Annotated in this window: 45 protein-coding genes and 2 pseudogenes; 28 read left to right on the forward strand and 19 right to left on the reverse strand. The window is 62.6% G+C overall.

From position 1 onward, the window contains the following. Positions 1 to 59: 59 nt before the first annotated feature. The 3 genes and pseudogenes from BLS48_RS28615 to BLS48_RS28630 form a co-directional block, all read right to left on the reverse strand. A complete protein-coding gene (locus BLS48_RS28615; RefSeq protein WP_208604682.1) occupies positions 60 to 344 on the reverse strand; it encodes a type II toxin-antitoxin system VapC family toxin in 285 nt (94 codons plus the stop codon). An 80-nt stretch (positions 345 to 424) separates the two neighbouring features. Continuing rightward, entirely contained in the window at positions 425 to 670 is a 246-nt protein-coding gene (locus BLS48_RS28620) for a type II toxin-antitoxin system Phd/YefM family antitoxin (protein WP_091585224.1), read from the reverse strand. A 300-nt stretch (positions 671 to 970) separates the two neighbouring features. Further along, positions 971 to 1111: pseudogene (locus BLS48_RS28630) on the reverse strand (DUF1403 family protein); the annotation flags it as partial. A 268-nt stretch (positions 1112 to 1379) separates the two neighbouring features. On the opposite strand from BLS48_RS28630, the gene BLS48_RS28635 reads away from it, so the two are divergent. From BLS48_RS28635 to BLS48_RS28665, 7 genes are all read left to right on the forward strand, one after another. Next, positions 1380 to 2423 (forward strand): radical SAM protein, encoded by a 1044-nt coding sequence (locus tag BLS48_RS28635; protein ID WP_091585141.1) that lies wholly within the window; start codon positions 1380 to 1382, stop codon positions 2421 to 2423. A 97-nt stretch (positions 2424 to 2520) separates the two neighbouring features. After that, positions 2521 to 2685, forward strand: coding sequence for a hypothetical protein (locus tag BLS48_RS35810; protein ID WP_167365278.1), 165 nt, complete (start codon positions 2521 to 2523; stop codon positions 2683 to 2685). A gap of 14 nt (positions 2686 to 2699) precedes the next feature. Then, positions 2700 to 2945, forward strand: a complete 246-nt coding sequence (locus tag BLS48_RS28645; RefSeq protein WP_143019533.1) for a hypothetical protein — start codon at positions 2700 to 2702, stop codon at positions 2943 to 2945. Between the two features lie 89 nt (positions 2946 to 3034). Further along, on the forward strand, positions 3035 to 3241 hold the full coding sequence (locus BLS48_RS28650) for a hypothetical protein (protein WP_091585147.1): 207 nt from the start codon (positions 3035 to 3037) through the stop codon (positions 3239 to 3241). A gap of 158 nt (positions 3242 to 3399) precedes the next feature. After that, entirely contained in the window at positions 3400 to 4542 is a 1143-nt protein-coding gene (locus tag BLS48_RS28655; protein ID WP_091585149.1) for a TOMM precursor leader peptide-binding protein, read from the forward strand. 27 nt (positions 4543 to 4569) lie between these two features. After that, positions 4570 to 5883, forward strand: coding sequence for a YcaO-like family protein (locus BLS48_RS28660; RefSeq protein WP_091585151.1), 1314 nt, complete (start codon positions 4570 to 4572; stop codon positions 5881 to 5883). 264 nt (positions 5884 to 6147) lie between these two features. Beyond that, positions 6148 to 6702: a SagB/ThcOx family dehydrogenase gene (locus BLS48_RS28665; protein WP_167365279.1), complete on the forward strand. Its 555-nt coding sequence runs from the start codon at positions 6148 to 6150 to the stop codon at positions 6700 to 6702. Positions 6703 to 6745: 43 nt separating this feature from the next. Here BLS48_RS28665 and BLS48_RS28670 read toward each other — a convergent pair whose 3' ends face one another. From BLS48_RS28670 to BLS48_RS36845, 5 genes and pseudogenes are all read right to left on the reverse strand, one after another. After that, on the reverse strand, positions 6746 to 8692 hold the full coding sequence (locus tag BLS48_RS28670; protein ID WP_143019534.1) for a S9 family peptidase: 1947 nt from the start codon (positions 8690 to 8692) through the stop codon (positions 6746 to 6748). A 1-nt stretch (position 8693) separates the two neighbouring features. Then, complete coding sequence (locus BLS48_RS28675) at positions 8694 to 10712, reverse strand: B12-binding domain-containing radical SAM protein (protein ID WP_091585157.1); 2019 nt, start codon at positions 10710 to 10712, stop codon at positions 8694 to 8696. A 733-nt stretch (positions 10713 to 11445) separates the two neighbouring features. Further along, positions 11446 to 11940, reverse strand: a complete 495-nt coding sequence (locus BLS48_RS28680) for a GNAT family N-acetyltransferase (protein WP_091585159.1) — start codon at positions 11938 to 11940, stop codon at positions 11446 to 11448. A gap of 3 nt (positions 11941 to 11943) precedes the next feature. Next, positions 11944 to 12243, reverse strand: coding sequence for a type II toxin-antitoxin system TacA family antitoxin (locus tag BLS48_RS28685; RefSeq protein ID WP_091585161.1), 300 nt, complete (start codon positions 12241 to 12243; stop codon positions 11944 to 11946). A 182-nt stretch (positions 12244 to 12425) separates the two neighbouring features. Beyond that, a pseudogene (locus tag BLS48_RS36845) lies at positions 12426 to 12527 on the reverse strand (glutathione S-transferase); the annotation flags it as partial. A gap of 128 nt (positions 12528 to 12655) precedes the next feature. Between BLS48_RS36845 and BLS48_RS28695 the strand changes: the two are divergent. The 3 genes from BLS48_RS28695 (at position 12656) to BLS48_RS28705 (ending at position 14607) form a co-directional block, all read left to right on the forward strand. Further along, positions 12656 to 13108 (forward strand): nuclear transport factor 2 family protein, encoded by a 453-nt coding sequence (locus tag BLS48_RS28695; protein ID WP_244529947.1) that lies wholly within the window; start codon positions 12656 to 12658, stop codon positions 13106 to 13108. A gap of 496 nt (positions 13109 to 13604) precedes the next feature. Continuing rightward, positions 13605 to 13991 carry a cupin domain-containing protein gene (locus BLS48_RS28700; RefSeq protein WP_091585230.1) on the forward strand — a complete coding sequence of 129 codons (387 nt, stop codon included), beginning with the start codon at positions 13605 to 13607 and terminating at the stop codon, positions 13989 to 13991. A gap of 13 nt (positions 13992 to 14004) precedes the next feature. Next, complete coding sequence (locus BLS48_RS28705; protein WP_208604683.1) at positions 14005 to 14607, forward strand: TetR/AcrR family transcriptional regulator; 603 nt, start codon at positions 14005 to 14007, stop codon at positions 14605 to 14607. Between the two features lie 503 nt (positions 14608 to 15110). On the opposite strand, the gene BLS48_RS28710 is transcribed toward BLS48_RS28705, so the two are convergent. From BLS48_RS28710 to sorA, 4 genes are read right to left on the reverse strand one after another with little or no spacing between them, the layout of a single operon-like run. Then, positions 15111 to 15887, reverse strand: coding sequence for an anti-sigma factor (locus tag BLS48_RS28710; protein WP_091585163.1), 777 nt, complete (start codon positions 15885 to 15887; stop codon positions 15111 to 15113). Next, positions 15887 to 16426: an RNA polymerase sigma factor gene (locus BLS48_RS28715; RefSeq protein WP_280142551.1), complete on the reverse strand. Its 540-nt coding sequence runs from the start codon at positions 16424 to 16426 to the stop codon at positions 15887 to 15889. Before BLS48_RS28715 ends, BLS48_RS28710 begins: the two co-directional genes overlap by 1 nt. Positions 16427 to 16478: 52 nt before the next feature. Then, a complete protein-coding gene (gene sorB / locus BLS48_RS28720) occupies positions 16479 to 16778 on the reverse strand; it encodes a SorB family sulfite dehydrogenase c-type cytochrome subunit (protein ID WP_091585167.1) in 300 nt (99 codons plus the stop codon). A gap of 11 nt (positions 16779 to 16789) precedes the next feature. Beyond that, complete coding sequence (gene sorA, locus BLS48_RS28725) at positions 16790 to 18001, reverse strand: SorA family sulfite dehydrogenase catalytic subunit (RefSeq protein ID WP_091585169.1); 1212 nt, start codon at positions 17999 to 18001, stop codon at positions 16790 to 16792. A 702-nt stretch (positions 18002 to 18703) separates the two neighbouring features. Here sorA and BLS48_RS28730 point away from each other — a divergent pair. From BLS48_RS28730 to apnL, 10 genes are all read left to right on the forward strand, one after another. Next, on the forward strand, positions 18704 to 19726 hold the full coding sequence (locus BLS48_RS28730) for an ABC transporter substrate-binding protein (RefSeq protein ID WP_091585171.1): 1023 nt from the start codon (positions 18704 to 18706) through the stop codon (positions 19724 to 19726). 74 nt (positions 19727 to 19800) lie between these two features. After that, positions 19801 to 22284, forward strand: coding sequence for an ATP-binding cassette domain-containing protein (locus BLS48_RS28735; protein ID WP_091585173.1), 2484 nt, complete (start codon positions 19801 to 19803; stop codon positions 22282 to 22284). Beyond that, positions 22281 to 23306 carry an ABC transporter permease gene (locus BLS48_RS28740; RefSeq protein ID WP_091585175.1) on the forward strand — a complete coding sequence of 342 codons (1026 nt, stop codon included), beginning with the start codon at positions 22281 to 22283 and terminating at the stop codon, positions 23304 to 23306. Before BLS48_RS28735 ends, BLS48_RS28740 begins: the two co-directional genes overlap by 4 nt. A 110-nt stretch (positions 23307 to 23416) precedes the next feature. After that, positions 23417 to 24244, forward strand: coding sequence for a phosphogluconate dehydrogenase C-terminal domain-containing protein (locus BLS48_RS28745; RefSeq protein WP_091585177.1), 828 nt, complete (start codon positions 23417 to 23419; stop codon positions 24242 to 24244). Positions 24245 to 24589: 345 nt separating this feature from the next. Further along, positions 24590 to 25531 carry a D-ribose ABC transporter substrate-binding protein gene (locus BLS48_RS28750; RefSeq protein ID WP_091585179.1) on the forward strand — a complete coding sequence of 314 codons (942 nt, stop codon included), beginning with the start codon at positions 24590 to 24592 and terminating at the stop codon, positions 25529 to 25531. Between the two features lie 95 nt (positions 25532 to 25626). After that, positions 25627 to 26271: a DUF2291 family protein gene (locus BLS48_RS28755; RefSeq protein ID WP_091585234.1), complete on the forward strand. Its 645-nt coding sequence runs from the start codon at positions 25627 to 25629 to the stop codon at positions 26269 to 26271. Then, complete coding sequence (locus tag BLS48_RS28760) at positions 26268 to 27824, forward strand: sugar ABC transporter ATP-binding protein (protein ID WP_091585181.1); 1557 nt, start codon at positions 26268 to 26270, stop codon at positions 27822 to 27824. The genes BLS48_RS28755 and BLS48_RS28760 overlap by 4 nt, the downstream gene beginning before the upstream one ends. Then, positions 27817 to 28881, forward strand: coding sequence for an ABC transporter permease (locus tag BLS48_RS28765; protein WP_091585183.1), 1065 nt, complete (start codon positions 27817 to 27819; stop codon positions 28879 to 28881). The genes BLS48_RS28760 and BLS48_RS28765 overlap by 8 nt, the downstream gene beginning before the upstream one ends. Before the next feature lie 2 nt (positions 28882 to 28883). Then, positions 28884 to 29918: a Gfo/Idh/MocA family protein gene (locus BLS48_RS28770; protein WP_091585185.1), complete on the forward strand. Its 1035-nt coding sequence runs from the start codon at positions 28884 to 28886 to the stop codon at positions 29916 to 29918. Next, positions 29915 to 31753 (forward strand): D-apionate lactonase, encoded by a 1839-nt coding sequence (apnL, locus tag BLS48_RS28775; protein WP_091585187.1) that lies wholly within the window; start codon positions 29915 to 29917, stop codon positions 31751 to 31753. Before BLS48_RS28770 ends, apnL begins: the two co-directional genes overlap by 4 nt. Before the next feature lies 1 nt (position 31754). On the opposite strand, the gene BLS48_RS28780 is transcribed toward apnL, so the two are convergent. Continuing rightward, positions 31755 to 32468, reverse strand: coding sequence for a transcriptional regulator NanR (locus tag BLS48_RS28780; protein ID WP_091585189.1), 714 nt, complete (start codon positions 32466 to 32468; stop codon positions 31755 to 31757). Between the two features lie 185 nt (positions 32469 to 32653). Between BLS48_RS28780 and oiaX the strand changes: the two genes are divergently transcribed. Both oiaX and BLS48_RS28790 read left to right on the forward strand, forming a co-directional pair. Then, positions 32654 to 33904, forward strand: coding sequence for a 3-oxo-isoapionate-4-phosphate decarboxylase OiaX (oiaX, locus tag BLS48_RS28785; protein ID WP_091585191.1), 1251 nt, complete (start codon positions 32654 to 32656; stop codon positions 33902 to 33904). Between the two features lie 4 nt (positions 33905 to 33908). After that, positions 33909 to 35243 (forward strand): four-carbon acid sugar kinase family protein, encoded by a 1335-nt coding sequence (locus BLS48_RS28790; protein WP_091585193.1) that lies wholly within the window; start codon positions 33909 to 33911, stop codon positions 35241 to 35243. 911 nt (positions 35244 to 36154) lie between these two features. Here the strand turns inward: BLS48_RS28790 and BLS48_RS28795 are convergent. From BLS48_RS28795 to BLS48_RS28815, 5 genes are read right to left on the reverse strand one after another with little or no spacing between them, the layout of a single operon-like run. Beyond that, a complete protein-coding gene (locus BLS48_RS28795; RefSeq protein ID WP_208604684.1) occupies positions 36155 to 37540 on the reverse strand; it encodes a dipeptidase in 1386 nt (461 codons plus the stop codon). Continuing rightward, the gene (locus tag BLS48_RS36000; RefSeq protein WP_091585197.1) at positions 37537 to 38295 is read right to left on the reverse strand and encodes an SDR family NAD(P)-dependent oxidoreductase; all 759 of its coding nucleotides are present in this window, start codon (positions 38293 to 38295) and stop codon (positions 37537 to 37539) included. Before BLS48_RS36000 ends, BLS48_RS28795 begins: the two co-directional genes overlap by 4 nt. Beyond that, positions 38292 to 39362, reverse strand: coding sequence for a ketopantoate reductase family protein (locus tag BLS48_RS28805; protein ID WP_244529949.1), 1071 nt, complete (start codon positions 39360 to 39362; stop codon positions 38292 to 38294). The genes BLS48_RS36000 and BLS48_RS28805 overlap by 4 nt, the downstream gene beginning before the upstream one ends. Beyond that, positions 39353 to 40054: a creatininase family protein gene (locus BLS48_RS28810; protein ID WP_091585199.1), complete on the reverse strand. Its 702-nt coding sequence runs from the start codon at positions 40052 to 40054 to the stop codon at positions 39353 to 39355. The genes BLS48_RS28805 and BLS48_RS28810 overlap by 10 nt, the downstream gene beginning before the upstream one ends. After that, the gene (locus tag BLS48_RS28815) at positions 40051 to 41040 is read right to left on the reverse strand and encodes a GntR family transcriptional regulator (protein ID WP_091585201.1); all 990 of its coding nucleotides are present in this window, start codon (positions 41038 to 41040) and stop codon (positions 40051 to 40053) included. Before BLS48_RS28815 ends, BLS48_RS28810 begins: the two co-directional genes overlap by 4 nt. Positions 41041 to 41229: 189 nt before the next feature. Here BLS48_RS28815 and BLS48_RS28820 point away from each other — a divergent pair, with 189 nt between their 5' ends. The 6 genes from BLS48_RS28820 to BLS48_RS28845 all read left to right on the forward strand — a co-directional run bounded on the left by BLS48_RS28820 (position 41230) and on the right by BLS48_RS28845 (position 48248). Further along, the gene (locus BLS48_RS28820) at positions 41230 to 42807 is read left to right on the forward strand and encodes an ABC transporter substrate-binding protein (protein ID WP_091585203.1); all 1578 of its coding nucleotides are present in this window, start codon (positions 41230 to 41232) and stop codon (positions 42805 to 42807) included. Between the two features lie 75 nt (positions 42808 to 42882). After that, positions 42883 to 43821 carry an ABC transporter permease gene (locus BLS48_RS28825; RefSeq protein ID WP_091585206.1) on the forward strand — a complete coding sequence of 313 codons (939 nt, stop codon included), beginning with the start codon at positions 42883 to 42885 and terminating at the stop codon, positions 43819 to 43821. After that, positions 43818 to 44666, forward strand: coding sequence for an ABC transporter permease (locus BLS48_RS28830; protein ID WP_091585208.1), 849 nt, complete (start codon positions 43818 to 43820; stop codon positions 44664 to 44666). Before BLS48_RS28825 ends, BLS48_RS28830 begins: the two co-directional genes overlap by 4 nt. Next, complete coding sequence (locus tag BLS48_RS28835; RefSeq protein WP_091585210.1) at positions 44663 to 45664, forward strand: ABC transporter ATP-binding protein; 1002 nt, start codon at positions 44663 to 44665, stop codon at positions 45662 to 45664. Before BLS48_RS28830 ends, BLS48_RS28835 begins: the two co-directional genes overlap by 4 nt. Next, positions 45664 to 46683, forward strand: a complete 1020-nt coding sequence (locus BLS48_RS28840; RefSeq protein ID WP_091585212.1) for an ABC transporter ATP-binding protein — start codon at positions 45664 to 45666, stop codon at positions 46681 to 46683. Before BLS48_RS28835 ends, BLS48_RS28840 begins: the two co-directional genes overlap by 1 nt. A 47-nt stretch (positions 46684 to 46730) precedes the next feature. Beyond that, a complete protein-coding gene (locus BLS48_RS28845) occupies positions 46731 to 48248 on the forward strand; it encodes a carboxypeptidase M32 (RefSeq protein WP_091585238.1) in 1518 nt (505 codons plus the stop codon). 262 nt (positions 48249 to 48510) lie between these two features. Here BLS48_RS28845 and BLS48_RS28850 read toward each other — a convergent pair. After that, the coding region (locus BLS48_RS28850) for an IS30 family transposase (protein WP_143019535.1) at positions 48511 to 48916 on the reverse strand (406 nt) is incomplete at its 5' end.

Below are 48916 nucleotides of genomic sequence, written 5' to 3' on the forward strand. Positions count from 1 at the left end.
AGAAGAAGGCCCCGCTCTAGACGCCGATCTTGTGGTCAGGCTCCGAGCGGTGATTCGCGCTAAATGCGACGGACAGGCGCCGGATACTGCGCGACCAGATCGTCGACAGTCAGCAAGGTAATGCCTTCCACAATCGACTGAGCAATCAAGATCCGGTCGAAGGGATCTTTGTGAATGGCGGGAAGCCACTCCGCGGCTATGGCATGCTCGTTTGTGATAGGCAGCTCAAAATAGCCGTTGTCGATCAGGCCCCGGCGCAAAAGACGCGCATCGGCCGTAAAGTCAGCGCGGCCCAGTCTCCGTTTGATCGCAATCTCCAAAAGGCTTGCAGCGCAGAATGGCATTCTGGATTACCGCGCGGTGGGCGGGAGCTTGTCAGGCTCGCCCGCCGCCCAGAGCAGAAGATGGGTATCAAGCAGAAGTTTCATGCGCCGCCGCTAAACAACTTCTCAATTTCCTCGGCAGCCATGCGATCAAAATCGTCCGGGACGGAAAACTGCCCGGCCATAAACCCGACGCGATGCATTTCCCCGGCGGTAGGAGCATCTATCGCGACGACCTTCACCATCGGCCTGCCTGATTTGGCGATAATGAAAGATTCGCCCTTGGCCGCCTTATCGATAAGGCGTGACAGATGCGTCTCGGCCTCGTGAATATTGACGGTCTGCATTGCGGTCTCCATGACTTAGTCCATGCAACTTGGTCTACTCGTGCGTGATCTTCAAGGCCATCTGCCGAAGAGGTTGAAGGCCCGTCCGGTGGAGCCCTCCGGCCTTGTTCTCAGCCCCGGTTTGGGCGGGACGCGCATTGCGAAGCGCTCCCAGCTTTCGTCTTGCGGTCGCCTTCAACTGTGGCGAGACCACGGTTGGCATCGAGCCGATCGCCGAGAAAGACCCGTGTGAGCTCGCTGTCCACCACAGTCGCTGGACATCCCTTTTGTCTTTCTTCCTTTCGGACGGTTCCGCCATGGTCACAGCCCATACAGCCGAAAGGTCGATCGTCCGGACGGTTCGCGCACGGCGTCGAATGCCTGCAAACGTTCAAACAAGCGGCGCGGCTCAAACCGCGACAGGTTGGTCGCAAGCGAGCCGGAAACCGCGTCTTCGTCGAGACGCGCTTACCCTGCCCGAGGAAACCGAAATGTAGCTTAACTGCATGTCTCAGCGTTCACGCATCAGTCGCTCTGAGCGCTCCTCCGTGTTAACGGTTCCGAAACCATATCGTTAGGCAAGATCTATCTAATATTGATGATCTAAATCAGCTCATGTATCCTAATTGTGCATATTTTTCATTTTTGACGTTGTTACCATACGACGCCATATGCGCCTTCGAAATCGTTATAGAAACTTGACGGCACCGCTGCCGTTGGAGCCAGTCGTATGACCATCGGCCACGCACGCGCGTGCCCCGAAGTCCTGGGGCTATTGTTGACCTCCAAGTGCAACATTACGTGCAGGCACTGCTGTAACGATTCGCATCCCGCCAAATCGGAATCGGCATCGTTCGAGCGGACTTCCCGGTTGATCGACGAAGCCGCGGAGATTCCGTCGATCAGAGAAATCGGAATAAGCGGCGGCGAGCCGTTTCTCTATCTTAGGCTCTTAAAAGAGATCATCTCCTACGCCCGCACCTGCGGATATACGTGCTCCGTGACCACTAACGGGTTTTGGGGCGGCTCGCCAGGAGCGGGCCGGCAGTTGGATGAGCTAAGGGATGCAGGGCTTGGCGCCGTCAACATCAGCACCAGCCCGTTCCATCAGGAATTCCTGCCGCTGAGCAGGATTCTCGGCGCTGCAAAGACAGCACTGAGTGTCGGACTGAAGGTAACCGTGAACATCGTCTCAACGTCTACTACCGAGATTGACGACGTCCGTGGCGCATTCGGTGACTTGGAAGACAGGGTGCGGTTTGTCGTCATGCCCTGCTTGCCGGCTGGCCGCGCCTTGACGAGCGTGGAACAACAAGAATTCCCTGCGGATTTCACTTGGCCACTAGGCAACTGCCGGGAGCATTTCAAGAAGCTTGCAGTCGACCTTTCTGGCGATGTCTATCCGTGCTGTTCACCCGGGGGCTTTACCGAGCCGCTGCGGATGGGAAGCGCGCATCGCTCCACGCTTGGCGAGATCGTGAAGGCATCGGAGCAGAACAAGCTTCTCGCTGTCCTGGAATCCGTCGGGCCGGGTTTTTTCCTGCCTTTCCTGCGTCAGCAAGACATTGACGACGAGATTCCGGAACGTTTCAGCGATCAGTGTCATCTATGCCATTTCATGCTGTCTTCGCCGAAATACGCCGAGAAGGCCGCCAAGTGGGCGGAGTTGTTGGTGAGCGATCTGGCCACGCTTCCCGAAAGCGAGCGGCCGGCCGACAATTCAAGACTGGCAGGCTTGAAGGAATTCGGGGCGCAATCGGTGCTGCCCATCTAGTGCAGTGCGGTCACTATCCGAGGAGGGAACGATGTCGGATAAACGATCACCTGGAATGCTGTCACGACTGGGCCTATCGGCAACGGACCGCGAGAAAGTGGCCGAGGTGACCAGCGATCTGATCGCAATCCACGTCTACCGCGAGCTGCAAATCCGCAACGATCTGGCGAAAGTGGCGGGATGCTCGATTATCGGCAACTGCTCCAACGGAAGCTGCGACATCATCGGCAATTGTTCGTCATCTTCCAAGGACATGCTGTGATGGAGGACAATTGGATGAGCGGCACACGCGCACTGGTCGAGGAGAGCCTTTCGACCATCGAGATTGGTCGCCCTGGCGACGACAAGCTCGTCGATGTCCTGACGCAAATCATTGATGAGGAGGTCGCGCTGATCGTGCGGCAGAATCTTGAGGATCGAAAACCGGCAACACCCGGGAAAAGAGAATCGCCAGGTCCACTGCCCGCCGTCGCTGCTCAGCGCGTGGGGTCGAAACCGGGGGGTCGAAAGCCGGGAAGCTGAAGTCAATTTCGCTCAACAACCAAGGGAGGCTTCGCACGAAACATCTTGGATTAACGCTAAAACTTATCTCGTAACTTGGGAGACGTATTATGGCTGACAGATTGAGCCTTTCAACTCTGAAACTGAGCGTCGAACAGCGGGAGCAGGTCGCAGAACTCGCCGGTGATCTGATTGCGGTTCAAGTTTATCGCGAGTTGCAGCGGGCGGGCGAACGCGCCGCGGATTCAGGCTGCAACATCATCGGGAACTGCTCCAGTTCCTCCAAGAGCGCACTGCTCGAAACGATCGCAAGGTAGGGTGCGCCAGGCGTGTGAAGGCATCCCCTCGACCGGGATGCCTTCCAATCCCGACGCGCCCTCACGCTATTGCCGAGGCAGTCGAAAGACACCCCTTACGTCCGGGAGCGGCGCGTTTCGGTTTGCTCAAAAACCAACCGTTCAGTTCACGGTGACCTATGAACAAGCCTCTATCCATTCCGTCCTTTCCCCTCCTGCAACATGGCGTGGAGATTGTTCCCGTCGAGGAGGGAAAAGTCCTCCTGCGCTCGTTCACGGGAAGTGTGATGCTCTCTGGTGATTTCGTTGCGGTCGTCCTTCCGTCGCTTCTTCCGCTGCTCGACGGCAGGCATGGGATTGAAGAACTGGCGGCCGAATTCGACGAGACATTGCGGCCGGACATCGAAGATTTCCTGACACTGATCCAACAAAAGGGTTTTCTCGGCAAGGCGGTGCAGCCCGGACGAGAAGATGACGCGGTCAAGCTGTCGGGCAGGGACGGTGCGTACTGGTCCTTATACGGTGCGAGCGCCAGTGAGGCGGCAAGACGGCTGGCGCTATCGACCGTGGTGGTTGCGGGGCTTGGGGAGGTCGGCAAAATCGTTGCCACCATGCTCGCAGCCTCCGGCGTCGGGACGCTCGTTCTTGTCGAGGGCGCCACGCCGTCGGTCCGATCGGATGGCTCCGACGAGGCCAAAGCGTCGGAAGCAGAGAAGACCGGACTGTTGTTGCGCAAGCAATACGCATGCCGCGTCGTGACGATACCGGCACCTGTCGACGAAGCAGCCGATTGGGAAGAGACCGTCGCGTCTGCAAGCGTTGTTGCGGTCTTGAGCGACACCATGTCTATGAACGGCTACGACCGAGCCAACGAAGTGTGTATCAAACATGGCGTGCCTTGGGTTTCGGCAAGGATCGATCGACAACGCGCCATCATCGGCCCGTTCGTCATTCCAAACCAGACCGCATGTTTCGCCTGCTTCGAGGCCCGCAGTCGGGCCAACGCGGATCATCCGGAAGATCACGAGGCACTCTACCGTCATTGGAAAGAACTGAAAGTCAGACGCGACATCTGGCCGTCGCTTCTTCCGTTCGCCGGTATCGTGGGGAATTTTGTAGCCCTGGACTTGTTACGCGTCCTTGCCGGCGAGCATCTTTCGGCAGCGGCGGGGCGCATCATCAATATCGACCTTCCGACGATGGAGCGAAGCGTCCATGAGGTGCTGAAGCTGCCAAGATGCCCGGCATGCTCGCGGTTAAGGGACCGCAGACCAACCAAGATATGGGACATCATCCCAACCGAAACGCGGTCTGTCGGCTAAGCATGGCAGCATCCGGAGACAGCACGTATGCAGCTTCACCACCACTTGGCATCGCCGATCGAGGATACTCTGCGCAAGGCACTCAGACTTGTCGACGATGAGACAGGGATCATAAAGATCCTGCACGAGGCGCCATGCGCCCCTGACTCGCCGAAAATATTCGGATGCGGAGCGCTGTCCAGCGACTACAGCCGTTTCGGATTTCCCTCGGAAAGCCCTGTCAGCGGCTCCACATCACTCGTGCGCGACCAGGCGCTTGTCGGGGCAATCGGCGAGGCGGTTGAACGATATTCTGCCGCCTATGTCCCCTACGACGAGATTATTTATCGTCCCATCAGTACCGTGTCGGCCACTGCGGTTTCACCTTGGTCGCTCTCGCTATATGACGACGTCCAGTTGGCACGGCCCGGTTTCGGCTATTGCGCCCTGCGGCCCGATGACACGATCGGCTGGGTCATCGGCTTCTCGCTCACGCGCAAACAGCCGGTCCTGGTTCCGGCATTCGCGGTCTATCAACCGTACATTGGTCGCACCGGAGAAAAGCCGGTAGTGCAACAGATCACGACGGGTTTGGCCTGCGGCAACACGGCGGAGGAAGCGATCCTTTCGGCCATCTGCGAGGTCGTGGAGCGCGACGCCGCAATGCTCATGTGGCTTCAAAGTCGTCGTCCGCCGAAGGTCGTCATCGAATCGCGAACCCCGGATTTGGTGGGGGAAGCGCTCGGCCGCTTCGGACCGATCTCAAGTCATGTAACCTTGCTCGACGTCACGACCGATCTTGCCATTCCCGCTTATGTTGCCGTCTCCGATGTACCCATGGACGGAAGGCGCGGCGCGACGTTCTCTTCATGCGCCAATTTGGTCGCCAGTCGCGCGGCCGTTGGTGCACTCACCGAACTGGCGCAGTGCCTGTTATGGGTGAACAGCCTTGTCGACAAGGGCGCGCATCTGCCCAACCCCTCGCTTGAGGAGATTGCCCAGATCGAGGAGCACGTCCTATGGCCCCTTTTGCCGGAAAACCGCCAGGCCTTCGAATTCGTCCTTTGCTCTTCGCGAGAGACCGAGATACCGCAAGACCCTGACGGGCCTGCCGACATACTCGATTCGATTACGCATTGTGTCGAACGCATCGCGCGCGCCGGGCTGGAAGTCGTTGCAGTCGATGTGACCTCCCCGGACATTAGAGAGTGCGGGCTGCATGTATTCAGGGCGATCATTCCAGGTGCGCAACCGCTCTATTTTGGTAGCGGCCTGCACAGGATCAGTGTTCGCGCCACCAGCGCTGGATACGCCGATCGCGCGAGCGACCGGATCAACCTCCACCCGCATCCTTTCCCCTAGTCGATTTCGCAAAGGTCACTCATGCCCGACCCTCATGGAACTGACATATCCAAAATCCGAGGCCGGCTTCTAGGCGAACGCAATCTGTTCTCCGTCTCGGAGCTGTTTCATGAAAACAGCAGGATCAGCCGATCAGCGCCGCGGATTGCGCAGAGCCCGCAATCCGCTCTTGTCGCTCCGGCGGGCTTCAAACGATACATTTATGCTCCCCGCGTTGCCTTGCCCGATCCACGCACGGCTGAGACGGATAGCATTTGGGATATCATGACGTCGCGCCGATCGGGGCGCAGCTACTCGGGTCAGGGGATTGATCTCCAGAGTGTATCGGACCTGGCGTTTTACGCGCTGGGCACGCCGGACAAGGGACAGAGACGCTGCGTGCCGTCAGGCGGCGGGCTCTATCCGCTCGAACTCTATGTGGTGGTCGCTCGCGTGGAGCAGTTGCCAGCTGGTCTCTATCATTACGATCCGCGTTCGCATGCCCTGTGCGAACTTGGCCGAGCGGACGGCCTGGCATCGGTAAGGCAGGCGGTGTTCATTCCCGAGGCAGTCGACAACGCCGCGGCCGTCTTCGTCCTGACGGCGGTATTCGGCCGCTCGAAGATCAAATACGGCGAGCGGGCCTATCGTTTTTCGTTGTTGGAAGCGGGTCACGTCATGCAGAACATCTGCCTCGCGGCGACCGCGCTTCGCCTTGGCGTATGTCCCGTGGGTGGTTTCGTCGACGACGAAATGAACGATCTGCTTGACGTTGACGGCGTTGAGGAAGCGGTCCTCTACGCTGCGCTCATCGGCTCGCTCGACACGATCGACGGCTGAACATCGCCGTCTGTTGTTTCAGGCCTTCGAGCTGTTTGCGCATTCAGGATTGCGGCCTTAGCCACTCGCCACCGATCTCGATGGTGAGACTTGACCCTTGCAGATCATCACCCAACGGCTCGTGAGAGCCACCGAGATGACAAGCCAGGAATTGTTCCACGACGGCCATGAGAGCGATACGATTGCGCTGGCCTACCAGGAAATGGCCTTCGTCGGGAAATGTGACCAAGGTCACCGGCACGTTCCTTCGCAGCAAGGCGTGCGCGATGTCCCTCGACTCGGCAGGATTGACGCGCACGTCGCGCAGTCCTTGGGCAATCAACATCGGCCGGGTCATTTGCTCGACATGAACAAGCGGCGAGCGTTCCTGAAGCCATCTTCGTCCCTCCGTGGTCGCGGGGTCCGCCAACCGGCGCAGTATCATGGCAAACCAGCTGTGCCAGTAAGGCGGTATTCGCGCGATGAAGGACAGAAGATCCGAAGGGCCGCAGATATCGATGAAGCAGTTATAGAGATCGGGTCTCCTCGCCGCGGCCATCAGGGCGGCGTAGCCGCCATAGCTGGCTCCAAAGAGCCCGACCCGGTCGGGATCGGCAATGCCCTCCTTCACCGCCCACGCCACGCCATCGTCGAGATCATCCTGCATGCGGCCGCCCCACTCGCGATCAGCCGCATTGGTGAAGGCCTTGCCGAAGCCGGTCGAGCCGCGGAAATTGATGCTCAGTACCGCATAGCCGCGGCTCGCCAGCCATTGATGCAGGGGTGAAAAACCCCAAGCATCCCGGTCGTAGGGCCCGCCATGGACGACGACAACGAGCGGCGAGCGGCGAGCGCGGCCGGACGGACGGGTGATATAAGCGGGCAGCGTCAGTCCATCTCTCGACTGTATGGCAACGGGCAGCATAGGCCTCAGCGGCATGCCTTGAAGATCGTCCCGCTCGCGGAAGAGCTGAAGCGTGCGCCGCCTGCCGCGCTCGGATACACGCAACTGTGCGGCAGCGTCGCTCGCCTCGAGGCGGATCAGCATGCGCCGTCTCCCGGCGCTGACGTCCATGATCACCAGGTCGCGCCCGGCAGCGTCCTCAAGCTGCCGCGCTAGGTCGTCCGCGAATGTCTCATCGATCGGGTGCCAGCGACGTCTTGCGGCGAGGGCAGCTGCGGCAAGGGGCCAACCTGTGTCGGGGTCGTAGACGACTTCCGCGATATCGGCTTCGCTGTCGGTAGCAAGAACCGTCGATGTCGCAGTTCGTGCTTCAATCACGACGAGAGCAATGCGATCGCGGCCGCGTGAATCGAGCAGGAACACCGCCTCACCGTCGGCACTCAAGCCATCTATACGCGTGGTCAAGGAATCCTCTGCCGGGATTTCAAGAAAGGGAACCCATTCTCCATGCCCTTGTCGCCTGACGACCTCGATCGACCCGTCCTGCCGCACCCGCTCAGCGAAGCACACAGCGAGGCCAGCGTCGGCATGCAGCCGGCTGAAGCCGGGATTCGCGAACACCGTCATCCGCCGACCGGTCGTTGCGTTGACCCGAACCAGGTCAAAGCTTTGCCGATCCCTGTCGTTGACACTGAACAGGATGTCGGACGGAATACGTGGCGAGGTGCGATTGAAAAGCGCTCGTGTGCCGCCGCCAGGCGTTAGCGCGACCTCTGCTCCGGTATCCACGTCGATGCTGAATGCCTGATAGTTCTCATCGCCAGCAGAATCTCGAAAGACGACGACATGCCGCCCGTCCGCCGCCCAAAACAGCGCCGGCGAAACGGAGCGGACACGTCCGCCGGTCAGGCGTTTGGCGGAAGCCGTATCAAAGGCCTCCGCCACCATTACGCTTAACATCCCCCCTTCATTCTGGAGCCAGGCGATCCGGGTGCCCTCGTCGCTCAGTCGTAGATGTGATCGGAGGGGATCGGCAAACACGACTTTTCGCGCCAGCAAAGCGGTCCGCCGCTCACGGCCTGGAGCAATTTCGCGTTCGTTGGCCACGCTACGCGGTCGCCGCCAGAGCCGATACCGGACCGGTCCTCGGCGCCCTGTGACCGATCTGGGTTCCCGAATAACCGGGTACGATCAGGCCCACTTCCGACAGCAGCGACAGGATCGTCCAGACAGGCGCCATGTCCGGAAGTGGAACCGCGAGATTGGCGAGCGCCTCCGCGACGGTGAAATAGCCATTGAAGCGGCGTAGCAAGGGTGCAGTAAAACCGGTGTCGATCATGAAATGGCGTGGCTGACCGTCGTTGAAGAATAGCAGTGCGTGGCGTCGCTCTGCGACCGAATCCAGCAGCGCCGGGTCGGGCAGCCGGTCGCAGTCCATGGCAAGCTGGCCAACGGCGAAGCGGAATTCCATTTCTGTCACGCCCTCCCGTCGATAGAGCGGCGTCTGCGCCAGCCACTCGTCCGCTTCGACATGCCAGCCTCGGACTGGAGACAGAACGGGGCCGCCCCGCTTCCATTTCAGAGCCGCAAGGATGCCTTCGAAGTTGGCAAGTTCAACCAGGATCTCGGCCTTGCGTACGTCTGGACACAGTGCCCGAATGGTGTCGGGCAGATTTGAAAGATAGGCCTGCATCACGCCCTCGTATTGATGGCTCTCACCGTACATGAGTTCGTGGTTTCTGAAGACAAGCGCCCCCAGCGCACGGCAAAGATCGACGGGACGCTCGTACCAGCCCTTCGAGAGCAATGTGGCCGTGTGGGGAAAGCTATTGAAGAAATCGGTCCCGTGACCGAGCAGCCGAGCGGCGATCATATCGTTGAGGGGAAAATCGCCGCTCTCGAAGATCGCGCGCGGGGGTAAGGGCGAGTGCACTGTTTTGCGATCGCCTGTCTGCCGCGCCCAGTCCGTGTCGGGCAGAATGGAGGCTTGGTAGAGATTGACCCGCATGTGCTTGGAAAGCAGGTAGTCCACGGATTCCTCGAACGATTTCAGATTGTCGCCCGGTATGCCGATGATGAGGTCCGCCGCGCCCGTCGTCGGAACATTCTTTTTCTGGATCGCCGCTAGGTGACGCTCGAAGCTGTCGGTCTTCCAACGTCCGCGCCCAAGCTTTTCCAGAACATCCGGATTGGTGCTCTGGAGGTCTATCTCGACATAGACGTCCGCTTCGCGGTAGAGGTCGAACAGCCGGTCGTCGAAAAAATCCTGATTGTGATAGACGTTGAATTTTGTTGAGGCGCCGAGCCGCTTTTTCTCCTGAACAATGTATTCGAGCAGCTCGATCGCGCCTTGTTTCTTGTATCCGAACATCGCGTCAATGATGAAAATGGCGCTGGCATTGTGCGAGAGAAGCCAGGTGAGCTCTCGGTGCAGGCGATCCATTGGAAAGGCAAAGCGCGTGTTTGATCCGTTGCCCCATTGGCAATAGGCGCACTTCATGTAGCAGCCGCGATAAGTCTCCAGCAGAACTCTGGGGTAGCGCGCGAGCGAGGTGCCCGACCGGTCAAACAGCTCGATTGGAACAGTGCCCGACAGGAAGGGCGACGCAAGCTCGTCCAGTGCCCGGATTGGTGCGCTTGGTCTTTCGTGTACGACAACGCCGCCGCCGAGAAAACTCGTACCTGGGATACCGCGCGGAGAGTCTTTCTCCGCGGTTCGCAAGACAACCTCGCCAAGGGTCCGTTCGCCCTCGCCCCGCACCACCACGTCCACATCGCGGGAGGCAAGCCAAGGTTCCGCCGCCTCGGGCGTCGCCAATTCAGGCCCTCCGGCGACGATCTTGATCACCGGAAATAGCCTTCGGGTAATCGCGGCAAGCTCGCGATAGGCGAGGTTGTTCCACAGATAGATCGAGAAGCAGATTATGTCGGGCTTCACGGCGTCAATTTTCGCCAGGTAGCGCCAGATTTCCGAGTTCTTCCGCTCGTAGTGGGAAAGGCGCGTCCAATCGAGGTCGATCATTTCCACCTGGCAGGCGACGAGCTGACTGTTACCCTGCAATTCGGCGGCAAGGCCATAAGTCGCAAGGGGGAACTCTATAGAGATCGACGTTAGGAGTATTTTCATCCGCGCAAGCCACGAGCAATGACGGCTTCACTTCAAGGACAAATGCGCCGGCCGCACTCAGCAAGGTCCGGCCAGACCAATTCCCAATTGTCGTTTCAGTACAGTAACGTACGCACTCGCCATGGGCGCTCGGCATATGAAAAATGCGAGCACAATATCGCCACTTAAGCTTGAATTATAATCTTATCTTAGATGCGATCGATAGTCAAAGACTTCCAAAGTCTACGGAAACAATCTAGAGACGGAGATAATAATTATCTCAATTTTTCTTTAAACCTTGTAGGGTGCAGCCCGGGCGACGACGGCTGCGATGCAGGTGGCGAACTCAAGTGTGCGCGTCGGTCGTGGCGGGTTGCGATGCGATGCCAGTCCTTGCGCCGCTGACAACACTGGCCAAGCGTAAAGGAGTCACCTCGTCCAGAAAGGTTGGATCGCGATCACCTTCCCTCTATGAAGTCGTCTGGCGATCCAGCTGCTAGCCCCGATTTGACGGCCGTTATCCGACTCCCAGATCAAAGCCCGCTCTGCTCGCGATCGCGGGGGCTAGCCCGTCGATACGCAAGGCTGGTGAGCATTGCCGAGAAGCTCGACAGTTTCGCCCCTTGGCCGCCTTATCGATAAGCGTGACATATGCGTCTTGGCCCCGCGGATATTGACGGTCCGACATTCAAGTCGAGGTCAACATTTCGCGAAACTCTTTTCGCGGCCATTGGGCACCATCTCCTGCAGCAGTCTATATCGACGCGGCAATGTCCGCGATTGAGCGAAACAATATAAGAGGATCGCTCCTCGATGTGAGGAACCCTCGTCGCTTCCAGAAGGCAGCGGCCTCGTCATCCACGGCATTGACCATGAGTGCGCGGCCACCAACAAGGCTTGCCGCGGCGACACAGCGTTCAAGCGCGTGCTTGACTAGGCCTGTGCCGATGCCACGACCTGCCCAGCCTATGTCAGTCGCGAGCTGGCCCAACAACAAGCAAGGAACAGTATCGGGAGGCTGGCCGGTACGAATCGAGCGCCGTAGGACATTTGGGACGATGGCAGTCGGCGCGAGACCATAGTAGCCGACGACGCGGCTCGCTTCATGGACAACAAGAACGGCAGTGAAACCCTTCTCTTGGTTCGAAAGCGCGCGAGCCTTGAGCCAGTGGTCCAGAGCGGGCTTGCCGCAGTTGAACTCAGAGACACCATGAGCCGCCGTGAGCGGTTCAGGAACCGAGAGCGCCAAGGCTCAGCCTCTTGGAACGTAGCCAGGCTCCCAAGGCGCCGGACGCTTTATCAGTTCGACCATCTCCGGCACAACCGTGGCAGGCGCGGATAGGATCGCCATGAACTCAGTGAATCCATTCGCGCTCATACGGATCAGCCTGTTTTCCATCAGCACGTCCTCCGCCGCTCGGACAGCCGCTTCGCGGACAAAATCCGTGCGCGACCGCCCGCGTAGTCCGGCGGCGCGATCGATCATCGCGATATCCGCCTCTGGAAGGCGCATCGAAATGGGGTGTTCCTTACGTTCAGCGTTCGCAGCCATGTCGGCCTCCTCACCCGCTAGCTAACAAATCGTAGTGCAAATTACAATACCGGCTTTTCAAAGGCAGACCCGGAGGACATCCGCAGCGATGCCTCGATCTGGCCACCGCAGTAGGCATCTCCATAGTCTCCTCGCTTTGGCCGCCAGATTGGCCAACGGCGGCAGATCAGCGACGCTCCGCGTCAGCGGTCGGCCATGGTCGACCACTGGGTGGCCGCCACGACGTCGGCAATACCCGGTGACTCGCCGCCCAAGAGGAAGCCGGAGCGCGCCTTCACGCCGTGGGCGGCGCCCGATCTCTTCCCAGAACAACATTCTTCAGGCGGGGGACGAAGTCACGCCAGCGTTTTTCCGTTCACATCTAACGGCCGCCAGGTAGGGTGATCTCCAAGCGGAGAAGTTAACGGCAGCCTTGACCGGCAGCGCCGCCAGTGACCTACTTGATCACCAAAAGGGCAAAATATCGGCTAATCGGATTGGTGGAAGCGAGCGAATGGACATTCGGTCAACACTCATTGAACTATGCGACGCCTTCAACGCCCACGATCTCGATCGCATAATGTCCTATTTCGCCGACGATTGCGTGCTGGAGATGCCGAGGGGAAGCCAGCCATGGGGTTCCCGCTTCGAAGGCAAGGAAAATGTTCGAGCGGCTCTGGCCACTCGCTTTGAAGGCTTGCCAGATGTTCACTACGGCAACGGCGAGCACTTCGTAGATGCAGAGGCCGGCACCGGCATCTCCAAATGGCTTCTCACGGGCACCGCTTCCGACGGTGCGAGAAAAGAAGTCCGTGGTTGCGACTTTTACGCATTTCGCGAGGGCAAAGTGATCCGCAAGGATTCGTACTGGAAAATCGTCGAGTAAGAGCTAAGCACTCCCCACTCGGTGGATCGCGCAACTGTTGCTCAGTTCCGACAATGTGCACTGGCCTTCCGACGTGCGGATACAGATAGAGCGTCCGTGCTTATAAGTTAGCCTCACGTTTTGAGCCGGCGTGAATCCGGTTGCAAACTCATTCGGGCTGAGCCCGTCAAGCTCGTGTGCTGGCGGTTAGCGTTGTGGTCAATCCTCCATTCTTCGATGGCGTCGCGTGCATGACGATAGCGGTGTCGCTGGCAACTTGCTGTTGAGGAAATGGCGCGCGCTGGCCGAAATCGCCTGCATTCACAGCCGGCCGGAGCTACGCGCTCGATGAATGACGAGGCACTTGGAGCTGTTGCAGGGACCGGACCTGAGGTCTCCAAATGATCGTCGCGGCGACCTACCCTTAGCACCTCGCTTGCTTGACAACGGTGTGCAAAGCAGTAGTTTTCCGGATGTAGACCGACCGGTCGGTCTGCATCTGAATGGGAGGACCATCATGCACATCGCCAAGGAAAAGATAGATGTCAGGCTTGAACTGCCGGGAGCCGTCGTCCGACAGCACACTGGATTCGGAGACGTCAGCGGATACGGCAAGATCAGCGGAGAATACTTCAGCCTAGCCGCAGGGGTGGACACATCTCCGCTGTTTCAGGGATTGGAGGGCAACATGTGCCAATGTCCGCACTGGGGCTACGTGCTGTGTGGCCAGATCACGACGACGGACGTGTCCGGCCACAAGGAAACGGTGAAAACGAACGACTTGTTTTACTGGCCTCCCGGACACAATGTGCACGTCGACGAGGAAGCGGAGATCGTGATGTTCAGCCCACAGCATGAGCACAGCCACGTCATAGACCACATGATCGCGCGGGCGACAGGCTGAGGATCAAAGCTGAATGCAGGCCGAAACAAAGCGGACAACTCCGCTCAAAGAGCGGATGATCGCCGAGGGCCTGCGCATGCTGCTCGAGCATGGCTACAATGGTCTTGGCGTTCAGGCCGTGCTCGATGCGACTGGAAGCCCGAAGGGCTCCTTCTATCATCATTTCAGGAGCAAGGAAGACTTCGCTCTCGCGGTGGTCGACGCCTACATTGCCAACGTGCACGCGCTTCTCGAGGAATGCGTGAATGATCACACAAGGCCACCGCTCGACCGTATCCGCCTGTTCTTCGAAACCGTCGAGCAGTCTTATCGTGAGGAAGGCTATCTCGGCTGCCTGATGGGTGGCCTGGGCCAAGAATTGTCGGGCGTCAGCGACGTCTTCCGCCGCAAGATCGACTGGTGCTTTTCCTCGATAGCCGAACGGCTGACGGTCGCCCTTGAAGACGCGCGCAAGTCGGGCACTATTCGCGGCGACTCGGATTCGCGTCACCTCGCCAACCTTCTTGTGGATTGTTGGGAAGGCGCTGCCCTTCGTAGCCGGCTGAAACGCAGTCCGGCCTCGCTCCAGGCGATGCTCGAATTTTTCTTCTCCTCGGTGACCAGCAGCGGCTACTAAGCGGCCGCCGCTTCGCGAGGGAGGATAGGCGACACCGCCTCGAACTCTTTGAGGGCCGTCCTGCGCTCTCCTGCCGTCCCTTGCGCGCAAATAAAGGAGAGCAGGTTGCGCTTCCAGGAGGTCCTGATCGCGGTTGATGACGATCCGATCGCGGCCCCCTGCCGCCGAGGTGGGCGTGGACCTGGCGCGCTCCCTCCATGTCCCGATCGCGTTGATTCATATCCGGCACGTCATTGATGGCTGACTTCCGCGCCCGGTTGCCTCCAGGAACGCTCGCGCTGCAGTTCCTACAGGAAGGGGTCCCGGGAGCGGAGATCGTCAAGGCCGCCGCGGCATCACGCGAGCCCTGGTGGGCAGCGTTGCGGAGGCGGCTAGGGTGTCATTTCGCCCCCTACCGGAACTGACCTCTATGAAGTCTTCTGGCAATCCAGCTGCCAGCCCCGATTTGACGGCCGTTGTCCGATAGCCAGATCAAAGCCCGCTCTCGCGCGCGATCGCGGGGGCTAGCCCGTCGATACGCAAGGCTGGTGAGCATTGCCGAGAAGCTCGACAGTTTCGGTATCAGGCCGGCCATGGGTATCGGTGATCTGGCGGAGCGCGCCTGCGATCATGGCGAAGCGGGACTCATTCATGCGCCGCGAAATCAGCAGATATCGCGCGCCGGATGCCTTCCAACTGGCCATGTCGACACTGTTGGAGAGGTCGAGCTCGAGCCCGCCCGTGCCGCCAATCTCGCTCCAGGAGAAGAGGCTCAGATGGCAGCCATGCACCCCGACATAACCAAAGTGGCGTGCGACATGCTTGCCAATCGCGACCCTGGGTTCGGCGAGCTGCAGGAACAGGCCCGCGCTGTCGAGCCGCGGCGCATCGAAATCCGCGACGGGACGGGCTGCTTCCGGCTTGGCGGCCTGCGCGGACCAACTGTCGTAGAGCCCGAGCGCGTCCGCGAGGGTCGCACCCTCGGCGAGGGGCGGACCGTGGTGATCCCGCTCGTGCCACGAGATGGCACCGACCAGGATGAAGGCGAGGAGGCAGGCGGCGGCGACCCAGATGAGGCCCGCTAGGCGCCGCTCCGCCGTCTTCGGAGGCGAAACAACGAGCACGCCGGCCGGTTCCGCAAAACCCGCAACGGCGTATTTCAGGGCGGAGAGCTTCTCGATCTGCAGCGCGACGTGGCGGTCGCTCTCGGCAAGGCGCGCCATCAGCGCCATTTCGCGCGCGGGCAGCTCGCCGTCGACATAGGCGCTCAGCGTATCGAAGTCGGGCATCTCGTCGGTCATCACCTTTGCGCCGTTCCTCTTCTGGGAAGCATCTCAACAGCACTATCCGTAAGCATCGAGGAGAGCGCCCGCCGGGCGCGACTTACCCGACTCATCACCGTGCCTGGCGGGATGCCGAGGACGAGCGCGGCCTCGCCATAGCCGAACCCCGCGATATCGACCAGCGACAGCACGTCACGATGCTCCTCGGACAGCCGCGCGAACGCCTGGCGCACGGCAAGGGCATTCACCAGCACCGATTCCAACCCGACCGGCTGCATCGCAACCTCCGCGAGAAGGTCCATCGCCTCGTCCACCGCGACCTTGCGCCGCTCGCGGCGGACGCGATCGATCCAGAGGTTGCGCAAGGTCGTGAACAGGAACGCGCGGAATGCGGGTTCGCTTTCAGGCAAGGATGGCGCAATCAGAGCGCGCGCCACGCAGTCCTGCAAAAGGTCACGCGCCGTCTCCCGATCGCGCGAAAGCGCCATCGCATAGCCCATGAGGCGGTCCTGGCACGCCTGCAGCCTCCGGGCGAAAATTGCGTCAGCTGTCAACACGCGTTCGCGCTGGATACTCCCTCGATTTCCGCTGTTCGCAGATGGCCATCGATCAATAGTTCGCTGCGAGATACTTGGCTATGGCGTCAACCGCGGACGGGTCGATCGAGGCACCATAGACCTTGATCATCTTGTTCGCTTCCGCCGTCCAGAACTTTTCGCCCTGTCGAGACGGTTGGGTAGCGATGTAGTCAGACGAATGGCAGGCGCTGCAATTGGTCTGCACCGCTTCCACCCCAGGAGCGTCCTTGAAGTGCGCGGTCTCGTCGGGCAGCTTGTAGGTCATGGGCTCCCCACTGGCGAGACCGGTCATGGCTGCGCCAAAGAGGATTGCTGCAATGGTCTTGTTCATTTGTTCCTCCCTCAGGCAGCCGTGACGTGGGTCTGTTCGACGACGTTTCGCATGTAGCCGGACGGGTTCCACAGTGGCCTCGCGGGCTGCGACTGGCCGATGCGATTGACCGCCCGGACCATCAGGACGTGATCGCCCTTCGCAAGCTTGACTTTTGCCGTCCATCCCCGGAACGAATATCTGCCGAGGTCCTTGCCGAGCGTCGCCTCCCGCCAGGTCTTGCCGCCGTCGCTCGAGATGTCGACTTCGGTTATCCCGTAACCGCCGTCGAAGGCGAAGCCGCGCAATTCGACGTCCTTGTTAGCCGGCAGCTTGTGGCCATCCATTACACTGGTGATGAAAGAGCGGACGTCGAAGCGATCGATCGGGGTCGTCGATGACGGAGCGGTACCCGGCTCGATACAGGCGCAGGCATTGTTTGGGATGCGATAGGCGGTCTTCATCCAGAAGTTCTCAAGGGGCTTCTCGAGAATGGTCACCTGTTGCAGATGCTTTACCCAATAGGTCCCGTAATAGCCCGGGACGATGAGACGAACCGGAAAGCCGTTCAGCCAAGGCAGGTCCTCGCCGTTCATCTGGTAGGCGATCATCACCTCACCGTCACGGGCGTGGTCGATGTTCAGCGCCTTGGCGAAATCCGGAGTGGCGGGATCGACCGGCCCATCCATGCCGTCGAACTGAACCTGAACCGCAGTCGCCTTCACAGCGGCCTTGTCGAGGATGGCCTTGAGCGGCACCCCTTTCCAGCGGGCGTTGCCCATGGCGCCGTTCGCAAGCTGGCCGCCTGCCACGCGCGGGTCGAACAGTCCGCGGCTGTTGCCCGAACACTGGTTTACGGCAACCAGTTCGAGCGGCTCGTAGTCGGATTTCAGCTGGTCTAGGCTGAGCGAAAATGGTTTTTCGACCGCGCCGGCTATCTTGACGACGTATTTTGCCGGGTCGATCTCGGTCGGGATGCCAGCCAGATGATAGCGCACGAAGAAGGCATCGTTTGGCGTGATGATGTTCTCGTCGAACACGCTGAAGGGCGTTTCAAGCTGCGGCGGGCGCTGCGTGAGCACGATCAGCTCGCGCTTGCCTGGGTATTTCATCATCGGTCGCTCGCCGTTGCCGATAGGCAAGGTCGCCATGTCGGCTGCCAGTGCGGGGCGCAAGAAGGTGGCGGCTCCGATCGAGGCTGCTGCCCAACCGGAGGAGCGCAGAAGGTCGCGTCTGTTGATCATGTGTTCCTCCCTGATCGATGGAGAAGACGTGCCACAGAGCCGGTTTATTCCAGGGGCCCTCAAACAAATTCAGGCGGCGAAAGTTGCTGAGAGATCGGAAGCGGCTGTGCCGGGTCGAACGGGTTCCTCGGTCGTCGGCGAGCTGCGCTCACGGCATCACTTGCAGATGGGGGAACTGAAGGCAGCCAAGCTGCTGAAGCGGCCGCGAGGCCGGGCGGTTATTGCCGAGGTTCTCGACAGATTGAAGGGCGCCCCCAATTACCCCCTGTCAGCATAGCGCCGTACGCACGACGGGACGCGGGACCGACTGTGCCCGTACGGCGCTGTCCGTACGGGCTGCCACTATGATGGAATTGTGCGTTCGAAACATCGGCGATTTCGCGGCGCCAATCCTGAAGAAGCTTTTGGGCCGAAAGCCGAATGACAGCTTCGCGACTTCGGAATGGCGATAGCGGACGTTTCGCATGGGAGGCTTGGAAGTCTCGACCTGACCCTCGGGATCCGGGGCTGTCGGACCAGACGACATGCCAATTCAACGGAATTGGTGGGCCTACGCTTGCTCAGCCAGCGACCCGAGTAGGCAGCAAAGCGCTTGCCTATTTGGTATGCTGGTATAATATGTACCTGACATAGCGTGTTCCCGAGGGTTCCGCTGTGCTCGTATGGCAAGCCAAGCCGATCGTGTTTTTGGGAGGAAATACCATGAGATTTGAAACTGTGGCGGCGCTCGCCGGCGCTGCGATGGTGGGCATTACCGCAGTGCCGGCAATGGCGTCGTCGGACGCGCCGGTCATCGCGCTCGCCAACGCCTATTACGGCAACACCTGGCGGCACCAGATGGTGGAAGCATTCGAAGCCTCGGCCAAGGAAGCCAAGGCCGCCGGGCAGATCGCCGACTATATCGTCATGAACGGCGACGGCTCCGTCGCGCAGCAGAACAGCCAGATCGCCGAACTGATCCTCAAGAAGGTCGACGTGCTCGCCGTCGACGCTGCCTCGGAAACAGCGGTCAACGGCATCATCGAAAAAGCCTGCAAGGCCGGCATCATCGTCATCTCCTTCGATTCGGTGGCCTCGGCGCCCTGCAACTACCAACTTAATTTCGACTTCAAGGGCTACAAGGCCACCCAGGCCGAGGCGGTCTTCAAGATGCTCGGTGGCAAGGGCAATGTCCTGCAGGTGCGCGGCGTCAAGGGCTCGGCGCCCGACAACGACATGTTCAATGCGCAGCAATCGGTGCTGGCGAAGTACCCTGACATCAAGGTGGTCGCGACCGTCTATGGCCAGGCGACCGCCTCGGTGGCGCAGGCGGCGATCGCCAACGTGCTGCCCTCGCTGCCGCATGTCGACGCCGTGCTCGGCCAGGGCGGCAGCGACGACGTCGGCATCGCGCAGGCCTTCGTCCAGTATGGCGGCGACTACGCCGGCAAGATGCCGATCATCGAGGGTGGCGGCGGCACCGACTTCGTCAAATGGTGGGCCGACGAGAATGCCAAGAACGGCTACCAGACCGTGTCGATGAACACCACGCCGGGCATTGGCGGCGCTGCCTTCTGGCTCGGCCTGTCGCTGCTGAAGGGCGCCACGGCGCCCAAGCTGATGATCATGCCTGTGGCAACGGTCGATGCCAGCAACCTCAAGGACTATGCGAAGCTGCCGGGCGGCCAGATCATCAGTCCGAGCTACTCGCTGGACTGGGTGAAGCAGAACCTGCTGAGCAAATAACACCACCAGTTCTGCCGATCGGGCGCCGCCGCAAGGTTGCGCCCGACGCTGGCGATCGAAGAAACGGAGGACGAATGTCCCAGCTTGCCGTTGCCGAACAGGACAGCGCCGCGGCCATGGCGCGCCTCGCCCCTATCCGGCAAAGCGTCATCACGCTCACCGGAATAACCAAGAGTTTTGGACCGACCCTCGCCAATGCCGGAATCGACCTCTCCGTCGCTGCCGGCGGCGTGATCGGGCTGGTCGGCGGCAATGGCGCGGGAAAATCGACGTTGATGCGCATCCTGTGCGGTGCGATGTGGCCGACGCTGGGCTCCATTTCCTTCGCCGGCGAGGAGCTTGACTTCACCGACTACGGCACCGGCGAAGCGCAGCGGCGCGGCATCCGCATGGTGCATCAGGAGCTGTCGCTCTGCGCCAACCTGTCGGTCGCCGAGAACTTCTTTCTGGAAACCCCCGGCGACGCGGCAAGCCGGCCCGGCTGGCGCGCGCTCTACCGGGCTCGCGCTCGCGAGGCGCTGGACGCGGTTTTTCCTGGCAACGCCATCGATGCCGACGCCGAAGTCGGCCACCTCTCCATCGCCGAACGGCAGATGGTCGAGATTGCCCGTGCCGCGGCGACGCCCGGCGTCAAGCTGATCGTGCTCGACGAGCCGACATCCTCGCTCGATCTCGACCGCTCGAAGCAGTTGCGTGCCTTCATCCGCGAGCGGGCGCAGGCCGGGCTTGCCTTCATCTTCATCAGCCACAAGCTGCAGGAGATCATCGACATCGCCACCGAGATCGTGGTGCTGCGCAACGGACGCACCGCATGGCAGGGCCATGTCGCGGACGCCTCGATCGGCAAGCTGGTCCAGCTGATGGGCGGCGATGCCAATCCGGTGCATCAGCACGCGGTCGCCGCCGCCTCCGCCCAGGACGTGCTGGTGCGGCTCTCAGGCGCGCTGACGGCGGATCTCGGCCACGACATTAACATCGTGCGCGGCGAGATCGTCGGGCTGGCCGGCCTTGAAGGCAGCGGCCAGAAGGAGCTGCTGCACGCCATCTTCAGGCCCGACCGCAAGCAGAGCGCGGCGGTCACGAGACATGCGCAGGCCAGCTTCATCGCCGGAGACCGGCAGAAGGAAGGCGTGTTCCCGCTGTGGAGCGTGCTTGGAAACATCAGCATCGGCGCACTGGCCCGCCGCCCGGCACTCAGCCTGGTTTCAGATCGCGCCAACCGCGACACGGCCGCCGGCGCGGCCAGCAAGTTGCGGCTCGACGAAAGGCGGTTCGGTTCCAACATCACCGAGCTCAGCGGCGGCAACCAGCAGAAGGCGCTGGTCGCCCGGGCGCTGGTCGCCGACACCCCCATCATCCTGCTCGACGACCCGACGCGCGGCGTCGACATCGCCACCAAGCAGGATTTCTATCGGCTGTGCAACGAGATCGCGCGCGGGGGGCGCGCACTGGTCTGGCAAACGACCGAGGACGCCGAACTGCTGGCCTGCGATCGCGTGCTGGTCTTTGCCGGCGGACGTATCGTCCGCGAACTCTCAGGCGCGGCGATCACCGAATCGGCGGTTGTCGGAGCCTCTTTCACGCAGCCGGCGGACGGGCTGGCCGGTGCCGGGCACAAGGATGCCGCCGCGGCCGGGCTCGGCCGCAAGCTGGTCAACGCAGCGCCCTTCATCAGCCTTGCCGCCGTGCTCGCCGTCATGATCTCGGCAAATCCCGCCGTCGCCTCGATCTTCGGCCTCGATCTGCTGCTGATGCCGGCATTGTCGCTGGTGCTGGTGACGGCGGCGCAGATGTTCATCGTCGGCGGCAGCGAGATCGACCTCGGCGTCGGCGCCTTTGCCGGCCTCGTCAGCGTGCTCAGCGCCACGCTGCTCTATGACCAGCCATGGCTCGGCGCGCTGGCGCTCGTGGCGGCGCTCGCCGCCTATGCCGGGCTTGGCGGCGTGGTCCAGGCGCGCAAGATCCCGGCCATCGTCGTCACGCTCGGCGCCTCCTTCATCTGGGTTGGGCTGGGCTATGCGCTGCAGCCGACGCCCGGCGGCGCCAGCCCGGAATGGCTGTCGGCGCTCTTCAGCTGGTCGCTTGGCATGGTGCCGACTTCCGTCATCCTCATCGCCGCCGTCGCGCTGATCGTCTTCATCATCGACCGGCTGCCGCTTGGCGTGGTGCTGCGCGGCTTCGGCAACAACCCCGTCGCCATGATCCGCTCGGGATGGTCGCCGACGCGCTATGCCCTGGTGCGGTATCTGATCGCCGGGCTGTTTGCGGGGGCGGCAGGTCTGTCGCTGACGGCGATCAACACGGCGAGCGACATCAATTCCGGCAACTCGTTCACGCTGCTCAGCGTCGCCGCCGTGGTGATGGGCGGCTGCTCGCTGCTCGGCGGCGTCATCTCGCCGGTCGGCGCCATCGCCGGCGCCGTCACTCTGTCCCTGATCGGCGCGCTGCTCGGCACGCTCAGCGTCAGCAGCGATTTCAACGCCGCCACGCAAGGCCTGATCCTGATCGCGCTCTTGACGTTGCGCAGCCTGACCGCCGACCGCAGGAGCGAACAATGAACGCTCTGACCGCCTTCAGCCTCTGGGCGCAGAGGAACCGCTGGATCTGGGCGGCGATCGGCGTCCTGCTTCTGTGGCTGGTGCTGTCGATCGTCACCAACCGCTTCAGCCTGTCCAGCCTGTCTGGGATTATCTTGTCGGCATCCTTCCTGACGATTGTCGGCATCGGCCAGATGTTCGTGGTGACGACCGGGCGCGGCAACATCGACCTCTCGGTCGCCTCGGTCATCACGCTCAGCGCCTTCGTCGCGCTGCTCACCATCAAGGGCCAGGATGCCAACCTCGCCATCGGCGTTGCCGCGGCGATCCTGCTCGGCCTTGCCGTCGGCGCGCTCAATTCGCTGCTTGTCGTCGGGCTCGGCATCCCGGCCATCATCGCCACACTGGCGACCGGCTATGTGCTCGCCACCGCGACGCTGCTGTCGAACCGGGCGATCTCGGGCTTCACCGTCAGCCCGGCGCTGAAATACCTGGCATCGGGCCGCATTTCGGGCGTGCCGATCATGGCCGTCATCGCCATCCTCGGCGTGGCGGCGACCTCCTTCGTGCTGCGCTACACGGTGTTCGGCCAGCTGTTGTCGGCGGTCGGCCAGAACCGCACCGCCGCGCGGCTCGCCGCCATCAGGAACGGGCCGGTGATCGCATCGGCCTTCATCATCTCATCGGTGCTGGCATCGCTCGACGGGCTGCTGCTCGGCGCCTATATCGGTGGCGCCTTCCTCGAAATGGGCCAGCCCTACCTCTTGCAGTCGATCGCCGCGGTGGTGCTCGGCGGAACGCTGATCTTCGGCGGCGCGGCAACCGCTGTCGGCACCCTGTTCGCCAGCATCCTTTTGATCCTGATCGTCACCACGATGCAGATCATCGGCCTGCCTCCGGGCGCCCAGGACATCGTGCAGGGCATCGTCGTCATCTTCGTGCTTGCGCTTGCCGGACGACAGGCGATGACGCGGCGAGCACCCATCGAGCCGGCACGCGGCGCCGACGATGACGCGCTGCCGGCCGGAGACCGGCCGGCATGAGACTGTCAGCAGGACCCTGTTCAAATTGCCAAATCATGGTAGAGTGATTATACCAGTTAATAACATAACGATCGGCGCGGCCATCGTTTGAAATCGGGAGTTTCGGATACATGACGACGATTGCGCTGTTCGGGGCTGGCGGGAAAATGGGCTACCGCCTGTCGACCAATTTTCGCGGATCGCCCTACACGATACGCCATGTCGAGGTCAGCGAAGCCGGCCGCGAGCGGCTGAAATCGGGCCTGGGCTTTGACACGGTCAGCGCCGATGCGGCGCTCGACGGCGCCGATGTCGTGATCCTTGCCGTTCCCGACACGCATATCGGCAAGGTGGCGGCGAGCATCGAAAGCAAGCTGGCGCCAGGCACGATGGTGGTGGTGCTCGACGCGGCGGCACCCTTCGCCGGCCATCTGCCGAAGCGTCCCGACCTCACCTATTTCGTCACCCATCCCTGCCATCCGCCGATCTTCAACGACGAGACCGACATGGCGGCCAAGAAGGACTATTTCGGCGGCGTCAAGGCCAAGCAGCACATGGTCAGCGCCTTGATGCAGGGGCCGGAAGAGGACTACGCCAAGGGCGAGGCGATCGCGAAAATCATCTGGGCGCCGGTCATGCGCTCGCACCGTGTCACGGTCGAGCAGATGGCCCTGCTCGAACCCGGCCTGTCGGAAACGGTATGCGCCTCGCTGCTGGTCGTCATGAAGGAAGCGGTCGATGAAGTCGTCGCGCGCGGTGTCGACAAGCAAGCGGCGCTCGATTTCCTGCTCGGCCACATGAATGTGCTCGGTGCCGTCATCTTCGGCGAGACCAAGGGCGTATTCTCCGACGCCTGCAACAAGGCGATCGAGTTCGGCAAGCCGGTGCTGATGCGTGACGACTGGAAGCGGGTCTTCGAGCCGGAAGAGATCGCCGCGAGCATTCAGCGCATCACCTGAGGAAGACTTGCACAAGCGCGTTCCGAACCACCTGGATGCGTCGGCGAAACTGTCGCCGACGCCCCCTACCCCAGCGCTAATCAGGTACATATCATCTGAATTTGTGGTTGACTCATTATACCAGTTAGCCTTAGCTGTTCACTGGCTCGGATCGATCACGCTTCGCTGGGAAATCGAAGCCGGGACGAGTGGAGGATGGCGGGGACGGAAGCGAGATCGTTTCGGATGAAAGCCGGCGAACGGCTTTGACCCGGAGCGGGGTGCTGCCTGCGCTGCCTGACGGAATTCGATGCAGACAATGGCCTTGACCGATCAAGGCACGAGTTTTTTCAACGGGAGGACTTCATGAAACTCACACGCAGAATGACGCTTGCGGCTTTCGCCGGCATGCTGGCACTTGGCACGGCAATGCCGGCCTATGCGGCGGATCTCATCGCTATCATCACACCCTCGCACGACAACCCGTTCTTCAAGGCGGAAGCCGACGGCGCCGAAGCCAAGGCCAAGGAACTCGGCTACGAGGCGCTGGTGCTCGTCCATGACGACGACGCCAACAAGCAGTCGCAACTGATCGACACCGCGATCGGCCGTGGCGCCAAGGCGATCATCCTCGACAATGCCGGCGCCGACGCCACCGTCGCCGCCGTGCAGAAGGCCAAGGACGCCGGCGTGCCGTCCTTCCTGATCGACCGCGAGATCAACGCCACCGGCGTCGCCGTGGCGCAGATCGTCTCCAACAACTACCAGGGCGCCCAGCTCGGCGCGCAGGAATTCGTCAAGCTGATGGGCGAGAAGGGCAATTTCGTCGAACTGGTCGGCAAGGAATCCGACACCAATGCCGGCATCCGATCCAAGGGCTATCACGACGTCATCGACGACTATCCGGACCTGAAGATGGTCGCCCAGCAATCGGCCAACTGGAGCCAGACCGAAGCCTATTCCAAGATGGAATCGATCCTCCAGGCCAACCCCGACATCAAGGGCGTCATCTCCGGCAACGACACGATGGCGATGGGCGCCTATGCGGCGCTTGTCGCGGCCAACCGCAAGGACGTCATCGTTGTCGGATTCGACGGATCGAACGACGTGCGCGACTCCATCACCTCCGGCGGCATCAAGGCGACCGTCCTGCAGCCCGCCTTCGCGCAGGCGCAGATGGCGGTCGAGCAGGCCAACGACTTCATCAAGAACAAGAAGTCACCGGCCAAGGAAAAGCAGCTGATGGACTGCGTTCTGGTCAATGGTGACAATGCTCCCAAGCTGGAGACCTTCGCGCTGACCAACTGAGCCAGCGTGACTTGAACGGGAGGGGCGAACCGAGGTTCGCCCCTCGTCTCCATTCTTCTGTGAGTGCCGATCGCGATGACGAACAACAGGCCGCCATGCTGAACAACAAGCCGACCTGGCCGATCCTTGCAGTGACCGTCGGCATCAGCCTGACCGCCTGCAAGATCCTGCCGACACAATCAGGTGGCGGCGGCAATGCACCCGCCTTCAACCCGGACAAGATGGTCGACGAGATATGGGCCGCGAAGGTCGTTCCCTATCTCCACCAGAAGGCCGGACCGTTTCCCGAAGTTCACGCATTGGCGCAAGCCGACCCGGCGGCGGCCGGCGGCAAATACGGCAATCCGAACAAGCAGGCCAACTCGCCCTGGACCTTCGCGGTGCGGCTGGAGGGCAAGATCGTCGCCGCCAACACGCAGTCGCGCGCGGCGACCGTGGACGTCGATATCGACGGCGACGGCAAGGCCGACGCGCGGGTGCAGATCGGACCGGCGGTGCGCGGCACGGCTTTGCGCGACAGCCTCGACTTCATCCAGTTCAACGATTTCACCAACCAGATCGACTTCGCCCAGTTCGGCAAAGCGTTCAACACCTATGCCGACAAGACTGTGCTGTCCAAGCTGCCGCGCGACGCGCTCAAGGGCCGTAGTGCCAAGGTGCTCGGCGCCTACACGCTGGGCAGTGGCCAGGACCTGCCGCTGGTGACGCCGGCGGAGGTCGAGATCGGGCCGAAGCCATGAGCGCGGCCGCGGGACGCGACGTCATCCTGAAGCTGGAGGACGTCTCCAAGGTCTATGCCGGCACCGTCGCGGTCAAGCACGCCAATTTCGAGGTGCGCAAGGGCGCGGTCAACGTGCTGGTCGGCGAAAACGGCGCCGGCAAGTCGACGCTGATGAAGATCATCGCCGGCGTCGAGCAGCCTACGGCCGGCCGCATCCTGCTCGAAGGCGAAGAGGTCTCGTTCTCGTCGTCCGGCGATGCGGTTAACCGCGGCATCGGCATGGTGTTCCAGGAACTGAACCTGTTCGGCAATTTGACCGTCGCCGAGAACATTTTCGCCACCCGCGAGATCACCAACCGCTTCCGCAAGATCGACCGCAAGGACCAGGAGCGCCGCGCGGCGCAATTCCTCGAGCGGCTGGAGGCCGGCATCCGGCCGGACATGTTGGTCGAGGACCTGCGCATCGGCCAGCAGCAGCTGGTCGAGATCGCCAAGGCGGTTTCGCTCGACGCGCGCATCCTGATCATGGACGAACCGACCTCGGCGCTGAGTGCGGCGGAAGTCGAGATCCTGTTCAAGGTGATTGCCGACCTCAAGGCGCGCGGCGTGGCCATCGTCTACATCTCGCACCGGCTGGAGGAGCTGATCCGCATCGGCGACTACATCACCGTGCTGCGCGACGGCCGCATCACCGGCCAGGAGGAAATGAAGAACGTCGACACGCAGTGGATCGTTCGGCAGATGATCGGCTCCGATGCCAAGGATTTCGCCAAGGCCGACGGCCATGTTCCGGGCGAGGAGATATTCCGTGCCGAGGACATCTGCCTGCCGCGCGCGACTGGTGGGCTGGCGGTCGACCATGTCTCGCTGTCGCTGCGCGCCGGCGAGATCCTCGGCATCTACGGCCTGATGGGCGCCGGACGCAGCGAGTTGTTCGACTGCATCATGGGCCGCCACGGCCAGGCCACCGGCGCGATCTTCATCGCCGGCAAGGAGGTGCGTGAGCGCGACACGACGCGGCGCATCCGGCGCGGCCTAGCGCTGATCCCCGAGGATCGCCAGCGCGAAGGGCTGGTGTCGATCCTCTCCGTCGCCAGCAATCTGACGCTGGCCAGCCTGTCGCGTTTCGTGCGCCTGTTCCACATCCGCGGCACCGAGGAGAAGCAGGCGGTGACGCAAATGGTGCGGGAACTGACGATCAAGGTCGCCGACCCGGCGCAGGAAGTCTCGTCGCTGTCTGGCGGCAACCAGCAGAAGGTGGTGATCGGCAAGGCACTGCTCACCGGGCCGAAGGTGCTGTTGATGGACGAGCCCAGCCGCGGCATCGATGTCGGCGCCAAGGCCGACGTCTTCCGCACCATGCGCAGGCTGTCCCGCGACGGATTGGGGATTCTCTTTGCGACCTCCGATCTCGACGAGGTCATGGCGCTGTCCGACCGCATCGCGGTGATGAGCAATGGAAAACTGACCGGCATGTTCGATCGTGCCGAGGCGACGGAGGCAGCCCTCGTCGCGGCCTCGGCACTTGGCCACGGACCGGCCCCGCATACGGAGACAGATGCCCATGACTGACATTCCGGCCAAGGCGGCTGCCTCCTCCGCTTCCAGCGGCTCCGCGTTGCTGACGCTGATGAAGCTCAGAACCTTCATCGCGCTGATCGCCGTGCTCGTGTTCTTCTCGATCGCAGCGCCGAACTTCCTGTCGACCGCCAATCTGATCCTGATGTCGAAGCATGTGGCGCTCAACGCGTTCCTGGCCATGGGCATGACCTTCGTCATCATCACCGGCGGCATCGATTTGTCGGTCGGCTCGATCGTCGGTCTGTGCGGCATGGTGGCCGGCTATCTCGTGCTCAACGGCATCGACCTGCAGATCGGCTACACCGTCTATTTCAACGTCTTCGAGATCGCGCTGATCACGCTGGCGGTCGGCATCCTGATCGGCGCCGTCAACGGGTTGCTGATCACCAGGCTGAACGTCGCGCCGTTCATCGCCACGCTCGGCGTGCTCTATGTCGCGCGCGGCCTGGCGCTGCTGTCGTCGGATGGCCGCACCTTCCCCAACCTGGTCGGCAAGCCGGAGCTCGGCACGACCGGGTTCGGCTTCCTCGGCGCCGGCCGGTTGCTCGGCCTGCCGGTGGCGATCTGGATCCTGATCGTCGTTGCGCTGGCGGCGGCCTATCTCGCCAAATACACGCCGCTCGGCCGCCACATCTTCGCGGTCGGCGGCAACGAACGGGCGTCGCGAATCTCGGGCGTCCGTGTCAACATGGTGAAGATGTTCGTCTACATGTTCTCCGGTTTCTGCGCGGCGATCGTCGGCCTGATCATCTCGTCCGAGCTGATGGCCTCGCACCCCGCGACGGGCGAGAGCTTCGAGCTCAACGCCATCGCGGCGGCGGTGCTCGGCGGCACCTCGATGTCGGGCGGTCGCGGCACGATCGGCGGCACCATCGTCGGCGCCTTCGTCATCGGCATTCTTTCGGACGGGCTGGTGATGATGGGGGTGAGTTCGTTCTGGCAAATGGTGATCAAGGGCCTGGTCATCATCGTCGCCGTGGTCGTCGACCAGGCACAGCGCCGGCTGCAGAGCCGGGTCACGCTGATGCAGATGGCAAAGGCGGGTTGATCATGACGGAACTGCGGGGAGCACTGATCGGCTGCGGCTTCTTTGCCGTCAACCAGATGCATGCCTGGCGCGACATAGAAGGCGCCTCGATCGTCGCCATCTGCGACCGCGACCCGGAACGGCTGCGGATCGTCGGCGACCAGTTCGGTATCGCCCGGCGCTATACCGACGCCGCAGAACTCCTTGCCGGTGAACGTCTGGATTTCGTCGATATCGCCACCACCGCGCCGAGCCATCGAGCATTGGTCGAACTGGCGGCGCGACATCGGGTGCCGGCGATCTGCCAAAAACCGTTCGCGCCGACGCTTGCCGACGCCAAGGCGATGGTGAAGGCCTGCGTGGAAGCCGGCGTGCCTTTGATGGTGCATGAGAACTTCCGCTGGCAGTCACCGATCCAGGCGGTGCGCGGCGTGATCGACAGCGGCGAGATCGGCATACCCTTCTTCGGCCGCATCTCCTTCCGCTCCGCCTATGACGTGTTTTCCGGCCAGCCTTACCTGGCCACGGGAAAGCGTTTCATCATCGAGGATCTCGGCATCCACATCCTCGACATCGCCCGCTTCCTGCTGGGCGACGTCTCGACGATCACCGCGAGGACGGCTCGCATCAACCAGGCGATCGCCGGCGAGGACGTGGCGACCATGCTGATGGACCATGCCAGTGGCGCCACGTCGGTGGTCGATTGCAGCTATGCAACCAGGCTCGCTGTGGAGCCGTTTCCCGAAACGCTGATCGAGATCGACGGCAGCGACGGCACGATCCGGCTGGCCCAGGGCTACCGGCTCACCGTCACCGGCAAGAGCGGAACGGTGGTCAGCGACGTCTCGCCGCCCCTGCTCCCCTGGGCGTCGCGTCCCTGGCACAACATCCAGGAAAGCGTCGTCGCCATCCAGCAACACTGGGTCGACTGCCTGGCGAAGGGGACCGAGCCCGCAACTTCGGGGGCCGACAACCTCAAGACCTTCGCGCTGGTCGAGGCCGCCTATGGCGGGGCGGCGAGCCGCGAACCGGTACAGCTCGACGCCCTGCTGAAATGACCGCCGACGCCTTCCTCCTCTGTGGTACGCGTGCCGTCGAGGCCGCGCCGGTCAGGCTGAGCGCGGGTTTGCTCAGCGCCGACTTCGTCAACGGCAATCTGCGCACCATCCGCCATGGCGGCATCGAAGTGCTGCGCGCCATCGCCTATATCGTGCGTGACCGCGACTGGGGCACCTACGAGCCTGAACTGACCGACCTGGTCATCGACCAGATCGCTGACGCCTTCTCGGTCAGCTATTCGGCAAGCTGCGCGGGGCCGGACGCAAGCCAGCTCGGCTTCCGCGCCACCATCAAAGGCACTGCCAGCGGCGAACTGGTCTTCGATGTCAGCGCCCTTCCCGAAGCCGACTTCGAAACCAATCGCTGCGGCTTCTGCATCCTGCATCCGATCGCCGGCCTCGCTGGAAGCCCGGTGACGGTCGAACACACCGATGGCAGCGTGGTGGCGACCAAGCTTCCGCTGCTGATCGACCCCTGGCAGCCTTTCAAGGATTTGCGCGCGATCACCCACGGGGTGCGGCCCGGCATCAGCGCCGAATGCCGGATGGAGGGCGACACGTTCGAAATGGAGGATCAGCGCAACTGGTCCGACGCCTCCTACAAGACCTATGTGCGGCCGCTGGCATTGCCGTGGCCATATGTGCTGCCGGCCGGCGAGCCCAATCGCCAAACGATCAGCCTGCGCATCACGGACGAAGGCAAAGCGCTGGCTGCCGCCGTGGCCGGCGAGCCGGTTCGCATTGAACTCGGCGAGCCTGGTCCGGCACTGCCCGATGTCGGCGTGATCATCTATGCGGACGATGTCGAGACGGCGCTGGCGAACCTGCCGCTGCTTTCGACGCTTGGCCCGCAACAGCTGCTGTTTCACTACGATCCGACGCGCGGCCACGGGCTCGACGCCTTGCGCGCCTTTGCCCGGCTCGCGGCAGCCTACCCGGCGCGGACGACGCTCGAATGCATCGTTACCAGCGCGGGCAACCTCGACGCTGAACTTTCAGCCGTCGCCGGCATGGTGCGCCAGGCAGGGCTGAAACTCTCGGCCATCGCCGTCTCGCCTTCGGTCGACCGGCAGTCGACGCCGCCGGGCAGTGCGTGGCCTGAATGCCCGCCACTCGAAGACGTCTACGCCGCCGCGCGGCGCGCCTTCCCCGACATTCGCCTCGGCGACGGCATGTTCAGCTACTTCACCGAGCTCAACCGCAAGCGCGTGCCGGCGGACCTGCTCGACTTCATTACCCATTGCACCTGCCCGATCGTGCACGCCGCCGACGATCTCAGCGTCATGCAGTCGCTGGAGGCGTTGCCGTTGATCACCCAGTCGACACGCGCGATCTTCGGGACAAAACCCTACCGCATCGGCCCGTCGACGGTTGCCATGCGCCAGAATCCCTATGGCGGCGCCACCAAGCCCAATCCGCCCGGCCATCGCATTGCCATGGCCGACCGCGATCCCCGCCATGCCGGCCTGTTCGCAGCCGCATGGACGATCGGCTATGCCGCGCGCGTCGCACCGGCCGGGCTGGAGATGCTGACCCTCTCCGGCTTCACAAGCCCCTTCGGCGTGCTCGCGACATCCGGGGAACCCGCCGCGGAAGGATCACCCCGGCCGATCTTCCAGGCCATCAAGGGGCTTTGCGAAATGGCCGGCCTCGCACATGTCGCGGCAAAAACCAGCGATGAGACCAAGGTGCTCGCGCTCGCCGGGCGCCCCGCCTCGGGCAAGACAGTCATGTGGCTGGCAAACCTGACGGCGAACGACGTGCTGGTCGACCTCTCAGCGCTTGGCCAAGGCCATCTTGTGATGACGCCTTATGCGATCGTCCGGGTCGGCTGAATCACTTTTCGGAGTTCATCACATAGAGGGCGCGCGAACGTTCGAGATGCTTGATCATTGCCTTCTCGGCGCCGTCGGCATCCTTCTTCTCGATGCGGCCGATGATCTCTTCGTGCTCGGTCAGCGTGAACTGTTCCTTGCCGGTCCAGATCAGCATTTCGGTGTGATATTCCTTCAGCCAGCCGAGCATGGCCTCGCTGACGGCGACATAGATCGGGTTGCCGGAGATCGCCGCGATCTGGGTATGGAATTTCATGTCGGCCGAGATGAAGGCTTCCGAGTCGCCGCGAAAGCCGCGCTGTTCGGCAACCGTGGCCCTGAGCCGCTGCACGTCTTCGGCGGTGGCCTTCTCGGCGGCTTCCCGGACCATCCCGCGCTCGAAGAAGATGCGCGCGGTCTTCAGGTGCTCCAGCGTGTCCTTCGATGACGACAGGATGATCTTGGCCGCCCCGTCGACCTGCTTGATGATCGACTTGGCGGTCAGCTGCAGCACCTTGGCGCGTTCGCCATGGGAGATGGCGACGAGGCCCATATTGCTCAGCGCCTGCATCGCCTCGCGGATCGCCGGCCGGCCGACCTCGAAACGCTCCATCAATTCGCGCTCCGAGGGCATGTCGTCGCCCGGCATCAATTCGCCGCTGGTGATCAGGCGCTTCAGCCGCAAGAAGACCTCGTCGGAAAGCTTGCGCCGCACAATCGGTTCCGAACGGTTCATCGTCGCGAATCACTCCCTTGACCCGGCCCTATCTAACACTGCCGCCACAAATCCCGGAAATTGACGTCGGTCGACCCGCCCAAAACTTCCAGCCGGATATGTCTTGCAATACTTATGTACTCATTATACCAGATTTCGAGCATCGGTGAATCTTTTTCGAACGCCTGGGCTTGAGACAGCGGACCATGATCACCCTCACCTATCGTATCGAAACGTCTGAAAGCATCGAGGCGCTGGCGGCCAAGATCGCCAGCGACCAGTCGACTGGAACCTTCGTGGCATTGCCCGGCGAGACCGAGGAACTGAAGGCCAGGGTGGCGGCGCGCGTGCTGGCGATACGGCATCTGCCCGACGCAACGCAGCCCTCCATTCCGGAAGCCGGCGACGGACCGTTCAAGCGCGCCGATGTCGACATCGCCTTTCCCTTCGATGCCATCGGCACCGATCTTGCGGCGCTGATGACCATTGCCATCGGCGGCACGTATTCGATCAAGGGCCTGTCCGGCATTCGCGTCGTCGACATGAAGCTGCCGGAAGAATATCGCGACGCCCACCCTGGTCCACAGTTCGGCATTGCCGGCAGCCGGAGGCTGACCGGCGTCGAGGGTCGCCCGATCATCGGCACCATCGTCAAGCCTGCGCTGGGACTTCGGCCGCACGAGACGGCGGCGATGGTGGCAGAACTGATCGCCGCCCGCGTCGATTTCATCAAGGATGACGAGAAGCTGATGAGCCCGGCCTATTCGCCCTTGGCGGAACGGGTGAAGGCGATCATGCCGCTCATCCTCGACCACGAGCAGAAGACCGGCAAGAAGGTCATGTATGCTTTCGGCATCTCGCATGCCGACCCGGACGAGATGATGCGCAACCACGATCTGGTGGCGAAGGCCGGCGGCAATTGCGCGGTGGTCAACATCAACTCCATCGGCTTCGGCGGCATGGCCTTCTTAAGAAAGCGCTCCAGCCTGGTGCTGCACGCCCATCGCAATGGCTGGGACATTCTCACCCGCCACCCCGGCCTCGGCATGGATTTCAAGGTCTGGCAGCAGTTCTGGCGGCTGCTCGGCGTCGATCAGTTCCAGATCAACGGCATCGCCTCGAAATACTGGGAGCCGGATGAATCCTTCGTCCGCTCCTTCAAGGCGGTGACGACGCCGATCTTTTCACCTGATGATTGCGCGCTGCCGGTCGCCGGCTCCGGCCAGTGGGGCGGGCAGGCACCCGAGACTTACGCACGAACCGGCCGGACGGTCGATCTTCTCTACCTCTGCGGCGGCGGCATCGTCAGCCATCCGGACGGGGCGGGCGCCGGCGTGCGCGCCGTGCAGCAAGCCTGGCAAGCGGCGGTCGACGGCATTCCGCTGGCGGACTTCGCCCTGAAGCATCCTGAACTGGCACGGTCGATCGAAAAATTTGGCGATGGCAAGGCAGCCTGACCCCATGCAAAACCCGCTGCTCAGCTACTATGGCGACGACCTCACCGGCTCGACCGATGTCATGGAGGCGCTCGAACTCGGCGGCGTGCCGACGGTGCTGTTCATGAGGCTGCCGGACGAGGCGCAGCTTGAACGGTTCAGCCATTGCCGGGCGATCGGCCTGGCTGGTACCAGCCGCAGCGAGACGCCACAGTGGATGGACACGCATCTCACCGACGCCTTCGCCTGGCTGAAGACGCTGAATGCCGAAATCTGTCACTACAAGGTCTGCTCGACATTCGATTCCAGCCCGACGACCGGCAGCATCGGCCGGGCGATCGAGATCGGCCGCTCGGTCTTCGCACAGGACAGCGTGCCGCTGCTGGTCGGCGCGCCGCAGCTCAAGCGCTACACCGCCTTCGGCCACCTGTTCGCGGCCTATCGCGACCAGTATTTCCGCATCGACCGCCATCCGGTGATGAGCCGCCACCCGACGACGCCGATGGATGAATCCGACCTGCTGATCCATCTGTCGCGGCAGACCGGGCTCTCCTCGGGATTGCTTGACCTGGCGACGCTGCAGTCCACCTCGCGGTCGCAAGCCTTCGATCACCTCGTGGAGAATGGCGCGGCCATCGTGCTTGTCGACGTCGACAGCCGCGAGACCCAGGCACTTGCCGGCAAGGAGATCTGGCGCGTCCGCAAGCCGGGCGGCTCCTTTGTCGTCGGCTCGTCCGGCATCGAGTATGCATTGCTGGCCGAGTGGGCGTCGAATGACATCATCAGCGCTGGATCAGGGTTCACGCCGCCGGGCGCCGCCGAGCGGATCGCCGTCGTGTCGGGCAGTTGCTCGCCGACCACCGAACGACAGATCCGGCATGCCCTGGACGACGGTTTCGACGGCATCGAGATCGATCCCGTCGAACTGGTTTCGGAGGCTTCGGAGCAAGCAATCGCGCGTGCGGCGGCAAGCGGCCGCGCCAGCCTGCAAGCCGGGCGCAGTGTCATCCTCTACACCGCGCTTGGCCCCACCGCCGACAGGGGGGCTGAAATCGACCGCCAGGAAGGCGCCCGCCACAAGCTTGGCCGCGGCCTTGGTGCGCTGCTGCGCCAATTGACTGAGGAGCAGAGCTTGCGGCGCGTGGTCATTGCCGGCGGTGACACGTCAAGCCATGCGCTGGGACAAATGGGCGTCGACGCGCTGACTGTCAGGATGCCTCTGCCCGCCTCGCCTGGTTCCCCGCTTTGCGTTGCTTATTCGCACGTCAAAGCGATCGACGGGCTGGAGGTTGCGTTGAAGGGCGGGCAGGTAGGAACCGACCGCTATTTCTCGTCCATCCGTGACGGCCTTCGCAGTTGACAGTGGCGTTGGGCTGGTAAACTGCGAAACTTGAGAGAAAACATGCACCAGTCCATGTGCTTCAACTTGCGCCGAAGCACCGAGCGAAAACATGTCTGCTTGAAAGCGGACCAGCACCCCTCCTGACCAGGCCTTCGGGGTAGGTTGAGCGATGACCCCTTTCGGGAAGGCTGCGAATCGCCAGGAATGGCGGACATGAGGCGCATGGCGGTCCGGCAGCATAGGGGCCGTGTATGGACGGCTCTCCGTCGGCAAGGGGTTCTTTGGGCTTTTGCAGTTGCTGGTTGGTGCGGCCATGTATCCGACGATAGGTGCGGCCTGTCATGTGCCGCTGGCCATAATGCCGTTCGCGCGTGTCAGGTCCCGATCGGAAGCTCGCACTCGAAGTGCACGGCCCCAGTGGGTTTTCCCGATCCGGCGGTATCAACCGGCTTTGTGCATTAGCTCCTGTCCGCCCTTCCCAACCTCGTCGGCGATCGTTCGCCTGGTCTCGTTTTTACGCGACGACCGGCTCCCTGTAGCGCTCGCCGTTCGTCATCGGTGCCCAAACCATTCGGGCGGTCTTGCCTGCCAGCGCAACCGCCGCAACCTTCCACCGCATCAGGAGCGGATTGCCTGCTCTCGAGCATCCAGTCGGCGCCATTCAGCTCACCGCCAAGTCAAGACGTTCTGATACGGTGCTAGAAATGACCTGACGGTCCAAAGCGGATCCAGTGGAGGCAGAGCGCGAATTGTATGTAGTTGCCCATCCGATCGCCTCCGCGAAGCTCCCACAAGCAGCGAAAAGCTAACTGCGTCTGGATGGAATTGGCGCACATAAGCTTCGGGGCGCTCCCGCGTTTGGCCCCTCTGGTGAAAGCATGACTGCCCAGTTTGCCTCTACGCAAGACGGTGCGCTGCACAGGGCCCGGTTACTTTCCGCTCATCGATAAACCCAGGCGCTGGAACAGCCGGGCCCAGGCGATCTTGCCGACGCTGAAATTCTCCAGCCGGAAGAACTCGTTGGGCGCGTGGTAGTCCTCGTCGGAGGTCGAGAACGAGAAGAAGATCGTACCGACGCCGAGATGCTCCTTGAAAACGCTGCCGATCGGGATCGTCGCACCCATGGCAACCCGCAGCGCTTTCGCGCCCATCATCTCGCCGAGCAGCGTCTCGGCGATTGCCAAGGCCGGCAGATCGGGATCGATCGAGAACGCCTTGGTACCGGGGCCGTGGCGTTTGACGTCAAGCGAACAGCCAGTCGGCAATTGTGCTTCGAGGTGGTGCCGGATCGCCTCGGCCACCTTGCCGGGCTGCTGCCCGGCGACGAGGCGGCACGTAATCTTGACACCCGCCGACGAAGGAATGACCGTCTTGGTCCCCGGTCCCGAATAGCCGCCGAATATGCCGTTGAATTCAAGCGTTGGCACCAGCCACTGACGCACCAGAAGATCGTGGCCGCTGGGCAGTGGATCGGGCGCCGGAGCGCCGATCCCAGCGAAATAGGCAGCGGTGTCGAAGGCGGCAGCGTCGATCGCGTCGAGAATGGCGGGGTCAGGCTGTGTGACGCCGTCCGTGAAGCCCGGCACGGCGACGACGCCGTCCCTGTCGTGCAGGCTGGCCAGCATGGCGGCGAGCGCTCGAATGGGATTGGGCGCACTGCCGCCGTGGCGGCCAGAGTGAAGGTCCTTCGCCGCGCCCCTCACCACCACGTCCAGCGCGACCATACCGCGGCTGGCCACCGTCATCGACGGCCGGTCGGCGCGCCACATGGCGCCGTCGGCGGAGACAACAAGGTCGCAGGCGAGGCGCTGGCGCATTTTCTCGACCAGCGGCGAAAAATGCGGGCTGCCGGATTCCTCCTCGCCTTCGACCAGCATCTTGATGTTGAGCGGCAAGCGCCCAGCGGTCTTCAGGAATGCCTCGACGACCAGAATCGGGATCAGCATCGGGCCCTTGTCGTCCGAGACGCCTCGCCCATAGAGGCGGTTGTCGCGCACAGTCGGCTCGAAGGGCGGCGTCGTCCATTTCTCGACCGGATCCGGCGGCTGCACATCGTAGTGACCGTAGACGAGGATGGTCGGCGCGGCGGCGTCGCCGATAATTTCACCGAACACGGCTGGATGGCCATCTGTCTCGACGATCTCGACGGTTGGGAACCCGGCCCGCGTCAGCCGTTCGGCGACGAAGTTTGCCGCCGAACGGATGCCGTCGCGATAGGCCGGATCGGTGCTGACGCTCGGGATGCGGCAGAACGCCTTCAGGTCTTCCAAGGCTTCGTCGGCGTGGGCGACGAGATAAGCTTCGACGGCGCTCACTTGCCGCCGTCCACGCTGATCACCTGACCGCTGACCCAGCCGGCGAAATCGGAGGCGAAGAACATCACCATCGCGGCGATGTCGTCGGGTGAGCCAAGCCGCTTCATCGCGATGTTCTGGAGGAGCTTTTGCTGGCCCTCCTCGCCCATCGCTTCCCATTGCCGCTCGGTGGTCGGGTTGGAACGCACGAAACCCGGCGCGACGTTGTTGACGGTGATGTTCCACGGTCCGAGTTCATGCGCGAGCTGGCGTGTCAGGCCGATCTGGCCAGCCTTGGCGCTGGCATAGGCCTGTATGCCGGTGAGGCTGATGCCGAGTCCGGCGCCGCTGGAAATGTTGATGACGCGTCCATAGCGGCACTTCTTCATGCCGGGCGCCACGGCCTGCGTCATGAAGAAGGCGCCCGAGAGATTGACGTCGAAAATCGTCTGCCAGTCGGCCGGCGAGATTTCCTCCAGCGGCCGCCCGACCTGACCGAGCACGCCGCCGGCGTTGTTGACGAGGATGTCGACCGCGCCCGCATCGGCTTCAATCGCGCCGACGACCGACTGTACGGCATCGCGGTTGCCGACATCAACGACATGCGAACGGCAATTTGCGCCACAGAGCGCGCGTGTCTCGGCCAGGCCGGCTTCGTTGACGTCCAGGATATGGACAGCAGCATTGCGTTCGGCGAAGCCTTTCGCGATGGCGCGGCCAAAACCATGCGCCGCCCCGGTGACGATAACGGTTCGCTTGTCGAAGCTTATGTTCATCGGGCGCTTGCCGGAGTGCTCGGCATGGCTTCGGCCAGTTCATCGAGATTGCTCAGAACGAGCTGCCGCTTACCGTCCTCGATCTCGTGGATCATCTCGACGGTGCGCGCCGTCAGCGGCGTCGCGATACCGAGTTTTCGCCCGATCTCGACGATCGGGAAAATCTGCGCGTCGACCTCGGTCTTGCGCTTGCGAATGGCGAGATCGCGCCAGATGCCGGTGTGGGACTTCGCCGAACGGCGATTGTGCACGACCATCTCGTCGAAGGAACGGTCGGTGGCGGCGGTGGGCGAACCCGGGGCGAAGGCACTCGGATCGAAGCCGTCGAACGCCTCTGCCCTGACGCCATTCGCCTTGGCGACGGCGCCGACTTCCAGCCCCACCGCCGCGAGCACCGGGCGGTAGCGGCGATCGGCGAACACGTCGGCGATGGCATCGTCGGTCAGTGCTGTGGCAAACAGCAACGCGCCGTAGATCATCTTGCCCCAGAGAAAACCCCAGATGTTGTCGGTGAGCACCGCCTTCGGCTCGAAATCCTGCATCAGCCGGTGCAGTTCCTCGATGCGCGCAGTTCGCTTGCCATCGAGTTCTCCGATGACCACGGCGCCATGGCCGCTGTAATGGACGACGCCCGGCTCCAGATAATCGGCGCCGAAATTGACGAAGCAGCCGACTGTGCGCTCCTTGCCGACGATCTCGGCGATGGTGATCTCGTTGAGCCCGTTCTGCGCCGAGACGACGCAGCCGTGGTCGGCCAGATGCGGCAGCAGCGCCGTTGCGGCGGCGCGCGTATGATGCGCCTTGACGCACAGGAAAATCCGCTCGAAACGGCCGGCAAGCGCGGTCGCCAGGAACGCCGGCGCCTTCACCGTATCCTGAAGAATCGGCCCGACGATTCTCAGCCCCTCGGCGTTGATCGCCTTGACGTGGCTGACATCACTGTCGACGAAGGTGACTGCATGGCCAGCGCGGATGAACGCCGCGCCGAGCGTGCCGCCGATCGCTCCGGCACCCCAAATCAGGATCGGTCCGGTCATGCCCCCAGCCATGCCTGCATTCATGACCATGGACCTTCGAGCAGATCGCGCGTTTCCTTGACCGCGATGTCCCAGATCGCCAGCATGTCCTCGTCCGGACGCTCGTAATAACCGCCGAAATTGCCGTCGCCGAGATAGTCGCGAACCGCCTTGGGCGACATCAGCCGCATGCGGGCAAGATCGATCATCGGCTTCTGCTGCGTCGGCAGTTTCACGCCCGCAAGCCGGGTCCAGGGGAAATTCTCCATCCAGGAGGCGTGCGAGGCGACCGGATCGATCTCCAGCACCTTGCCCATCGTTGCGGCGGCGGCCCACCAATTGTGGAATTTTATCGCGGTATCCGGATTGTCGGCCATCCACTCGATCGCCAGGGAGCTCGCCGGCTGGTTGCCGCCATGGCCGTTGACGATCAGGATGCGCCGAAACCCTTGCGCGCGCATGCCGTCGAGGATGTCCCTCACGAGGCGGATATAGGTTTCGGTGCGCAGGCTGATCGAACCGGGATAGGCCATGAAATAGGGCGTCAGACCATAGGCCACGACCGGAAACACCGGAATGCCGAGCGGTTCGGCCGCTTCCGCGGCGACCCGCTCGGACAGGATGGAGTCGACCGACAGCGACAGCTGCGCATGCTGTTCGGTGCTGCCCAGGGGAAGGATCGCGCGGTCGTCCTTGCGCAGGTACTGTTCAACCTGCGGCCAGTTGCATTCGGAAATCCTCACGACGCCTTCCTCTCCTGGTCTGTTGTGTTGTCGCCGGCCGCTTTGACCAGCGGCACCAGCACCCGCTCGATCTCGGCCGTGTCAGGAGCGTGCCTGTATTCGAACGCCGCGACGCCCGCTTGAAGCCTTGCCAAAACGTCCTCGGCGCCGCTGGCAAACACCACGACGTCGGACGCGCCAAGCAGTTCCTCAAGATCCGGCGTCTCGAGCGTAGCGCCGGTCAGGTGCTCGACATGAGGGGCGAAGCGCTGGACGCCGGCCTTCATGATCGGCAGGAAATCCGGAAACCGGGAGATGACGGCGACGCGCGCCAGCGAATCCAGCGCGGCCAGCGCCTTGCGCGTTTCTTCCGAAGGGATGAAGCTGATCGACACCACCTTGGTGTTGGTGACCAGCGACATCACCTCGCGCTGCCGGTTGACGAAAGTGACGGCGAGATCGGCCGAATTGGCGCGGGCACGGGCGGCGGGATCTCGTTCGATGGCCGAGATCGTCAGCGGCTCGACGGTCACGCTGTTTCCCAGGCGCGCGGCGATGAAGCGCGAATAGCTGGCGGTGGCGTCCGTGAACAGTCCGATCATGACGATCCTGGTGCGGGCACCTATGCTGTCTCGATAGAAGGCGCGCGCGCTGACCAGCGAAACGAGTTCGGCCGGCCTGATCCCCGCGGCAATCCCGGCATCGATCAGCGCGTCGATCCGCCTGTGCAACTCCATCGCCTCCGGACGGGCGGCAAGCCGCGCGCGCCCGCTGCCGGTGACGAAGGAGCCGGACCCAGGACGCGTCTCAATCATGCCTGAAGCCTTGAGGTCGCCATAGACCTGGCTGACCGTCATCGGAGCCACGCCGACGCGCTCGGCCAGTTCCCTGACCGACGGCAGCAACTCTCCCGGCACCAATTCGCCACAGGCGATGCCGTATTCGATCAGCCCCTGCAACTGCGTGCGCAGCGGCACAGGCAGATCGCGGTCAACCGAGAACTCCATTCAGGTTAGTCCAATCAACTGTATCATCCACCTATAACGCTTAGTCCGGTCGATCTAGGGTGACAAGCACGTTCTTGCGCCTGGGCAGGACTTTTCGTGGGACAATTCCGTTGACAGGATAGGCCACGCGTGAAAACGTTATGGCCAACAAGAACACTTGAAAATTCCTCTGGAGATACGGGAGCCGTCATGAACATGCTCGTTAAGGCTGCGTTGAGCGCGGCACTTCTCGTTGGTACCAGCTACGGCGCGCTTGCGGTCGAACGCGGCGGTACGCTGAAATACGGTCGCTATGCCGACAGTCTCTTTCTCGATCCGGTGCTCAACGATGCCAATGTCGACATCTGGGTCCTGTCCAATCTCTACGACACGCTGATCCTGCCCACGGACGACGGCAAGGGCCTGAAGCCGGGCCTGGCGACTGACTGGAAGGTCTCCGACGATGGGCTCACGGTCACGCTGACACTGCGCGATGGTATCAAGTTCTCCGATGGCTCGCCGATCACCCCGGCCGACGTGCAGTGGTCGCTGAAGCGTGCCGCCGATCCGAAGAAAGGCATCTGGGGCTTCCTGGTCGGCTCGATCCAGGACGTTAGCACCGAAGGCGATCACACCGTCATCATCAAGCTCAAGAACACCGATCCGGCGATCCTTGCGGCGCTCACCGTGTTCAACACCGCGATCCTGCCGATGAAAGCATTCGAGGCCTCGGAAGGGACGACCGACGAAGAAAAGGCGAAGAGCTTCTCGGCGCATCCGATCAGTTCCGGTCCGTTCGTCCTGCAGTCCTGGGACCACGGCCAGTCGATGAAGCTGACCCGCAACGAGAACTACTGGGCGAAGGGCGAGGACGGCAAGCCGCTGCCCTACCTCGACGGCATCGATTTCGAGGTGATCCCCGACGATGCCACGCGCATCCTGAAATTGCAGTCGGGCGAGATCGATGGCGCCGAATTCATCCCCTATGCGCGCGTCGACGAATTGAAACACGCCGACGGCATCGACATGAAACTCTACCCGTCGACCCGCGTCCAATACATCACCATGAACGTGCGCCCGAAGATCGGCGACAAGGACAATCCGCTGTCGAACGAAAAAGTGCGCCAGGCGATGAACTACGCGACCAACAAGGAGGCGATCATCCAGGTGGTGACCCATGGCGTGGGGTCGCAGATGACCTCGTTCATGTCCTCGGCGACGCCGCTGCACAAGGGTGACAAGCCGCTCTATCCCTACGATCTCGACAAGGCCAAGCAGCTGATGAAGGACGCCGGCTTCGAGAACGGCTTCCAAACCAGCCTGCTCGTGCTCGCTGGCAATCAGGACGAAATCGGCATCGCCACGGCGCTGCAGCAGATGTGGGGCCAGATTGGCATCAAGCTCGACCTGCAGCAGGTCGACAATCCGAGCCGCACGCAGCAATACCGCGACGGCACGTTCACGATGCGCGAGGCGGCGTGGACCGACGACATTGCCGATCCGAACGAAATCGCTTCGTACTTCGTCTATTCGCCGACCATCGGCGCGCTGCACAGCGGCTGGAAGAGCGACGAGGCCGACAAGCTTTTCGAAGCCTCGCAAAAAGAGATCGACGCCGCCAAGCGTGCCGATCAGTATGCCAAGATGCAGGACATCTACAACAGCAGCGGACCGATCGTCCCGCTCTACGAAACGCCCTATCCGGTCGCGTTGAGCAAGAAGGTACAAGGCTTCGTGCAGATCCCGCTCGGCAACAATATCTTTGGCGCCGCGTGGCTGCAGAAGTAGGCTGATCGCCTGAGGCGGCGAGCGTCCGTCGTTCGCCGCCATCTTGCTCCAATTCAACAAGGTCTGGATCACCTCTTGCCGCTGTTGGGCTTCATTTTCCGACGAGTTCTGCAGACCATTCCGACCATCGCTTTCATTCTGGTGGTCACCTTCATCCTCGTTCGGCTTTTGCCGGGCGATCCGGCGAGCGCCATGCTCGGCGACCGCGCCATCGACGCCGACGTCCAGCGCATCAATGCCAAGCTTGGGCTCGACCAGCCCATCCCCATGCAGTTCCTCTACTTCACCAAGGCGGTCTTTACCGGCGATCTCGGCAACTCGATCGGCCTGAAGCTGCCGGTGATCGAACTGATCGCGCACCGTCTCCCCGTCACATTGATGCTTACCGGAATGGCCGCCCTGATCGCGCTGCTGATGGCGGTGCCGCTGTCCTTCGTCGCGGCGCTCAACCGTGGCGGCGCGCCGGACACCATCATTCGAGGCACCTTCCAGATTGGCCTGTCGATGCCGGTCTTCTATGTCGGACTGGTGCTGCTGACCGTGTTTGCCGCGAAATTGCGCTGGTTTCCGGTCGGCGGCTACGGCGAGAACTTCCTCGACGATCTCTACCATCTCTTCCTTCCCGCCATGACGCTGGCGCTCAGCCTTTCCGCCGTGCTCATGCGCAATCTGCGCGCCGCCATCATCGGCGTGGTTGGCGCCGACTATGTCGACTTTGCCCGCGCCAAGGGCCTTCGCGCGAGGGTGATCATGACGCGCCATGTGCTGCGCAATGCGCTGATTTCGACGGTCACGCTGTTCGGCCTGTCGATCGGCACGCTGCTCGGCGGCGCGGTCATCACCGAAACGGTGTTCGCCATTCCCGGCGCCGGGCGGCTGATGATCGAGGCCATTTACGGCCGCGACTATCCCGTTATCCAGGGGTTGACGATCGCGCTGGCGCTGCTCGTGTCATTCACCTTTCTCCTGACCGACATCGTCCAGGCATGGCTCGATCCACGGGTGGCGCGATGAGCACCGGCACCGTCCAGATCGCGCTGCCAGCGAAACGGCGCCGGGCATTGCCGGGCACACTTGTCGGCGCGATCATCGTGCTCGGCGCGAGCCTTGCCATGGCATTCTTTCCGGGTCTCTTCGCGCCCTACGATCCGACCGCCTTCGACTACAACGCCATCATGCAGGCGCCGAGCGCGGCGCACCCATTCGGCACCGACAATTTCGGCCGCGACATGCTGTCCCGCGTCATCCACGCCTATCGCATCGATATGCAGATCGCGGTATTCGCAACCACCGCGCCCTTTGTCTTCGGCACCATTGTCGGTGCCCTGGTCGGCTATGTCGGCGGCTGGGCGGAAGCCCTGTTTGGCCGTGTGGTCGATGCGGTCATCACCTTTCCGTTCCTGGTGCTGGTCATCGCCATCGTCTCGGTGCTCGGTCCCGGTCTGGGAAACATGTACATCGCCGTCGGCGTCATCGGCTGGGTGTTCTATGCCCGGCTGGTCGCGGCGGAGATCAAGATCCAGCGCCGGCTCGATTATGCCGACGCGGCGCGGGGCATGGGGTACGGCCACACGCGCATCATATTCCGCCATCTCCTGCCCAATGCGATAACGCCGGCCGTCGTCTACTGGATGACCGACATGGCGCTCGCCATCCTGCTCGGCTCCAGCCTCGGCTATCTCGGCCTTGGCGCGCAGCCGCCGGCCGCTGAGTGGGGCGTGCTGATCGCCGACGGCAAGAATTTCATGACCACCGCATGGTGGGTGTCCGTATTCCCCGGCATCGCCATCGTCATCACCGGCCTCGGCTTCAGCCTCGCCGGTGACGCGCTGGCGGATCTTCTGAGGGTCAACCGATGACGGTGCCAATGCCTGGCGGCGGTCTCAAGGTGCGCGGCCTCACCACCACTTTCGTCACACCGAGAGGCCGGGCCACCGTCGTCGACGGCATCAGTCTCGATGTCGCGCCAGGCGAGATCGTTGGCCTGGTCGGCGAGTCCGGATCGGGCAAGAGCATCACATTGCGCTCGATCGTGCGGCTGGTGCGCGAACCGGGCAAGGTGAGCGGTCAGGTCGAATGGCAGGGCCGTGACCTGATGGCGATGAGCGAGGCGGACCTGCGCAAGGTGCGCGGGGCCGAGATCGCGATGATTTTTCAGGAGCCGATGACGGCGCTCAACCCGGTTCTGCCGGTCCGCCTGCAGATCGAGGAAAATCTAAGCGCCCACACAACGCTCGACCGCCGCGCCCGCCGTCAACGCGCGTTGGAACTGATGAACATCGTCGGCATTCCAGCCGCCGAGCGGCGTCTCGACGAATACCCGCACCAGTTTTCCGGGGGCATGCGCCAGCGGGTGATGATCGCGATCGCGCTGGCCAGTTCGCCGAAATTGCTGCTCGCCGACGAGCCGACAACGGCGCTCGACGTGACCATCCAGGACCAAATCCTGAAGCTTATCCTCGACCTGCGCGACCGCTTCGGCATGAGCGTGCTGTTCGTCACTCACGATCTCGGCGTCGTCGCGGCGACCTGCGACCGCATGGCGGTGATGTATGCCGGGCGTATCGTCGAGACCGGCACGGTGGCGCAGGTGTTCGCCGAGCCGCACCATCCCTATACGCGTGGACTGCTTGGTTCCGTGCCGCGCATCGGCGCCGAGCGCAGCATGCTTTTATCGATCGAGGGCGCGCCGCCGGGTCTGATCGATCTGCCGGAGGGCTGCGCCTTTCACCCACGTTGTGCCTTTGCCACAGATCGCTGCCGTGCCGAGCGGCCGCCGCTCGAACGCTTCGCCGCCGGCAGAGAGGTCGCCTGCTTCCACCATCGAACAGTGGCCGCGATGGCGGAGGCGGCCTAATGCGGGAAATGCCGCTGATCTCCGTCGAAGGCGTCTCCAAGCGGTTTCGCTTTCCCCGGACCGCGTCCGACATACTTACCGGCAGACCGCCTGCCGCTGTCCATGCGTTGAACAACGTCGATCTGGAAGTGTATCGCGGCGAGACGCTCGGCATCGTTGGTGAATCCGGCTGCGGAAAATCCACGCTGGCGCGTTGTCTCGTGCGGCTGTTGGAGCCGGACGAAGGGCTGGTGCGTTTCGACGGCAAGGACATCAGTTTGCTGCGCCCGGGGGAACGGCGCGCCTTCAACCGCCGCGTCCAGATGATCTTTCAGGATCCCTACAGTTCGCTCAATCCGCGCATGTCGGTGCGACAGGTTCTGTCCGAAGCGTTGAGCGTGCATGCGATGCGGCCGAAGGCCGATATCCCGACGCGCATCACCGAGCTGCTGGGCCTTGTCCGGCTCCCGGCGGACGCCGCCGACCGCTATCCGCACGAGTTCTCCGGCGGGCAGCGCCAGCGCATCGGCATCGCGCGCGCTCTTGCCGTCGAGCCGGATGTGCTGGTCGCCGACGAACTGGTCTCCGCGCTCGATGTCTCGGTGCAGGCACAGGTCATCAACCTTCTGCTGGATCTCCAGGAACGGCTGAAGCTTACCGTCGTCTTCGTCGCGCATGACCTCAGGCTGGTGCGCCACATCTCGCACCGTGTCGCGGTGATGTATCTCGGCAAAGTGGTCGAGATCAGCCCAACGGAAGCGCTGTTTGCAGCACCTCGCCACCCTTATTCGAAAGCGCTGCTCGATGCTGCGCCCGAACTCGACCCGTCGCGGCGAACGCGCGTTGCGGCGGCACGCGGCGAACTCCCCAATCCACTTGATCTGCCCGCCGGCTGCCTATTCAACACGCGGTGTCCGTTCGCGTTCGAGCGTTGCTTTGCCGAGCGCCCTGCCCTCTCCGCCCGTGGACCCGCCCATTTCGCTGCCTGTCATCTGCCCGATTTCGGCAATCCGGCGCCCGAAACAATCGCCGCACAATGACCCTGCGGAAGAACCGAAATTTCCGACTCGACAGCTATGAGACGCCGATGAGCTATGCCGCATTCGAAGCCGAGGTCGCCAAGGTCAACGACATCTTGTGCGCGGTGAACGTGCTTGTCTGGGATTCGCGTACCATGATGCCCCCGGCCGCGGCCGAGGCGCGCGGCAAGCAATTGGGCACGCTGGTGGCAGTCGCACGCGAAATCGCTACCGGCGACAGCATGCGGAAGTCCCTCGACGCTGCGCGCATGGAACTCGCGGGAATGCCCGGTGAGCACCTTCGAAGGCGGGCGCTCGATGACGCGGCAAGTGCGATCGCCACACTCGGCCGCATTCCGGCCCGGCTGGTGCAGGAATCAGCAGAGCGGCGGACCGAGGGCCAGGCGATATGGATCAAGGCGCGTGCCGAGAACGATTTCGCCGCCTTCGTACCGGTGCTCGAGCGAACCGTCGCGCTGCAGCGCGAGATCGGCGAGCATATCGGCTATGCCGACCATCCCTACGATGCGGCGTGCGGCACCTTCGAGCCCGACATAAGCTGGGCGCAGCTCAAGCATCTATACGCCGATCTGAAAGGTGCGATCGGACCGCTGCTCCAAGCTGCGCTGCAAGCCCGGCCGGCGCGCGTCGATGTTCTGGAACGCACCTATCCGATCGAAAAGCAGAAAGCCTTCTCGAAGGCAGTGGCCGCTCGCATGGGGTACGACTTCGAGCGCGGCCGGCTCGACGACACGGTTCATCCGTTCGAGATTTCCTTCACGCGTACCGATGCACGCATCACCGGCCGCTTCCGTGAGAATTGGCTGCCGGGCGGCCTCTTCGCTGTCTGGCACGAAGCCGGCCACGGCATTTACGAGCAGGGCGTTGCGCCCGAGTTCACGCGTTCGGTCTTCACTACCGACCTCCTCAATCTCTACGCGGTCGGCGGCACCAGCTTCGGCATGCATGAATCGCAATCACGGCTGTGGGAGAACCGCGTCGGCCGCTCTCGGCGCTTCTGGGAACAGAATTTCGGGGCATTGCAAGCCGAGTTTCCCGGTCAACTCGCCGATGTCTCGGTCGCCGAGTTCTGGCGCGCGGTGAATGCACCACGCCCCAGCCTGATCCGGGTCGAGGCCGACGAACTCACTTACGACTTGCACATCATCTTGCGTTCGGAGATCGAGGCCGGATTGATGGACGGCACCTTGCGGGTCGCCGACCTTCCCGCGATCTGGGCGGACAAGGTCCGCGGCTATCTTGGCCTCGATGTGCCGACCAACACGCTGGGCGTGTTGCAGGATGCACATTGGTCGGCGGGCATGATCGGATCCTTCCCGACCTACACGATGGGCAACATAATGTCCTCGCAACTGTTCAAGGCGGCGACCAAGGTGCCTGAGATTGAGCGCGGCCTCGAGGCCGGCGACTATGTGCCGCTGAGGACATGGCTGGGGGACAAGGTGCATCGTCACGGCCGCTCGCTGACGCCGGCCGAAATCATGAACGCCGCAACCGGAAAGGTGCTCGGGACCGACGACTACATCGACGATCTCCGTCGCAAGGTGGCCGAGTTGCACGCATAGCGCCTGCATGGAGAGGCTTCGTCTCGTCAAATATCACCATCCCGGGCGATTCAGGGATTTGTCTGTCATAGAACCCGCTCTTGAATGGCACGCACTGTCGACGAAGAAACCTGGGAGCAAGGAAAACAGCTGATCGCCCGAAGGGCGGGAAGTCAGACGTTACGCGGAGTTTGGCCCTTCGAGCTGACGGATCGCAATGTCCGCCAAGTGGTGCTAAACGGGCGGTGTCAGATGGCTCCTTTGAGGCGGTGGGTTCAATAGGTCATTGCAACACCTTCTGTAGCCTATCGGCCGGCGTTTCGAAGTCCAGGATTTTTCGGGGGCGCTGATTGAGCCGCAGGGCGACGGCGTTGAGTTGGTCCTGCGAGACGTGGGAGAAGTTGGTTGCTCTGGGGAAATACTGCCTGAGCAGACCGTTGGTATTTTCGTTGCTGCCGCGCTGCCAGGGAAGGCGCGGATCGCAGAAGTAGACCTGTAGGTCGGTGGCAACGGTGAAGCTCTTGTGCCGAGCCATCTCCTTGCCCTGGTCCCATGTCAACGAGCGCCGCAACTCTTCGGGCAATGTGCCGATCTTCTCGGCGAGGGCCCTCACGACGGTCGCCGAGTCCCTTCTCGCCAACTTCACAAGCATCGTGAACCGGCTGTGTCGCTCGACGAGGGTGGCGATG

The organism is Mesorhizobium qingshengii (assembly GCF_900103325.1).
Taxonomy (GTDB): Bacteria; Pseudomonadota; Alphaproteobacteria; order Rhizobiales; family Rhizobiaceae; genus Mesorhizobium; species Mesorhizobium qingshengii.

Excerpts from the sequence above, each read along its gene's own strand:
- BLS48_RS28650 (WP_091585147.1), top strand. The coding sequence starts at position 3,035 with ATGGCTGACAGATTGAGCCTTTCAACTCTGAAACTGAGCGTCGAACAG.
- sorA (WP_091585169.1), bottom strand. The coding sequence starts at position 18,001 with ATGATCAACAGACGCGACCTTCTGCGCTCCTCCGGTTGGGCAGCAGCC.
- BLS48_RS28645 (WP_143019533.1), top strand. The coding sequence starts at position 2,700 with ATGAGCGGCACACGCGCACTGGTCGAGGAGAGCCTTTCGACCATCGAG.
- BLS48_RS28655 (WP_091585149.1), top strand. The coding sequence starts at position 3,400 with ATGAACAAGCCTCTATCCATTCCGTCCTTTCCCCTCCTGCAACATGGC.
- BLS48_RS28735 (WP_091585173.1), top strand. The coding sequence starts at position 19,801 with ATGTCCCAGCTTGCCGTTGCCGAACAGGACAGCGCCGCGGCCATGGCG.
- BLS48_RS28750 (WP_091585179.1), top strand. The coding sequence starts at position 24,590 with ATGAAACTCACACGCAGAATGACGCTTGCGGCTTTCGCCGGCATGCTG.
- BLS48_RS28635 (WP_091585141.1), top strand. The coding sequence starts at position 1,380 with ATGACCATCGGCCACGCACGCGCGTGCCCCGAAGTCCTGGGGCTATTG.
- BLS48_RS28710 (WP_091585163.1), bottom strand. The coding sequence starts at position 15,887 with ATGACCGACGAGATGCCCGACTTCGATACGCTGAGCGCCTATGTCGAC.
- BLS48_RS28675 (WP_091585157.1), bottom strand. The coding sequence starts at position 10,712 with ATGAAAATACTCCTAACGTCGATCTCTATAGAGTTCCCCCTTGCGACT.
- BLS48_RS28740 (WP_091585175.1), top strand. The coding sequence starts at position 22,281 with ATGAACGCTCTGACCGCCTTCAGCCTCTGGGCGCAGAGGAACCGCTGG.
- BLS48_RS28730 (WP_091585171.1), top strand. The coding sequence starts at position 18,704 with ATGAGATTTGAAACTGTGGCGGCGCTCGCCGGCGCTGCGATGGTGGGC.
- BLS48_RS28620 (WP_091585224.1), bottom strand. The coding sequence starts at position 670 with ATGCAGACCGTCAATATTCACGAGGCCGAGACGCATCTGTCACGCCTT.
- BLS48_RS28755 (WP_091585234.1), top strand. The coding sequence starts at position 25,627 with ATGCTGAACAACAAGCCGACCTGGCCGATCCTTGCAGTGACCGTCGGC.
- BLS48_RS28845 (WP_091585238.1), top strand. The coding sequence starts at position 46,731 with ATGAGCTATGCCGCATTCGAAGCCGAGGTCGCCAAGGTCAACGACATC.
- BLS48_RS28780 (WP_091585189.1), bottom strand. The coding sequence starts at position 32,468 with ATGAACCGTTCGGAACCGATTGTGCGGCGCAAGCTTTCCGACGAGGTC.
- BLS48_RS28685 (WP_091585161.1), bottom strand. The coding sequence starts at position 12,243 with ATGGCTGCGAACGCTGAACGTAAGGAACACCCCATTTCGATGCGCCTT.
- BLS48_RS28660 (WP_091585151.1), top strand. The coding sequence starts at position 4,570 with ATGCAGCTTCACCACCACTTGGCATCGCCGATCGAGGATACTCTGCGC.
- BLS48_RS28790 (WP_091585193.1), top strand. The coding sequence starts at position 33,909 with ATGCAAAACCCGCTGCTCAGCTACTATGGCGACGACCTCACCGGCTCG.
- BLS48_RS28665 (WP_167365279.1), top strand. The coding sequence starts at position 6,148 with ATGACGTCGCGCCGATCGGGGCGCAGCTACTCGGGTCAGGGGATTGAT.
- BLS48_RS28835 (WP_091585210.1), top strand. The coding sequence starts at position 44,663 with ATGACGGTGCCAATGCCTGGCGGCGGTCTCAAGGTGCGCGGCCTCACC.
- BLS48_RS28820 (WP_091585203.1), top strand. The coding sequence starts at position 41,230 with ATGAACATGCTCGTTAAGGCTGCGTTGAGCGCGGCACTTCTCGTTGGT.
- oiaX (WP_091585191.1), top strand. The coding sequence starts at position 32,654 with ATGATCACCCTCACCTATCGTATCGAAACGTCTGAAAGCATCGAGGCG.
- sorB (WP_091585167.1), bottom strand. The coding sequence starts at position 16,778 with ATGAACAAGACCATTGCAGCAATCCTCTTTGGCGCAGCCATGACCGGT.
- BLS48_RS28815 (WP_091585201.1), bottom strand. The coding sequence starts at position 41,040 with ATGGAGTTCTCGGTTGACCGCGATCTGCCTGTGCCGCTGCGCACGCAG.
- BLS48_RS28840 (WP_091585212.1), top strand. The coding sequence starts at position 45,664 with ATGCGGGAAATGCCGCTGATCTCCGTCGAAGGCGTCTCCAAGCGGTTT.
- BLS48_RS28765 (WP_091585183.1), top strand. The coding sequence starts at position 27,817 with ATGACTGACATTCCGGCCAAGGCGGCTGCCTCCTCCGCTTCCAGCGGC.
- BLS48_RS28760 (WP_091585181.1), top strand. The coding sequence starts at position 26,268 with ATGAGCGCGGCCGCGGGACGCGACGTCATCCTGAAGCTGGAGGACGTC.
- BLS48_RS28830 (WP_091585208.1), top strand. The coding sequence starts at position 43,818 with ATGAGCACCGGCACCGTCCAGATCGCGCTGCCAGCGAAACGGCGCCGG.
- apnL (WP_091585187.1), top strand. The coding sequence starts at position 29,915 with ATGACCGCCGACGCCTTCCTCCTCTGTGGTACGCGTGCCGTCGAGGCC.
- BLS48_RS36000 (WP_091585197.1), bottom strand. The coding sequence starts at position 38,295 with ATGAACATAAGCTTCGACAAGCGAACCGTTATCGTCACCGGGGCGGCG.
- BLS48_RS28770 (WP_091585185.1), top strand. The coding sequence starts at position 28,884 with ATGACGGAACTGCGGGGAGCACTGATCGGCTGCGGCTTCTTTGCCGTC.
- BLS48_RS28700 (WP_091585230.1), top strand. The coding sequence starts at position 13,605 with ATGCACATCGCCAAGGAAAAGATAGATGTCAGGCTTGAACTGCCGGGA.
- BLS48_RS28615 (WP_208604682.1), bottom strand. The coding sequence starts at position 344 with ATGCCATTCTGCGCTGCAAGCCTTTTGGAGATTGCGATCAAACGGAGA.
- BLS48_RS28805 (WP_244529949.1), bottom strand. The coding sequence starts at position 39,362 with ATGGTCATGAATGCAGGCATGGCTGGGGGCATGACCGGACCGATCCTG.
- BLS48_RS28745 (WP_091585177.1), top strand. The coding sequence starts at position 23,417 with ATGACGACGATTGCGCTGTTCGGGGCTGGCGGGAAAATGGGCTACCGC.
- BLS48_RS28705 (WP_208604683.1), top strand. The coding sequence starts at position 14,005 with ATGCAGGCCGAAACAAAGCGGACAACTCCGCTCAAAGAGCGGATGATC.